The sequence below is a fragment of the Deltaproteobacteria bacterium RIFCSPHIGHO2_02_FULL_44_16 genome (assembly GCA_001798185.1).
Taxonomy (GTDB): Bacteria; UBA10199; UBA10199; order 2-02-FULL-44-16; family 2-02-FULL-44-16; genus 2-02-FULL-44-16.
Window position 1 is genome coordinate 1 of sequence record MGRM01000020.1, and the last position, 57,671, is coordinate 57,671.

Genomic DNA, 57,671 nt, shown 5'->3' on the forward strand with positions numbered 1-57,671 from the left:
CACGCGGCGTTGCTGCGTCAGGCTTTCGCCCATTGCGCAATATTCCCCACTGCTGCCTCCCGTAGGAGTCTGGACCGTGTTTCAGTTCCAGTGTGGCTGATCATCCTCTCAGATCAGCTAGCCATCGAAGCCTTGGTAGGCCATTACCCTACCAACTAGCTAATGGCACGCAGGCCCATCCCTTACCGATAACTTCCAAGGAGAGGTCACCTTTCCCCATACACCATATGGTGCATGGACGTATGCGGTATTAGCCCCGGTTTCCCGAGGTTATTCCACAGTAAAGGGGAGGTTACCCACGCGTTACTCACCCGTGCGCCACTCCCTGCACCTTGCGGTGCAGGGCGTTCGACTTGCATGTGTTAGGCACGCCGCCAGCGTTCGTTCTGAGCCAGAATCAAACTCTCAAGTTAAACTTTAAATATGCAAAGCTACTGTTACTTGCCTTGCACTTTTTTTATATGACAAGATTGTCATTCCTAAAAAGGAATGACCCCGCTCAACACAATTAAAAAATTGAGACGCTATTCAGTTTTCAAAGAGCAGGCAGAACAAAAACATTCCTCATGACGATCTCCCGCCATGAGAGATATAGATAATTCAGCAAAAAAACTTTTCAATAATTCACTCTTCGGAGGACTATCCCCGCAAGGGAGGTCGTTTCTATAAAAAAAGCGATAAGACTGTCAACAGCATTCTTCTCGAAATTTCACTTTTTTCTTTTATTCTTCGCACCTCAAACAACATTCCAAGTTATCTTGAAAAATCAGTCCTTTAAAAACCAATTCTGAACTGATGTTTTATCCTTTAGGAAGAGACGTTCACACGCACAAATTGGCGTTTTCCGACTTGAACCACATGTTCTCCTGAAGGGAGCTTTAAATGAGCATCTTTTATCTTTTCCTCGTTCACTCGAATGCCCCCTTGCGCAATAAGCCGTCGACATTCACTTCCACTTTTGACGACTCCCTCCTCCACCAACCATTTATAAAGCGGAGTTTCTTTCTGAATAGAAATTGCGAGCATTTCCTCTGGATTTTTCTTTTGGGAAAAAATGCGCTCAAATTCTTTATGTGCATCAGCAGCAGATTGTTGATGGTGAAAACGAGTTACCATTTCAGATGCGAGATTTATTTTTACTTGCTTGGGATGCAGTGTTCCCTCTTGAACCTCTTTTTTCATACGCTCAATCATACTGAAATCTTTTTCTGAAAGAAGCTTATAATACTCCCACATCTGATCATCAGAAAGTGACATTACTTTTCCAAACATTTCACGCGGAGTGTCTGTGATGCCAATTGAATTTCCATAACTCTTACTCATTTTCTGAACACCATCAGTGCCTACGAGAAGCGGAACGGTGATCACAATCTGCGGTTCTTGACCTGCATCGCGCTGAAGCTCGCGTCCTAGAAGCAAATTAAAAATTTGATCTGTTCCTCCGAGTTCCACATCTGCTTTGAGTTCCACAGAATCTTGCGCTTGAAGAAGAGGATAAAGAAATTCATGAAGTGAAATTGAAGATTGTGCAGTATATCTTTTTTTAAAATCATCGCGCTCTAACATACGAGCAACCGTCGCATGCGCAGACAATCGAACAACGTCAACAGCACTCATCTTTCCAAGCCATTCAGAATTAAAACAAACTTTCGTTTTTTTCTTTTCTAAAATTTTAAATGCTTGATCCGTATATGTCTTACTGTTCTCTCGAATCTCTTTTTCAGTCAGATGTGGTCTTGCTTCATTTCTACCGGATGGATCTCCAATACGCGCGGTAAAATCTCCGACGACAAAAACCACACGATGACCGAAATCTTGAAATTGTTTTAGTTTCTGCATCACCACCGTATGACCGAGATGCAGGTCTGGTGATGTGGGATCAAATCCTGCTTTGATTGTCAGCGGCTTTCCTCGATTCAACTTTTTGAGAAGTTCTTCCTCATTGATGAAATCTACTGTTGCTCGTTTGATCAGCGCAATCTGCTCTTCAAAAGTTTTTTTCGACATATTCGCGTATCCTTACAATGGAAAAAGTTTTTCCTGACCGTTCATCAATGTCGAGCAAAATTCCTTCGAGTCGCACATCACCTTCCGCAACTTCATATCGACTTTTTTTGCCTGTCAGAAATCTTTCAAGCGCAATATCTTTATCGAGACCAACAACTGAAGCATGTGGCCCCGTCATCCCGAGATCAGAAATATATGCCATTCCTTTGGGCATGATCTGTTCATCCGCCGTTTGAACGTGTGTATGCGTCCCCCACAACGCAGATACTCGACCATCAAGATACCACGCAAGCGCGCGTTTTTCACTTGTCGCTTCAGCATGAAAATCGACCACAATACAGGAAGTTTTTTCTTTGAGAGCAGGAAGAAGTTGATCTATGGCTTGAAAAGGATCACCCACTTCAGCCCCCTTTCCTTCCATGAAAACTCTTCCTTGAAGTGAAATGACCGCAAGTTTTGGCCCCTTTCTGGTCGTGAAGAGAAACCAACCTTTTCCCGGAAGATTCGCTTTTACATTTTCCGGACGTAAAAGGGGGCCAGATTCGAGTGAAGGATAAATACTTTGATGCTCGAGCGTATGATTCCCAGCCGTTAACACATCGACATTATTTTTCAAAATCGCCTCTGCAATGTCAGGCGTAAGACCTCTCCCGTGCGCTGCATTCTCTGCATTGGCAACAACGACATCGACCTGATGCCGATCGATAAGCTGCGGCACCAGAGTTTGAATCGCTTTTCGACCAGGTTTTCCAAAAATATCACCAATTGCTAAAATTCTCATGTTACTTGGCGTACTCAGTTGACCGGATCTCACGAATGACCGTTACCTTGATTTGCCCTGGATAGGTCATCTCTTCTTCGATTTTTTTTGCAATATCTTTACACAACACAAGAGACTCAGCATCATTGAGCTGTTCATTTTGCACCATGACTCGAATTTCGCGTCCCGCTTGAATGGCGTACGCTTTTTCAACTCCTTTAAATGAAGTGGAAATACGCTCAAGTTCTTCAATGCGTTTGACATACGCTTCAAGCACTTCTCGACGCGCACCCGGACGCGCACCTGAAAGTGCGTCAGCTGCATCAACTAATAAATCAAGCGCTGTCTCTTGCGGAATATCTTCATGATGCGCACCGACCGCGTGATAAATATCAGATGCCTCGCCATATTTTTTGCAATACTCCATTCCCACAAGCGCGTGGCCACCTTCTGCTTCATGTGATACTGCTTTGCCGATATCATGCAAAAGGGCTGCGCGCTTTGCTGTTTGTTGATTCAGTCCAAGTTCAGCAGCCATCATGCCGCAGATATGAGCAACTTCAATGGAGTGCTGTAAAATATTTTGCGCATAACTAAAGCGATATTTTAAAGCCCCCAACAATTTCATTAATTCCAGATGCATATTCGTGATATTGAGATCGAGGCAAACTTTTTCTCCTGTTTCTTTCATCGAAGTTTCAACTTCTTTGGTCACCTTCGCAACCATCTCTTCAATACGCGTTGGGTGAATACGACCATCGGCAATGAGATTTACCAGAGTAAGTCGCGCAATTTCTCGACGCACAGGATTAAATCCGGAAATAATGACAGCCTCAGGAGTATCATCGATCATAATATCAACACCAGTCGCTGCTTCAAGGGCCCGGATATTACGCCCTTCACGACCAATGATTCTTCCTTTCATCTCATCGTTTGGGAGTTGGACAACGGAGACTGTTCGTTCCGCACTATATTCAGAAGCAAGACGTTCAATCGCAATTGAGATAATATGTTTCGCTTTTTTATCAGCATCCTCTTTTACCTGCTGTTCGATTTCCTGAATCCTCTTCGCAGCATCTCTCTTCACTTCCTCAAGCAACGCATCTTTTAATTCTCGTTTTGCATCTTCAGCTGAAAGACCACTGACACGTTCAAGAGATTTTTTGATTTCAGAAACAAGATCGGCATAACGTTTTTCAAGACCTTCGGCGTGACGTTGCCGATCCGTAAGAGACTGTTCCTTAGATTTGAGTTCATCTCCCTTTTTTTCCAATGTCTCAAAACGTTTCTCCAGTGCATCTTCTTTTGTTTGAAGACGTTTTTCAGTTTGATGAAACTCTTCTTGTCGACGCTGCATCTCTCGCTCAAGAACTTCTTTGGCTTTCAGCTGCGCCTCTTTCGCTTCAAGCTCAGCCTCTTTTCGAATCGAGTCAGCTTTGGCACCGGCATCTTTTAAAATTTCTTCTACTCTCTGTTTGGCATCATGAAGTTTTGTTTTGCCAATCCGATTTCGGAAAAAGATTCCAAGACCAACGCCAATACCCAACGATGCTATAAAAACGATTGCAACGATCCAAAGTTCAATCATCACCATGCCTCCTTGTGGACGTAAAAATAAATTTTCGGGGAATGTGGATCTGATAATGCGTTAAGCGGGCAAAACAAAAATCACCTTCTGAAATCTTAACACTGAGGTAGTGTTTGTTTCATGTGCCACTTACGCAATCTTAATTCTATACACTCAAAAAGAATCATGGAGAACTTAAGCTCTCATCATTTCATCATCCAGGTTCACCCGTACTACGAACGCATCATCTGATAAAAAAAAACCCCCGTCAAGGCCGTGTGGCATCACCATTTTGAACCCTGAAAATCAGGTGGGAATCATATTGCTGCTTCAGGCTTCCCCCGCACCATAAACTCTAAGAGCACTCTCTTAGAGTCAACGGCACAGGGGCATGCTCACCACAACAAGAGACAATCCCCAAACGGTGCCTGTAGGTTCTAAATGAAAAAACACCAAACTCGTACCTCACAGGGGCTTTTTTTCAATTAGAGCTGAAGATCAATGAGCTCAATCAAATCTTGAATCTTCTTTTCCATCTCTTTGATTTTTATCTCTTTTTCTTCTCTATAACGGAGATATTCATCCGTAATATTCATGGCTCCCAAAATAGCAACATTCGTTGAAGCAACCGATTTCGTACTTTGAAGCACTTCATTAATTCGATCATTTACAAAATTGGCAACACGCGAAACATAATCTTCAGTTGACGCACTCCGAACTTGAAGTTTCTGTCCCATAATCGAAACTTCAATCGGTTTGCGAATAGCAGGTCGCTTTAACTCGTCTCTTTTTAGTTCATCCATAAAAGCATGATAGAAGTGGTAGTTTGCCAAGTCAAGTAGGAAGGAGAGAGAAAACAATTTCTCGCTTCACCACATCGACGGTTTGAATTTTAATTTTTATTCGATCCCCGATACGAAAACGGTTTTCCGGCCTTTTTCCATGAAGAACCATCCCCTTTTCATCAAAGACATAATGGTCTCCACGAAGTGATTGAAGAGGAACTAATCCCTCAACAAAGTACGCGATCAATTGAACAAAAAAACCGAACTTCGTGATATGAGAAACAACTCCTTCAAATTCTTCTCCAACGCGCTCGCGCATAAAAAAGGAGGCGTAGAGCTTTGCTGACTCTCGTTCTGCCTCCATTGAAACTCGCTCACGCTGAGATGCCTGCACTGAAGTTTCATGAAGAATGATATCAGGTATGCGAGTCGGTTTTGGTTCTGAAAATTTGAGCCCTTTTTTTAAGAGTCGATGAATCACTACATCGGGATATCGTCGAATCGGAGAAGTAAAATGACAATAGCATGAAGAGGCAAGCCCAAAGTGCCCACGATTTTCGTGACTGTAGACCGCCTTTGCCATCGAACGAAGAAGTTGATGATTGACCATTCGCTCTTCTGGCTTTCCTCGCAATGCTTCGACAATTTTTGCGAGACTCATCGGCGAAACACTCTTCTCCAAAAAGAAACGGTATCCTAAATTATGAAGCAGAATGGAAAACTCCCGAAGTTTTCTGGGCTCGGGAGCTTCATGAATGCGATAAATACACCCCTGTCTCTTTTCGGTTAAAAATTCTGCAACAGCTTCATTCGCAGCGATCATAAATTCTTCGATCATCATATGACCAATATGCCGCTCAGCTTTGACAATTTCTTCAATGGCACCTTGAAGATCGAGAACAATTTCTGGTTCTGGCAAATCAAAATCAATGGATCCGCGCTTCAGCCGTTTCCGACGCAGTCGTTCAAAACATGCTTTCATCGTTTCGAGGGGATCGATAAGGTCGCCGACTGCATCTCGTGCTGATTTTTTCTTCTCCAAAAAAATGCGCTTGATATCCGTATAGGTCATGCGACGGCGACTACGAATCACACTCACACTAAATGCGCGATCGACGACTTCACCCTGTTCATTAATATCCATTCTTGCAGTCATCGTCAGACGATCTTCGTTCGCTCTCAGACTACACAAATCATTCGAAAGTTTTTCCGGAAGCATCGGAAGACACGTTCCAGGAAGATAGACCGAGGTGGCACGTTTATAGGCTTCGTGATCCAGATCCGTCCCGGGGAGAACAAAATGGGAAACGTCAGCGATGGAAACCCAGAGTCGAATAATGTTGTCATTGATCCACTCCGCAGTCACCGCATCATCAAAGTCTTTGGCAGTCTCACCATCAATCGTCACAAAAGGGAGATGGCGTAAATCTTCTCTCCCTTCCAGATGACGCGGAAGCATTTTCTTCTCTTCTGCTTCATGCGTTACCTTCTGCGGAAACTCTCGAGGAAGTTGATGTCGCACAATCACGGCGAGAAGTTCGGTGGCAAGCCCACCGCGCTCACCCAAAACTTCGACAACTTCCCCTTCCATGGTCTGTTTCTCATCGGGATATCGCGTAATGCGAACAATGACATTTTCTCCGTGATGCGCACCATTTACTTTTTCGTGTGCAATAAGAATTTGATGCTGAACACGTTCATCGCTTGAAATGGCTCGATACGATTTCCCAACTTTCTCAAGACGTGCAATAAGTTGATGAACTCGCCGCTCCACAACAGCAACGATTTTCCCTTCTTGCTTTCCTTTATACGTTTGAAGTTCTACTTCGACGAGATCCGTATGAAGAGCACCGCCCACATACCTCGCAGGGATAAAAATATCGTCTTGATCCTTATCGACATTCATCGGTTCGACAAAACCATAGCCATCACGATGAAGTCGGAGAATGCCTTGAAGCTGCGCTTTTTTCATTTCCTCCTCATTGCTTGAAAGCGTTTTTCTTTCCATTCAAGACGATGCATCCGTCGTTCTTTCCCTTCTCGAAATCGTCGTTTCTCTACTTCTGTTTCTGGAATAACTGGCGGAACTGGTGTGGGCTTTCCTTTTTCATCAAGCGCTACAAAAGTGAGATAAGCAGCTGCGGTATGTTTGATCACGCCGGTACGTGGATTTTCCGCCTCCACTCGAACACCGACTTCAAGAGAAGTGGTGTGCGTCACATTGACCGAAGCCTTCAAGGTCACAATATCGCCGAGATAAACAGGATGCAAAAAGTGGAGCTCATCCATCGAAGCCGTGACACAGATGCGACGCGTATGGCGACTCGCACAAACTGCAGCCGCAAGATCGATCCACGCCATAATGGATCCGCCAAAAATAGTGCCGAGAGAGTTCGTATCTGCAGGTTGGACAAAGTGGGTCGCCTCTACATGTGAGGTTTTCACTGACTTGCCTTGAAGGGGTTTCAATTTTTTCACGCGGATGAATGTGGCACATTTATTTTATGACAGCAAGCCTACTTCCAATCCTTGACGAATAAGATAATTTTGGTAGTAGACACACTTCACAATGACCTTGGGATAAGGAGAGATATTATGTTGAAAAGATTTTTCGTAGGGTGTGCTTCGCTCAGTTTATTCTTCCTCTCATCATCTGCCTTCGCCGGTGAAGCCAATATTCAAATTCCCGATTTAACGCTCGCCAACTTTGTGATTTTTGGCAAAAACGTGACGGGACTGTCGCTTATGTACTGGGGACTTGTCGTTTGTGTGATTGGAGTTATTTTCGGATTCGTGAAATATATGAAAACGAAGGCGCTTCCTGTTCACTCTTCCATGGAAGAAGTTTCCAATACGATTTGGGAAACCTGTAAAACCTATCTCATACAACAGGGGAAATTTTTAGGACTCTTATGGCTCCTCGTTGCCGCGTGCATAGCGTATTACTTCTATAGCCTGCAACATTCATCTGTTTCCAGTACGCTGGTGATTTTGGCATCTTCAATTCTCGGCATCGCCGGTTCTTACGGAGTCGCGTGGTTTGGTATTCGCATTAATACCCGAGCCAACTCCCGCACTGCGTTTGCGGCCCTTGCAAAAAATCCGATGGAAGTTTTTACAATTCCCTTGCAGTCGGGAATGAGCGTCGGACTTCTTCTGGTCAGCGTTGAACTTTTCTTTATGATTTGCATTCTTACCCTTCTCCCTTCGGATTTGGCGGGGCCTTGTTTCATCGGGTTCGCCATTGGAGAATCGTTAGGAGCCAGCGTGCTTCGTATCTGCGGAGGTATTTTTACGAAAATTGCTGACATCGGTTCAGACCTCATGAAGATTGTGTTTCATCTTCCTGAAGATGATCCAAAAAATCCAGGAGTCATTGCGGATTGTACCGGAGACAATGCTGGAGATAGCGTTGGTCCAACAGCCGATGGGTTTGAAACATACGGCGTCACGGGCGTTGCCCTCATTGCTTTTCTTGCCTTAGTTTTGGTGTTGAAACCAGAAGTGTGCGGACACCTTATCATTTGGATTTTCGCAATGCGAATTTTGATGGTTCTCACCTCCCTTATTTCCTATTACGTGAATCAAAAAATAAGTAATGATGTGTACGGAGAGAAAAAAGATTTCAATCTCGAAGCTCCTCTCACCCATCTCGTTTGGATCACGTCAGGAGTTTCTATTGCGGTCACGTTTGGCGCAAGTTACCTTCTTTTAGCAAGCTATGGAAGTCTCTGGTGGGTTCTCTCCGCAATTATCAGCTGCGGAACTGCAGCAGGCGCTCTCATCCCAGAGTTTACAAAAGTTTTCACGAGCACTCATTCAGCACACGTAAAAGAGGTTGTGAATGCTTCACGTCAAGGAGGCGCTTCTCTCAATATTCTTTCAGGACTCGTTGCCGGAAATTTTTCTGCATTCTGGCAAGGTTTCTTGATTCTCATTCTCATGTTCATTGCCTCTATGTTTTCGCAAAATGAATCGCTGATGTCGCTCATGCCGTCTGAGTATCCTTTTGCAGCGCCGATCTTTGCCTTTGGACTCGTGGCATTCGGTTTCTTAGGGATGGGACCAGTCACCATTGCGGTCGATAGTTTTGGACCAGTGACCGACAACGCTCAGTCGGTTTACGAACTCTCTCTCATTGAAAAACGCCCTCAGATTAAAGAAGAGATTCGGAAACAATTTGGATTTGAACCGAACTTCGCGCATGCAAAACATATCCTCGAAAAAGGAGATGGAGCTGGCAACACCTTCAAAGCAACGGCAAAGCCGATGCTCATTGGAACTGCGGTGGTAGGAGCAACGACCATGGTCTTCGGGATTATTTTATTACTCGAACATATGTTTGGAAATGTTGTCGTTCGACTCAGTCTTGTTCAACCTGAAGTCATGTTAGGTCTTTTGATGGGTGGCGCTGTGGTCTATTGGTTTACAGGAGCCTCCATGCAAGCTGTCGTGACCGGAGCCTATCGCGCTGTTGTTTATATCAAAGAGAATATCAAACTCGATGGACATCATTCCGCTTCCATTGAAGACAGCAAAAAAGTGGTCGAAATTTGTACCGTCTACGCGCAAAAAGGGATGATCAATATCTTCATTGTTATTTTCTCAATGGCGCTTTCACTCGCCTTCTTTGATCCTTACTTTTTTATCGGTTATCTCGTTGGCCTGGCGTTCTTCGGACTTTTTCAAGCCATCTTTATGGCGAACGCTGGTGGAGCCTGGGATAACGCCAAGAAAGTCGTGGAAGTCGATCTTCGTCAGAAAAATACACCGCTGCATGAAGCGTCTGTGGTGGGCGATACTGTGGGCGATCCCTTTAAGGATACTTCATCGGTCGCTTTAAATCCGGTGATTAAATTCACGACCTTGTTTGGACTGCTCGCAGTTGAAATTGCGGTCACCATGCCAGCATCAATTGTGAAAACTGCAATTGCCGTCGGTTTTCTCGCAATTGCCATCGCTTTCATTCTTCGTTCCTTCTATGGGATGCGCATTCCACAAGAGGCATCCAACGTTGCATTGACGACAGAAGAAGAGAGTCTTTCACTGAAAGCTCGTAAAAGCGCATAAATTTGGAGGAGTATATGGCAGTTCCTATTTCACAACAATGGACCGTCGCAACGTATGTGATTGCGCAAAAATTAAAACGTCGGAAGCGCTATCCTCTTGTGCTGATGCTCGAGCCTCTTTTTCGCTGTAATCTTGAATGCGCAGGCTGTGGCAAAATTCAATATCCAGAACATGTGCTGCAAAAAAGACTGACGCCTGAACAGTGTTTTCAAGCGGTCGAAGAATGCGGCGCTCCCATGGTCAGCATTCCTGGAGGAGAACCTCTTATTCATCCTGAAATAAAACAGATTGTCGAAGGGATGATTGAGCGAAAAAAATATATTTATCTCTGTACCAATGCGATTTTGCTGAAGAGAAAACTGAATCTTTTTACCCCAAGCAAATATCTCACTTTCAGCGTTCATCTTGATGGGCTTAAAGAAGAACACGATATGGCTGTTTGTCGTGACGGTGTTTTTGATCAAGCAGTTGAAGGGATCAAAGAAGCGGTCAAGCGAGGTTTTCGTGTCACGACCAACACCACCCTTTTTGATGGGGCAAATCCAGAACGTGTGCGAGCTTTTTTTGACTTTTGCATGGATGAACTGAAAGTCGAAGGAATGATCATGAGCCCTGGATACAGCTATCACAAAGCTCCCGATCAGGAACATTTTTTAAAACGACAAGAATCCTTCAAACTTTTTCAAAAGATTTTGAAAGATCGAAAGAAGTCATGGAAATTTAATCAGACTCCCCTCTTTCTGAAATTTCTTCAGGGAGACATTGAATATCAATGCACCCCATGGGGGAATCCTTGCTACAGCATCTTTGGATGGCAGAAGCCCTGTTATCTTTTGGGCGAAGGATATGCAAAAACTTTTCAAGAACTGATGGAAACCACAGATTGGGATAGCTATGGAACGGGCCGCAACGAAAAATGCGCTGATTGCATGGTCTCTTGTGGCTACGAACCGACAGCAGTCGATGACACTTTCAACGGCATTCGCGGTATGGTGAAAACAATCAGGGCAATGGCGTCATAGATATAAGTTCAGAACAATTTCTATATTCTCGCATCACTTCTCCAGCACTTTTGGCAGCCTTTCCCCTGATATCTCTTTGGGTAACATCTCCCTCTTCCAGATTTGCAATACAACGTTGAAGACAACGAAGCCAAATATGTTGAGGAAGCTCAACGGCTCCACAATTGAGACTTAAAAATACGATACATTGTATCTGACAAATTTTTTGTGCTTCTTCCTCGCATAGCGGTTCAATCGATTCAGATGGTTCCACATTCATTTTTTCAGCGAGCTCAAGGATTGCAACTTCTTGGGGTGAATAAACACGAATGAGCGACACGATAATTCCTTGAGCAGATGGAAATGAAAAAAGTGTGCTCGAATACCACTACTAAGAATAGCACCCAGACGAAACGAAGATTGAGTTGCTACAGCTGCTGCCTCCACTTCAGCGGCAATAGTAGCTCGTGCAAGCAGACCATTGCGCACTCCCAGGGCACTTCCACTGAGCCATCTGGCCGCTAATGACATCTCAACTTGAGAGACACCCACCTCTGCCACAACAATGGCCTGAGCGGTATTTGCAGTCACTGTCGGAAAGAGTTGAGTGACTCCCTTGACAACACCATTTACAAGCGGTTCTCCTGCCATAAGCCCTCCCTTTCCTGATGTTACTCTTATCGGGAGAGAGACTGAAAAGTTGCGCGGCTGAAAGTGAACGCTAAAGAAATGAGCTTAAAAGATTGAAGTTCATCGAATGAATCAATGCGATATTGGGCAGATGTTTTACGATGACCAAATAGGCGCCTTTGAGAACGCGATTAAACTCATCTGTCGTCATAGAAAAGGTAAATCCCATGGTGAACTCTCTTCTTTCTTCCAATGCCCTAACGTATTTTCGGTTGTAAAAGAAAAAAGTTGTTGACTATCTTTTTCTAGACAAAACTATCTTTATTATGGTAGCCTCCTATTGCATTGGAGGTTGTATGAGTCAAAGCCAGTTAGCAACCAAGATTGATTCGGACATTAAAAAAGCCCTTGAGACAGTATGCAAAGAGCGAGGGTATAAAATGAATCGCTTCATTGAAGAAGCTATTCTTGACAAATTAGAAGAGCTTGAAGATATCGAGGACATCAAATCGCTGCGCCGCGAACCGACTCGTCCGTTAAAAGAAATTCTGAAGGATTTAAAGGCGCATGGAAAAATATAATATTGAGCTTACCTATAGTGCAGAAAAAGCACTCTTCCAACTCTCAAAAGAACCAATTCAAAAGATCATGGCTGCTATCCAATCCTTGACAGAAAACCCTTACCCTGTTGGTTGCCGAAAGCTTTCCGGAGAAGATGGTATCTATAGAATCAGAGTTGGGACCTACCGCATCATTTACTCCATTCATAAAAAAGAAATCCTCATCAAGATCCTCAAGGTTGGTCATCGTAAAGAAATTTATCGCTAATTTCCAATTTTCTCTTGTCAACAAAATGCGAAAATGCATAGGAATCGCAAAACCCATAAAGGGGGAGGTGCTATGCGGCGCGAGATTGAAGAATTTGAAGTCGAGAAACCAGAAACCTGTCCCAATTGCGGATGCAGAGTTGGCAACTCTCAAGCATGCGACAATTGTGGAGCCGTCCTTTCCAAAGACGAAGACTTTGGAGATTTTGATCTGGACGAAGACACGAATGACAACTACTAGTGTTCACCTGCGAGGGTGGCGGAACTGGTAGACGCGCAAGATTCAGGATCTTGTGGTAAAGAGCCATGGGGGTTCGAGTCCCCCCTCTCGCACAGTGCAAACCCTCCTCAAAGTCCATATGCTTTGTTGATGTCGTTGACACTGCCTGCGTCGTACACCAAAGTACGACTCGGCAGGTCTCCTCCATCTGCCTCGCATCTGAATCTTTGATGAGCGTTCGCTGAAAGGAATATTTTGCAATTCTTTGAAACGATAAAACATTTTTTTTCGGGAAGTTATCATCTTTTCCGCATTCTTTTTTCTGCTCTGACTGGCATCTTTATTTTCTGTTTTGTCGCTTTTATCGTCATCTATTATGGTTTCGCTCGAGACCTTCCTGATATCAAAACCATCGAAGATTATCGCCCCCCTGTCATCAGCGAAGTTTTTGCGCATGATCAAACAAAGATCGGAGAATTTTGGACCGAATGCAGATTCTTTGTTCCTTATGAAAAGATTCCACGCCGTATTCTTCTCGCTTTTCTCGATTCAGAGGATGATCGTTTCTTTGAACATAGCGGGATCGATATGCGTGCTATTCTGCGCGCGTTTATTGCAAACCTCAGAGCAAAAGGGATCACACAAGGAGGAAGCACCATTACACAACAGGTCACTCGTTCTCTTCTCCTTTCGCGCGAACGTTCCTATAAACGAAAAATAAAAGAAGCGATCTTGGCGGTTCGTCTTGAACGTTCACTCACTAAAGAACAAATTTTAACGCTTTATCTCAATCAAATTTATTTAGGAAATCGAGCGTATGGTGTCGCGGCTGCCGCTCGAAATTATTTTCACAAATCTCTCGACGAACTAACGCTTGCTGAAATCTCTCTTATCGCTGGTCTTCCAACTGCTCCCACAAGCTATTCGCCTGTCAACAATCCTGCTGCTGCGCGAAAACGACAACTTCATGTGCTGGGTCGCATGCTGGAAAATAATCATATTTCAGAAGAACAGATGCAGCAGGCAATGAACGAACCCATTGCTCTGTTTGTCGCAGGAGTAGACAAAACATTTACGCATCCAAGCGCCGCATATTTTGTGGAGCATGTGCGAAGAGTGGTGAAGGAACAATATGGCGATGAAGCTCTCTATCATCGCGGACTCAAAATTTACACGACAGCTGATGTCTCATTTCAGGAAATAGCAACAAAAGCAGTCCGCCAAGGCGTACGAGATCTGGAAAAACGACAAGGTTATCGTGGACCACATGAGCACGTCGAAAAAGAACTGATCCCGGAACGCATTCAAAAAATTGAAACCGCACTCCGAAGAGAACAATTCGATCATATTATTCATTGGCCTCCGACAACCCTGCCGCGCGAAGAAAACGTTCTTCTCGAAGAAGAAAAACAATATGAAGCCGTGGTGACAGGTTTTGAAGGGAAAAATGTTCTGATACAAATTGGTCTCACCAAAGGAGTGATTCCTCATCGTGGTTATAAATGGGCACGCTCCTTTAATACAAAAACAGTAGGCTATGACGATGTCAATTATGTTTCGGAGCCGAGATATATTTTAAAAATCGGAGATGTTATTTTTGTCATGAAACAAGCTGATGGTTCCTTCTATCTTGTACAACCTTCAGAGACCCAAGGAGCTTTATTTGCGGTTGCGCCTGACACTGGTTTTGTTCGAGCGCTGGTAGGTGGAACTGATTTTGAAAAAAGTGAATTCAATCGCGCAACGCAATCTCTTCGTCAACCAGGATCAGCCTTCAAACCTTTTGTCTACGCAGCCGCTCTGGATAAAGGATATACGTTTGACACGATCATCGATGATGATCCCGTAGAATATCAGGTGGGCATCGACATGTTTTGGAGTCCGAAAAATTACGGCGATGAATACAATGGACCGATGTCGTTTCGTCAGGCGCTCATTCAATCTCGAAACATTCCCACGGTAAAACTCGCCTATGATATGGGAACTGACTACCTCACCGCCTATGTCCGAAAATTTGGAATAACGACACCCATTGATCGTTATCTCTCGATGGCTCTTGGAGCAAATGGCGTCTATCTTTCAGAAATCGTTCCCGCCTATGCCACTTTTGCTTCGCACGGCGCTTATCGCCCTCCTGTGTATATTACTCGTATTGAAGATGCGAAAGGCGAGATTCTTTATGAGCATCAATCACATCTTCTGCAAACCTCGCTTCCGAGAACTCCGGCATCAGAATCTGAGACAGATGAGAATGTTTCCGATGAAAAAATTGCAGAAACGAAAGAACAGTACACAGAAAAAGTAAAAGCAGCGATCACGCAAGTACAAGATTCTGATCTCAACACTCTTCTTTTCTTTCAAGAACAGCAAACCATCGAAAAAGAGGACCTCGTGTTGACGAATCTCGAATTGAAAACACTTTATGGGAATGCGATTCCACAAGGGCATGTGATTACTCCTCAAACTGCCGCTCTTATGATCGAACTCCTGAAAGGAGTCGTTCAATCGGGAACCGGTCAACGCGTCAGCAAACTCGGGCGTCCTGTGGCCGGAAAAACAGGGACCACGAACGACGAAAGTGATGCTTGGTTTGTCGGATTTATTCCCGATCTTGCAGTGGGGACATGGGTCGGATTTGATGCTCTCAAACCCATTGGAGAAAAAGAGACAGGAGGAAAAACAGCGGCTCCGATTTTCCTCTCTTTTATGGAAGCGGTCACCAAAGATACAGAACCAAAAGATTTTACTCTTCCCGAAAATTTTCCTCATGGAAACATCTCAGCACTTCCCGGTGGAAGCGCCCTTTTTGGCTCGCGTCCTCGAATGCATCTCCCAGGCGAGCGCGGTGGTTCTGATCGAGCTGATGAATTCTTTGAAGAAGACCTTGAAGAGCAAAATGACGTTACTGGCGTGAATCCTCCACCTTCTTCTGAAGCGACAAATCCGTTATAAATTCAAATCTTTCTCTCTTCATCTTTAAGAAATGCACGAAACTTTTTTTAAAATACAGCGATAGAGAGATGAATGACATCTCCCGATTCAAAAATTTCGCGAAAATCTCCCGATGACGGTCCGTATCTCGGTCTCACTCTTCATTCGAGTATTTTTGAACCGCTCGAAATTTCACAAGTGAGTGTTGGCGATATCGCCGTTCCCCTTTTAAGTGAACCGAATTTTGCTCTCTCCTTAAGTCGATCTGGACTCAGTCTGACCAACTTCATCGGTAATAAGCTCGCGGTTCACGAATCAGGACTTGGCCGCTTTTTTTCGAACATTGTGCCTCAGACAACTGCGGCAGTTTTAAACGCCTACTTCATGCATGAATCGGGTCACTTTCGTTTAATACAAAGTGACGCCACTCATTTTATTGAAGTTCCGGAAGATGTTCGATCATTTTGGAATGGAGTTAATGGTATCAATACGAATTCGTGGGCATCTGCGCAGGGACTACACTATCCCTATGAAGGAATCATGAACGATATAAGCTATATCATTCAAAAATTTGATCTTCCTTTTTATCACGCTATTTCTACAAAATTAACAGGCGGCGATGGCGATATCGCCGGTTATCTCGATTTTCGCCATGAGCTGGGAAGCGTCCATGAAGAATCGTGGCTCGGCGGGCTTTCACTCTGGATGCTTGTTGATCTCTATCCACACTTTGCGCGCGTCATGAAATATGCTTGGTCAGGCGAAAAACCTGAGAATCCCTATCAACCTGGCGATTGGACTCTCAAAACAAATGGCTATCTTTCAGCAAGTGGCCCACTTTATGGATTAAAATTTATGCTTTTTCTGCAAGGGCATTCACAGCTTCCCACGTATCTCGCGATCGAACCTTGGGTCTCTCCATCACATACGCATGTGAATCGAGATCAGAGCGAAGCGGTCTATCCTTTTGGTGTTAACATTGAAATGTATCGATTACCCCTTGGAGGAGGACTTGGTCCTTTCTCCATCGCTATGAGTTATGAACTGAATATTTCAGTACAACGACAAAATATCTGGTACCAACGTGAATACTTTGAAGATCAAATCGGTATTCTTCTCGGAGCAAGTGCAAGCTTTCATTTTCAAACAAAAAAATGGGAGCTTTTTGTCAGTGCGGGGTGCCGCGAAGATGGATTCTTATGGCAAGAATCGTTAGGCACTGGATGTTCAGGAACTGCCGGTTTCCTCGTCCACGTGGAGCCGAATCAAGACTCACAATGATGAAATGGTCACTGAGAGAATCTTGTCCCCACGCTCAATTTTTTCGGTCACCTGAAGCCCCTCAGTACAATAACCAAAGACCGTATATTGCCCATCTAAAAAGGAGGCATCACCGAGCGCAATGTAAAATTGGGAACCACTTGAGCGTTGCTCTGGATTGACTTCATTCGGAGTTCTCGCCCACGCAATCGCCCCCTTTTTATGCTTTAAATTAATTTCAGCCGGAATGGTATAACCAGGGCCGCCAGACCCGGTTGCTGTCGGATCGCCACCTTGAATGACAAAGTCAGGAACAACACGATGAAAGGCAAGTCCATTGTAAAAACCTCCATCGGCAAGAGATTTGAAATTTGTCACCGAAAGAGGCGCTACTTTTGCATCCAAGTTGCAAACAATTTTCCCTTTTGAAGTTTCAATCGTTGCCACATAATTTTTAGAAGGATCAACACTCGACACTTTTGGTTCTTGAAATGTTTTTGATGATGTTGTGGACACAACTTCCTCCTTGATTGGGGTTGAAATATTTTCTTTTAATTTTTGCGATGAACAGTAAGTTAAAAAAAGTAACAGAAAACTAGACGCAACAAAACGATTCATATTTTCTCCTTGATCTAAAAAAATTAATTGAAGAAGCAAAACAAAAGGTGCCTGACATCTTTTTGGCACGGTGTAAGTGCAAAAAAGTGTCTGGCACTGCTTTTGGTCTGCAACGATCGCCAAAAGAAGTGTCAGGCAGTTTCTTGCATAAACCCCATGCCAGAAATCTGCCAGACACCTTTTGGCTCTCTTCAAACCGCAGTTGATCAAACCGCAGTTGATATTGACGAATGGACGAAAGAAAGGCAAGTAAAGAACCCATTCAACCTTTCCTTAAAAAAGGAGAAAAAATGAAAACAATTTTTTTCATAACGGCAAGTTTCTCTCTACTTTTCAGCACCTCAGCACATGCAGATTGGGTTTCAACTCTTGGTAAATACGATTGTCTGGAAATAGAAAAATTTCAAGTCAATCGTGAAGATTTTTCAAACAGAGAGCGTGAACGAGCATCTGCCATTCCTGAAGAAACCCTTGATCAACTTCAACATGCAATTGTGGGAGAAGCGACACGAGAAAAAATTGTATCGCAAGTAAAAAAAGCTCCAGGGTGTAAGGGTGAGACCATTGTCTTTGGAGGTATTGTTACCGATTATAAACAGGGAAGCCGCGCTGCTCGAATTCTGGTTGGTCTTGGAGCAGGAAAACAAAAATTTCAGGTTGAATCGTATCTTAAAGATAAAAAAACAGACGAACCCCTCGCAAATAAACAAATTATCGATCGGAAAGTTGGTGGTTGGGCCGGAGGAGACGAAGCAAAAGGCCACCAGGATTTTGCAGAAAAAGTAACTACATTTATCAAAAAAGGGAAATAGGAGTTGAAAACGTGAAATTTATTGTCACGGGAGTTAATAATCGCTCTTTGCATCTTGCAAAGCGAGAAAAGTTTTATCTCCTTCCAGAAAAAAGAAGTGAAATTCTCACTCGTCTTGCTCGCTTTGATTCAGTTTCTGAACTCGTCGTCCTTTCAACCTGCAATCGCACTGAACTGTATGCCGTTGTTTCTTCTTCTGATACGTTTCACGATCTCCAAAAAGAACTTTCCCAGGCGCTTGATGTTGATACTCAGGTCATCTCTCAACATGGCTACTCTTTTGAAGGAGAAGAGGCGCTTCGTCATCTCATGCGTGTCTGCAGCAGTCTTGATTCCATGGTGCTTGGTGAAACGCAGGTGTATCGCCAGGTCAAAGAAGCATTTGAGTTTTCATTTCAAACCGAAAAAACAGGTCCCCTGTTGAACCAACTTTTTCATCATGCCTTCTCTACAGCAAAGCGAGTCAGAACTGAAACTGGAATTGGGGCTGGAAGCACCTCTATCAGTTCAACAGCAGTCGATTTTCTTGAGCTAAATGTATGCCTTCGCACACCACCACGTCTCTTAATTTTAGGGGCTGGCGAAGTTGCTGCTGATGCTGCAAAAAGTTTTGCGAAACGGAATCTCGGCACATTTGTCGTCGTCAACCGAGATGAAGCAAAAGCTCACACTTTAGCAGATGAACTTGGAGGAGAAGCAAAAGCCTTGGAACATCTTGAAGACGAGCTTGCAAAAGCACATGCACTTCTCACCTGCTGCCACACTCATCATCCAATCATCACTCCTTCTCACATTCTGAATGCGCTCAACACATCTGATCGCGGAACATTGACGATTATTGATCTTGGCGTTCCACGAAATGTCGATGAGGAGGTTCGAAATATTCCCGGAGTAAATCTTTATCATCTCGATGACTTGACAGAAATTGCGGAAAAAAATCGAAAGACTCGAGAAAGTGAATCCTCACAAGCTGAATTCATTGTGAGAGAAGAGGCAAAGAAAGGATCAGAGCTCCTTGATTCTCAGATAGAACCGACCATTGCAGGACTTATTCAAAAGTACGAAGGATTACGACAAAAAGAACTTTCAAAAGTTTTTACACGGATGCCGCATCTTTCAGAATCGGATCGAGAGCTGATTGATGCCTGCACGACATCGATTGTAACTAAAATTCTCCACGATCCCATCATCACTCTCAAAGAAAAAGACGATCTGCTTCTCTCCTTCCGCCAAATGTTTCGTTTGGATGTCAACAAATGCGACCTCTAGAACCTGTGTGTCATTGCGAGGACCCTGAGCAAAGTCGAAGGGGACGAAGCAATCTCCTGCAAACAGTGTTGTCGGGAGATCGCCACGCCCTTCGGGCTCGCGATGACACTCTTTGTAAACGCTTTCTAAAAAGTTATCCTCTTTTTCTTTTATTATTCTTTCTTCCCCTAAAACTCTTTGCACTCCCTCCAATACCACAAGGATTTGTGAATGATTTTGCTTCGGTTTTAACGCATGACGATCGAACTGTGCTTGAAAAAATTCTCACTACGTTTGAACAACAGACAAAGATTGAAATTGCTGTTGTCACCCTCTCTTCTCTTGAAGAGAGACCCATTGAAGATTATGCAGTGGAACTTTTCTCAACTTGGGGCATCGGCAAAAAAGGAAGCGACCGGGGTGTCCTTTTTGTCATCGTGCAGAAAGAGCGACAGCTCCGTTTTGAAATCGGCTATGGGCTTGAAGGAACCATCAATGATGCACTGGCAGGACGCATTTTGGATGAAGCCGTTCTTCCACGATTTCGAGAAGGAAACATCAGCGAAGGTATTGTTGCAGGAACCGTGACGCTTATTCAAACAATCGTTCAAAAAGAAAATATTCCGTTTGATATTTCGAATATATCGCAAGAGCTTACTCACCCTAGAAAAGAGGCGCAGCCTCTTCCCTGGTATTTGAAGGTACTTTTCTTTGTGGTTGCTGCTTATATTTTTATTCGTCATCCGTGGCTTTTCCTCTTTTTCTTCCGAGGTGGTCGTGGTGGCAGAGGTTTCGGCGGCGGCGGTGGTTTTGGAGGATTTGGAGGAGGGAGGTCAGGTGGTGGAGGGGCTTCGCGTAAGTGGTAGAGGACATCAAACTTGACACGGTGAGCAAAACAATTATGTCATTCCCGCGAAAGCGGGAATCCAGAAAAAAGATTGAGATACTGGATCCCTGCCTTCGCAGGGATGACAAAAAGGAGAATAATCATGAAAAGAACATGGATTTTACTCGGTGCACTTGTGGTCGTTGTACTCATCAGTTTTGGAAGCATCAAAGGAAATTACAATCAAATTGTGACACTGCATGAAAATGTAGAGACGTCGTGGGCACAAGTGGAAAATGTTTTGCAGCGACGAAATGATTTAATTCCAAATCTTGTCAACACCGTGAAGGGTTATGCCGCTCAAGAAGAACGGGTCTTAACTGAAGTGACGGAAGCTCGAGCAAAAGCATCGGGAGCGCAGACTATTCCAGAAAAAGTCGATGCGAATAATCAGCTCTCTTCAGCACTGAGTCGTTTACTTGTGGTGGTTGAGAAATATCCTGATCTCAAATCGAATCAGAATTTTTTAGCGCTTCAAGATGAACTTGCTGGAACTGAAAACCGGATTGCCGTAGAGCGCAAACGCTATAATGAAGCCGTACAAGGATACAATACGACTGTTCGTCGTTTCCCCACAAATATCATCGCCGGGGCTTTTGGATATGAACGACAAAACCGCTATTTTGAAGCAACTGAAGGGGCAACAGAAGTACCCCAAGTGAATTTTGATACACGTGGCGGTGGACAATAATGAGTGTCGTTCCTTCAGATTTTCCACCTCCGGTCACAAAAAATGAATTTATTACCTCCCCTTCTGGATCAACTGAAACAACACTTGAAGCAGGAATACTCTTTGTGGGAGCAGGCCCCGCGAGTTTAGCTGGTGCCATTCGCCTGGCACAGCTTCTGAATGAAGCACCTGAAATAAAATCAAAGCTCGGTGATTTTCCGATCGTCATCGTGGAAAAAGGGAAATATGTGGGCGCTCATCTTCTTTCTGGTGCCATTATTAATCCTGTTGGCTTCCGAAAACTTTTTCCTCACATGAAAGATACAGATTTTCCTTTTTATGAATCGATCGAAAAAGAAGCCGTCTACTTTCTTACAGAACAAAGCTCTTTTCGACTTCCAACACCGCCGACGATGCGCAACCATGGATATTTTTCCGCAGCGCTTTCAAAAGTTGGAAAATGGCTTGGAAGCCAAGCGGAAAGTTTAGGTGTTACGATTCTTCCTGAAACAGCTGCGTCGAAACTTCTTCTTCAAGATGATCGTATTGTCGGCATTCGAACTGGTGATAAAGGACGCGACCAACAAGGAACCCCAATGCCAAACTTTGAGTCTGGTGTGGATCTCAAAGCCAAAGTCGTCTGCCTCGGTGAAGGGACGCAAGGTCATCTGACACAACAAGCGATTGAACACTTTCATCTGCAAGGATCAAATCCTCAGATATATGCGCTTGGCGTCAAAGAAGTTTGGGAAGTACCGCAGCCACTCAATCGTGTGATTCACACCATGGGCTGGCCGCTCAAGCTTTCGAAAAAGTATCATGAGTTTGGCGGAAGTTTTGCGTATCCGTTTGGAAAAAATAAAGTTTCACTTGGACTCGTTGTTGGGCTGGATAATCGTGACGCAAGTCTCTCCACGCACGATCTTTTGCAGCAGATGAAACTTCATCCCCTTTTTCAAAAAATTCTCAAAGGAGGAAGAAGACTCGATCAAGGTTGGGGTGCAAAGACAATTCCTGAAGGTGGATACTACTCCCTTCCTAAAAATCTCCACGCTCCTGGCGCACTCTTTCTTGGCGATGCTGCTGGTTTTGTGAATGTACCAGCTCTCAAAGGCATTCACTATGCGATGCACTCTGGCATTCTTGCTGCGGAAACAATTTTTGCAGCCCTGAAAGCCGGGGCTTCTCTGCAGGAAGAAAAAATATTGCACACTTATGACAAGACCATGCACGAAAGTTTTATTCTGAAAGACCTCTATCGTGTTCGAAACATGCGACAAGCTTTTGGTTCTGGTTTTTTTATCGGCGCAAAACTCGCCGGGCTTATGACGATCACTGGCGGCCTGTTTCCTGGTTGGCGATTTGGAGTGAAGGCAGATAAAGATCAGCCCCTCTTTAAAAACCAGCGAACCTACCCAAAACCAGACAACAAAATCACTTTTGATAAGCTCTCAAGCGTCCATGCCGCTGGCAATCGCAGTCGCGATAAACAACCCAATCACTTGCGCGTAGAAACAAAAGTATCACCGGAAGTTGGAGATGCACTCATCAACATGTGTCCTGCTCATGTCTATGAATGGAAAGAAATTGCAGGAGAGAAACAACTCTTCATCAATCCCACCAACTGCATCCACTGTGGCGCCATCTCCGCCAAAGGGGGCAGGCTTACTCCACCCGAGGGCGGCAGCGGACCGGAATATTCGGAGATGTAACTTAATCATGGCGCCGTCGGTCCGAAAATAAGACCCATCTCTCTGCGAAGATGAGCCACGGCATCAATTTCGCTCTGACGAGGAATATAGTTACTGCTCAGCTCTTCAAAACCAAAAAGTGCTCCAATAATTATTTTTGCTTTTTCAGGTTCAATCATATCTTCATTTTTTATTGTTCCATCACAACTGAGGTCAATTTCTATAGAAAACGATTTGGGACAAGCAGTTGGGAAGTAAGTGAGCATACCATTCCGGTATGCTGACCCCATTGTTTGGTTTTGACGATAGCACCTTTTCGTTATGCTACCGTCAGATGAAATAAATTTCTGATAGTTCATTTCAGCACATTTATATCCATCCTGTATGGAAATCCCAATTTCACCATCTCCCTCTTTCTCCCCAGAAGTAAATTCTTTTCCAACCGAAGAAGCAGGAAGCAAATCTATTCCCGCGAATTTATTAAGAGCTCTTTTTATTTTATCGGTAACAACAATCGAAACGCTCATCTTTTCTCCTTTGAAATGAAATTAGAATTATTACAAATGTTTCTGAATCACTTGCAGCAAATCTTGCCGATGAATGAAGTCTTCGAGGTAGTCTATTTTTTCGGTTGAGAATCGAATCACGGGTGATTTGTCGTAGTGGTCGATCCATTTGGTGTAGAGCTGATGAAGACGTTTCAGATATTCATCAGGAATCGATTTTTCTTCTACTCTTCCACGCTTCGCAATTCGTTTCTTGAGAGCTCGAACAGGACACTCAAGATAAATCAAGATTTTCGGCGGAGCAATCGTTTCAGCGATCGTTTCATACAAGGTGCGATAGGTTTGATAATCTTCTTTTGACATACTCCCCTGTCGATAGAGATTTTCTGTAAATACTTCAGCATCTTCAAAAATCGTACGATCCAAAATGACGCTTTCAGGAGACGCCGCAATCTCACGATGCATTTTAAATTTCTGAATCAAAAAAAACATTTCAAAGTGAAATGCCCAGTGCTTCATGTCGTTGTAGAAAAGTGGAAAATAAGGATTTGCGTCGTTCTGTTCAAAAAATGGCTTAAGACCAAATTGGTTGCAAAGAAAATCGACCATACTCGATTTTCCTGATCCAATATTTCCTGCGATAGCGATGTATTTTGACATAAGTTCAATTGGCTCGACATGACCAAAAGGTGCCTGACATCTTTTTGGCATGGTGTGAATGCAAAAAAGTGTCTGGCACTTCTTTTGGTCATGCTCGATATCGCCAAAAGAAGTGTCAGGCAGTTTCTGGCTCAACAACCATCGCCAGAAATCTGCCAGACACCTTTTGGCTCATATTCTCTCTCAAATTTCATAACCATTTTTTGAAAGCATATGGAGAGCAATTTTTTCTCGAAGCTCTTCGGTATTGACGAAAAGGGTCGGTGCAATGCGATCGAGCGCTTTTGCATATTTTTCGAATTCTTTTGTCTCTCCTGCCATATTCATCAGTGCCTGTCGCGCTCGATTGGAAAGTTGATGCATCTGTTCTGCAATCCCTACCTTGCACATTGCAATGGCAATCGAAGCTTTTTCATTTCCAGAAAGACGAACGATCTTGAGCGCACGAATCACGCCTGACTCCAATGCATACGATTCCGAAATCAGATCAGCAATAAGAGCTAATACGCGTTGTTTGTTTTCAAGTTGATCCGCATACTGCTGCACAGCAACTCCAGCAACATACACAGCGAGTCGTTTCATTTGCTCCACTGCTTCCACTTCGTGCGTCAGTTCTCCATAATCTTGAGCAGGAGGAAAACCTGATTTCAGTTGTCCTAAAATTTCCTGAAGCTTTTGCATAAAAGGAAGTTCTTGCGACATGGCACGTTTCAGAACTGTATTCGCAACAATCAAGCGATTGATTTCATTTGTTCCTTCAAAAATGCGATTGATACGAGAGTCGCGATAGAAACGTTCAACATCATATTCGGCAATATACCCATAGCCGCCAAATGCTTGCACTGCTTCATCTGCAACGATTTGAAGTGCTTCGGAGCCATAAATTTTTGCGATCGAAGCTTCGACTGCATATTCTTTTAAGAAGCTCTCTCGTTTCGTATCAAAATCAGCGGAACTCCGATCGAGTGTTCCAATTGATTTATCGATCATGTCCGCAAAGCGATAGACGAGAGATTCAAGCATGTAGGTCACAAGAGCGCTTGTCGCAATTTTATCTCGGATCAATGCAAACTCAGCAATCGGTTTTCCAAACTGCTGACGCTCTTTGACATACGGGATCATTTTTTCGATTAAACGTTTACAACTTCCAAGACAAGCAGCGCCAAGCTTCCATCGGCCGAGATTCAAAACATTGAACGCGATACGATGACCTTTTCCAATTTCGCCGAGCACATTTTCAACAGGAATTTTTGCATCTTTCAGGACAAGGGGTGTTGTAGATGAACCATGAATTCCCATTTTCTTTTCTTCGGGTCCGGTGGAAACTCCTTCAAAGTTTCGCTCCACCAAAAATGCGGTAAACTTTTCTCCATCAATTTTTGCAAAAAGTGTAAAGAGATCTGCAAATCCACCATTGGTAATAAAAACTTTTTCGCCATTGAGAATGTAATGTTTTCCATCTTTGGAAAGTGTTGCACTCGTACGATGGGCAAGCGCATCCGAACCAGCACCAGGTTCAGTCAGTGCATAGGCGCCAAGCCACTCTCCTGTTGCGAGTTTTGTCAGATATTTCTGTTTCTGCGCATCGGTGCCAAATGCGCGAAGAGGGAGCATTGCAATACCGGTATGGCACATGAAAGCGACAGTAAAGGAACCTTGATGTGTTAAATTTTCAGAGATAAAGGTGGTAGGAACTTTTCCGAGCTGCAATCCGCCATATTTTTCCGAAACTTCTGCCATCAGGAGACCAAGTTCTCCTGCTTTTTTGAGAAGTCCTGGAATGACCCCTTCCTTTTTTGCTTCAATCTCATCTGATTTTGGAAGCACTTCGTTGATAGAAAAATCAGATGCGAGTTTTGCTAAATTTCTTTCATCTTCATTTTGTTCCTCTGGAATAAAAATATCTCGAGTTCCGATCGGCTCGAGTAAAAAGCCTGCTCCTTTGACAACACTCTGTTCATTTCCTGACATCATTCCTCCTTAAAATGAAAAGCTGTTCTGTTGAAAACGTCTCTCGGAGGCATTGTCTCACTACGGAAAAAATCCTCACACGCCGGATTTTTCCCTGCGCTTCAGCCTGCTGTGCATTGAGGCTTCGTTTCCAGCGTCTGAAGACGCCGCTCGACAATCGCCTCCTGCGGCCGTTTTCAATAACTAACTCCTCGATTGTACTGATTAACCACTTGAAATCAAAGTATTTTTTTGCTCTCTTGACTCTGACCACCAAAGCAACGAAGGTGCGGCCCATGAAGGATGTTCAAAACCAACGCGATGACCGCCAGATCCCGATTGATAAGGTCGGAGTGAAAGGCATTCGCTATCCGATCAGCTTGCTCGACAAACACGAAAAAGAACAGCACACGATTGCATCTATTAATATGTATGTCGATCTCCCTCATCATTTTAAGGGGACCCACATGAGTCGATTCATTGAAATTCTTAATGAATATCGACGCGAAATTCACATCGATCGTCTTCCCGAAATTCTTGCGCAAATGAGAAAAAGTTTTGATGCGAGCTCAGCACATATTGAAATTCGATTTCCTTATTTTATTGCCAAATCTGCTCCGGTCACAAAAAGCATCGGAATGATTGACTACGAATGTTTTTTTACGGCATCGAGTACGTATCAAAATGACGATTCCATTCTTGGAGTGAATGTTCCGATCATGACGCTCTGTCCTTGCTCTAAAGAAATCAGTGAGTATGGCGCGCACAATCAGCGTGGCATTGTCTCTCTCGAAGTGCGGCAGAAAAAAATGATTTGGATTGAAGATTTGATTGAGATTGTTGAAAAAGCCGCAAGCTCGCCGATTTACTCGCTTCTCAAACGTCCTGATGAAAAATTTGTCACCGAGCAATCTTACAACAACCCAAAATTTGTTGAAGACGTGGTGCGTGACATTGCCCTGACAATGAATGAACACGACAATGTCAGTTGGTATCGCATCTCCGCAGAAAACTTCGAAAGCATCCACAACCACAGTGCGTATGCGTTTGTGGAAAAAGATAAGAAAAGTTAACGAGAAATTCTCACATGTCATTGCGAGGAGCATAAGCGACGAAGCAATCCGACACAAGGTGTCGTCCCGAGCGGAAGCGAGGGATCTCCGGGAGATCCTTCGTCTTCGCCTCAGGATGACCTTCGGTCAGATCGCCACGCCCTTTGGGCTCGCGATGACATCACTCTAGAAAAAACGTTCCACAAAAAATGTTTTTTCTCCTGATTTAATTTCAACACGGCGTTTTACAGTGTTTGAATCAGCGGAAACGATCTCAACATCATGTTCACCCGCAGGAAGTGCGATGACAGCGCCTTGAAAACTTCGCGGAAGCGTTGACCAACTGCGAAGATCTGCGCGATTTGTTGCTAAGAGTAAGATTCCTACCAGAATTCCCAAATCTTCGTCGACCTGAGTTCCAAGCGCAACTGCACTTCCTGTTTTCACCGCAAAACGAGCTGTAGCTCGTGCGATAACTTCAGGTATCTCATCCTTGAGCGCTTCTTTCACCGTCATCGCAAGGTCATGATAGAGATAAGCTTTGGTTTCGCGTTGATCAACGCGGATGACTATAGGAAGAGGATCAAAGAGTTCACTGGGATAGGTTGGAATCGGAAAAATTTGGAGACCATTCGTCCCTTCCGTCGATTCTTTCAGAGGAACCGAGCCACTGCCCAGAAGAACGACGAGTTCTCCCTCATTTTTCTTTAAGAGTCGGGGTATCGCTTCTTTATATTTTCGTTTCCATTCTTGACATTGCGACAGCGACCCAAGTTTTTGACAAAGCATGAGCAATCGCTCACGAATCAGTGGATCCTGGATCTCCTTTTTCTCCAGCCACTTCCAATCGATGTAAGCATCATTGAGTTTCCCATTGACTTCCCAGACGAATGCTTCCGTTAATTTGAGGAATGGATCTTGAAGATACGTTTTTTTCACATTCTTAAAATAATCGACATAACGATTTTCGATTTGACGCATTTCAATCAAAGCTTTTTGTGGTTCCTTGAGCGCTAAATAATTAAGAGTTTGATAAAGATCGACGAGCGGTTTTTCAAAGTCGCGCGCATGATAAGGAATAATATTGTCGTTCGCGATCACAGATGCTGTTTTTGAAACCACTTGTGTTGCCTGCGCTTCGACAAATTCCTCTGCCCGCATAAAAACGCGGTTACTCTCTTCATATCTGCCTGCTGCCTGAAGAAGTGTTGCCTCATCTAAAAGTGAGAGGAGTCGATCGCCTTTTGGAACATTTTTCTTCTGTGCTATTCGCAGAGCCCTATCAAAATTTCCACGCTTCGCATGCCAACGCATCTGCTCTGCACGATGAAGATAGGTGCCACTACATGATGTAAGGATGAAAATAACGAAACCTGAAAGCAAAAAACGCGGAATCATGACTCTTGAAACCTCTCAAAAAGATTCAGATGCAAGGAAGCCTGAAGGAAGCCGACTGAGGCATACTTAAATATACGCCGCAAGGAGCGCTGACGAAGGCGACGAAGCAGATGAATTTTTTTCAGAGGTTTCTCATGTACCAGTAAAGCGTTTGCGGAAGCGCTTCTTAATTTCCAGATCATCAGTCCAGAGGATCGTGTTCTTTTCAAGATCGGTCAAAGAGAACGTCATTTTGTAATAGACAATCTCCTGCCTGCCGACCGGCTGTTTGATCGAAGAGAGGGTGCCTGAGAGAAAATAGTCAGCGCCGAGTTGACGTCCACGTTTCTTCGCTGTCTTGGGATCGACCCACTCTGATTCTTGATAGACTATTTCTTCTTTGACCGCTGGTCTCATGTTTTCATTCACAAACGTAAATTTTCCCGACTTAAACAGAAGTGTGCGTGACTTATCGGAGAGCGATTTCATATCGATATGCTCATCCGTATCGTTCCCAAAGAGACTCATCATGGTCACAAGTTTCCCCGAATGCTCTGTTACTTCGGGTGAAGTAGAAATCGATGAACTGATTTTTTCTGCAATCTGCTGCAGGTCTGATTCAACAAATTTATCAGATCGGAGAATGATCTCATTGGGATCAATATACTTTCCTTTTGCATAGCGCCGACCACAAGAGATTCCTGACAGCGCAAGGGTAAGAATAATCAACGATGTGGTGAAGAAACATTTCATCATACCTCCAAGTTTTCTTTGAAATGTCTTCTTCACTCACCTAGGACCAAATGTCAAAATCAAAAAAGATGGGAGCTACGGAGAAAGCCGAAATGATGCAGAATCTTGAAGTGGCGTTCTGATACCGGAGAGGCGGGAATCAAAACGAAATGTCGTTTCAACGGTAAGACCAGAAGCATCTGGCAAAAGCGCATTGATGCCGAAAATTTTCTCTTGTTCTCCCGCTTCAAATTTAAAAGTGCAACGAATAGGATTCGCACTATCATTACATTCTGGCATTGGTGTCGTCATTCCAAATGATCTCACTTTATCGGGAATGGAAATCGTCAACGTCAGATTTTCCGTCTTCACTCCATTTGGATTTGAAACAATAATATCGAGATTCAGTGACGATCCCAATGCAGGAGTACCGTACATCACATGCGTCAGTTCAAAATTGCTCTCAGCGCTGACATGAAGTGGAATCATCTGCAGCGCATGTTCACCGTCACTACATTTTGCTCGAAACCGAAGCGTATGTGTGGCGTTTTGCGAAGCCACTTCCTGTTTCACCCGAAGACGAAGTAGTTCCACGCACAGCTTTGATCGGTCTTCTTTTTCACCTGGTTTCTTTTTCTCTTTAGCATCACGTGCCGTAGAAAAAGAGATGCGATTCATATCTGATTGATAGGTAATCCGCGATGACTCTTCTCCTTCAGCATCTTCTTCGGAAACCAACTCAAGTTGATCGGGGAGATAAAACGGGAGAAGCGTACAACTGCACGGATAACGAACATGCACGGTATGTTCTTGTCCCGGTTTCAGATCCACACGAGAAAGATCTGGGAGTTGACGCAGTTCATCTTCGTACCCTGCTTTCATGGCAATTTCAAAATTCACATCCTTGCCTACAATAAATGCTTTGCAATTGGGTGGAAGTGATTTTTTCTCTTCTGTGGTAGTGGAAGTTCCTGTGGTTGAACTTCCCGTTTGAGAAGAATCAGTTTCAGAACTGGTGGGAGATGTCATGCCAGTTGTCGATCCACTTCCTGAAGCTGAACTCCCTGATGCCGTGATTTGCTTTGACGTAGAAGACGTCGAAACCACAACATCTTCATTAAGATGCACACAGTAATCACCTTCGCCACAAGCATTGATGACAAATTTTCCAGTTGAAAGCGTACGACCGGAAGCACAGCGCTTTCCATCTTTGGTGACGGTAATCTGAACGCTCCCTGCCCCTTTTTCATTAAAGTCGAGAAAGCCGTTGCTATTGTCGTCGACAAAAATCTGCCCCCGAATCTTTCCCTGACAGGCAGAAAAAGAGAGTGCGAGAACAATGCCAAGAATAAAAAGAGGAAAACGCTTCATATAATGTTTCAGAAAGCAAAGTTTATGCCATGAGTATAAAGGTTAAATAGCTTAAATAAAAGGATTTTTTAAGAGTTAAAAGAAGCTCTGCGGAGTGCAAAGTCATCACTCACTCATGCAAAAGGCGCTTAAACTCCTCAGTTAAGGCAGGAAGGACTTCAAAGAGATCGCCGACAATTCCGTAATCAGCTTTGGAAAAAATGGGAGCTTCGGGATCTTTATTAATCGCAACAACGACCTTTGACGTTCTCATCCCGGCTAAATGTTGAATCGCACCAGAAATGCCGCAAGCAATATAGAGTGAAGGATTGACTGTTTTTCCCGTCTGCCCCACTTGATGATCATGGGAAATATATCCTGCATCGACAGCAGCACGTGATGCTCCAACGGTTGCGTGAATGGAATCGGCAAGATCGCGAATGAGTTTAAAATTTTCTGTACTTGCGAGTGAACGACCACCGGAAACAATACGGTCTGCCTCGGTCAAATCGACCATCCCTTTTTCTGCCACTTTCATCTCTTCAACTTTTGTCCGAGAAGATTCGACATTCCCTTGATATGAAACCACTTCTGCTTTCCCAGGCTTTGGTGCGGGAGTTGGATAGGTATTCGGACGAGAAGTCGCCATCTGGATCTCGCTTGAAAAAAGAACATCAGCCTGAACTTTTCCGGCAAAAAGAGCCCTGCGGGCCCTCAATTTTTCCTTTTCAAGAGAGAGGTCAACACAATCCGTGGCAAGGCCTGCACCAACACGAGCTGCCGTTCGTGCCAAAAGATCTTTCCCCAAGGAAGAGGCTGAAGCGAGAACCACCTGCGGCGTTTCCTGGGTAATGATATGAACAAGAGCTGTCGTCATGGCCTCTGATGTATAAGATGCAAAAACATCTTGTTCTGCAGCAATGACTTTCGAAACACCGTATGACGCTAAAACATCGGCGGCAGATGAAGCTCCTTTTCCAAAAAGGAGGAGACTCACATGTCCATTCAACTGTCCTGCGAGCTCTGCTCCTTTACCGCAAAGTTCAAGTGTATATTTTTTTGGCTTTCCCGCTTCGTGTTCGCCGACAATCAATATGTTAGCCATAGTAATCTCCTACTCTCTAATGTCATCGCGAGCCCGAAGGGCGTGGCGATCTCCTGAAAACATTGTCTACAGGAGATTGCTTCGTCACTTACGTTCCTCGCAATGACACAATTTTTTAAAGCAAATCTAAATCACTTTTGCTTCTTCGCGCAGCAGACGAACCAGTTCTTTTGCCGCTTCCTGTGGTGTCCCTTGAATCATTTTGCCGGCACGACCTTCCGGTGGCATCTGATAATTCGTAATCGAGATACGCGCACCTTCTCCTGCTAAAAGATCTGCAGCTTTATGTTCCGCAATTGGCTTTGATTTTGCTTTCATAATCCCTGGAAGCGATGCGTAGCGTGGTTCATTCAAACCTTTGTCACATCCAAAAACAGCGGGAAGCGAAACCGTCATAATCTCTTTCATTCCGCCAGAGACCGGGCGTTGCACACGAACACTCGCTTTATCGTCAGACAGATCAAAGGATTCAATCGGAGAAACATGGGGCCAGTTCAAAAATTCAGCAACACCGACGTGAACTTGAGCTGCGTCATCATCGATGGCCTGTTTCCCCGCAAAAATGAGATTGAAATTTTCTTGTTTGCAAACAGCTGAGAGAGCTTTTGCGGTTGTAAAAGGGTCGAGCGTTACTCCTTGTGTGTCGATACGAATGCCCCGATCAGCTCCCATCGCAAGCGCTTGTCGCATTGACTCCACGGCACGAGCAGAACCAGCGGTCATGATCACCACTTCACCAGCTCCTAATTGTTCTTTGAGTTTAATTGCAGCTTCAAGAGCAAACTCATCATAAGGGTTCATGACCCATTTCATTTCAGATTCGTCGATATGATCTCCCACGATTTTAATGCGCGATTCTGTATCGGGCACCTGCTTGACGAACACACCGATTTTCATGTCCTTCTCCTTAATATAGTAAATTAACTTTTTATGAGTATTGATGTCATTCCTGCGAAAGCAGGAATCCAGTCTTTAAAAACTCTGGATCCCCGCCTTCGCGGGGATGACATACAAAAAGTTAAACGACTGACTACAGAAGCTGGGATAAATAGCTGACTTAAGAATCAGATCAAGACTTTTTCTTCGCGCGCGATTTTAAACAAAGATTTCCCTTCAGCATAAGAAGGAACTGGATACCCAAGACTTTCCAATACAGAAGGGAAAACATCAACGGTGCGTGCAGGGCGAGCTTCAAGAGGTTGATTACAGATGAGCGGCACCATCATGTGTGAACGATGAAGTGACCCGTGAGATCCACGATGTTCGGGGTGTTCATATTTCAATCGCAAATCAAAGCCAGGAGTCGCACTCAACACAACATCTCCGGTTCGCGAAGCTTGAAAGAGATTCAAAATTTGAAAGAGCGCATCGGGATAATCGGTGTGATGCGTAAGATGAAGACTTTGATCTTGAGTGAACAATGAAGGAAGCGCGGGATAACCGAAAGGATCAGAACCTTGAACTGTATACTCAATATTTTCCCCTTGCCATGAAAGAGCCGCATGACCACGCTTGGAGAGAACATTCACTCCACCTGCATCGTTTTTGATCATCAAAATATCAATCGCAGGTTCTGCGACGAGATCATCCACGAACGATGGAGATATACGCTGTAAGAGAGAGGCTGTGACTGGTTTCGCCCATCCTTCCGGATGACGAAAATAGAGATGACTCATCCCATTTCCCGAAACCATATTCGCGCACAATTTTCCTCTTCGCTTGTGAATAAGTGGATAAAAGAAAGGCGCGCAGCCTCTTTTTTCAAGGAACGTGTTGAGACAAAAATGCGTCTCTGTGGATGAAAGACCATGATCTGAGACAATCCAAAGCTGCGCTTCTTCTGAATCCATATATTGTTTCAAACGCTCATTCAGTTTGAATACCGCTCGATCAACACACCGATATTGTTCGATCGTTTTCTCATGATGAGGCCCAGCGAGATGTGAATACTCATCCACACCGGGGAGAACAGCAAAAATATAACGCGGTTCTAAGGGAAGAAGAGCTACAATCTTTTCAACTGCCGCACCATCCACAAAAGCCCAGCGATCTGTCAGATGAGCATAGTACCAATACCAGATACGCGACATGCGGGTTCGATTACGCTTTCCCGCCCCTTTTACCAGAGGATTAAAAATCGAATATGATTTTGGAACGAGTTCAAAGAGGGTCTGAATATGAGGAGACATATCTTGTCCCATCATAAAACTTTCGAATCCAACATAACTTCGATGTCCTGAAAGCAATGTCCCTTTCTCGAAAGCTTGTTTATCAAACCATCGAATGCCAGGAAAATTACATTGCCCTGGCGAGGCGCCCGTTAAAAAAGGGAGATACGCTGGACCTGTGGTGGAAGGAAATGTTGTGACCGCTTGCCGACAACTTCCCGGCTCTACAAGATAACGCTGAAGAGAGGGGAGCTCCCCTTTTTGAAGAAGATCAGTCATGACATCCGCGCGCGCACCATCAACAAGGAGAACAATGGAAGTCTTTGTCGTTGGTGTTGTCATTTTTTCCCGCGTTTGATCTGAATCTCTTCCAATTTCTTTTTCATCCTTTTTCGAAGTTCTTCAACTCCATCTTTCGTGATGATGGAATGAAATTGATAGCGATAATTTTCAATCAAACTCGCTTGGTCCACAATAATGTCGTAAACTTTCCAGCCACCACCCATTTTGCGAAGACGATAAGAAACCGCGACTTCAATATTTTCACCTGGAATGAGAATCATGGTTTTGACAAGAGCCTTTGTTTTTTTCTCATTGAGAAACTGTTCATTGCGATAGACCACTCGATACTTTTCACTTTTTTTGGTCTTCGTTGCTTGTTGCTCATTCGAAAAGATGGCCTGAGCTTCAAGAATAGAAATCATCAAATCAATCATTTCTTTTCGTTCATCTGGCTTGAACTCGTCCCAATGTTTTGCAAACGCAAGTCGTGTCAGTTCTTCGATATCAAACGTGCCTGTAAGAATATGACGCTTTAAGCGACGATTCTGTTCTTTTTGTTCTTCCGTAAGATTCTGACCTGTATGAAATTGACCGAGCATGTGATCAAGATCTTGGATTGCTCGCGTGGGAGTTCCTACAGGCGCAAGAATCAGCGCTGAAAAAAGAGGTTGAGCAACAAACACGACAAAAAGAAAAAGGAAAACGCTGAATCTATTCTGTATCATCTTCAAGTTCAAACTCCTCATGTTCTCCATTGCCAAATATTTCGTAAACTTCCGCCTGCTTTGTAGGAGTTAAGTGTTCATACTGAGCTTGACTCGCCACTCGAGCAAGATCAGCAAGGGCTACATTATAATCGAAGACCGCTTTAAAATATTCACCGCGACTTAAGAGTAAAAACTTTAAGGAATCGACATACTCATTTTTTTCGCCCACCCCAATGTCCATGTTGCTTTTTGAAATGAACAACATTTGTTGTCCCAAAGATTGTGCTTTTCGCGCTTGCCGAACATTTTCATGAGCACGTTTCGCATTCTCATAAAATTTTTGACATTCAAGAGCGATGCCCTGTTTTGCTATTTCTCTTTCGTATGTTGCCTTCAAATATTCCGCTTTCGTTTTTTCAATTCTACTTTTCGCACCATGAAAATCGAGTTTTCCTTCGATTTGCAAACCAACACCCACGCGACGAAAATTAAAAGGATCGCTAAAATCATCTGTGGGCTGATTTCGCCGAACGGTTGAGGTTGTTGTCCCTATATCGAAAAAAGCTCCAATGCCTGCTTTTGGAAGAAGTTTTTTCTTCTCCAGCTCATATTTTTTCTTTTGCGCTTCTACACCGACATCAATCAAATTACTTTCGGGACGACGAGCAATCGTTGCTTTGACATAAGCGTCTAAAGAATTTATTTCCACAAGTTCGGGCACTAAATGAGGGTCAACCAATCGAAACTTTTGTTCAGAAGCTAAACCTAACTGAATTTTCATTCCCGCTTCTGCAAGTTTTGCATTTTGCTCAATTTCGCCGAGGCGCTTTTGAAGATCGCCACGAAAGGCCTTCAACTTTAATATATTGATGGGAGCAATCTCCGGAATTTCTTTCTCTTCTTCTGAGCGAACTCTTCCATCAATTTCCTGAATAGAGTTTTCTAAAATTTTTCGAAGCTCATATGCAAGCTGTTGCCCATAATAAAGTTGCTTCACCTCAAAAATAAGCTTCTCGCGTTCTTTTTCCCGATTCCATTTTTCAGCAGCAATGCCCTTGTCAGCAAGTTCGCCTGCAGTTTTGAGCTGTCCAAACGTAAAGACAGGAAGCGCCAACGATAAACGCAGAGAATTAAAAAAAGTGATATCTCCTTCAAAAAAAGAACTCAGCGCCTGATCAGCATCCTCAGGTGCTGGAGCCGCTCGATATTGATATTCAAGAACTGGCCAAAAAAGCGCATCTGCTTCGCGCCGCTGGGCATGAGCTGCCTCAAGCGCATACTGAGTCGCTTGAAATTTCTTATTTTGTTTCAGGGCAAGGGTAATACTTTCATGGAGATCCAAAACCAACTCATTTCCATAAGCAACTATGGATAAAAAAAAGGAGCAAACAATGGTCAAAGGAATGGCCAAGCGACACTTTAAAAAATACATAGGTGTCGGGCTCTAGCAAGGAAAAAGGCGAAACGCAACTATGTGGCACTCAAAAATCACACTTGATAAACTATTCTTTATAAATTATAGTTTATCTATGGATTTTTTTAAAAACCCCCAAAAGCTGAAACAACTGCTTGAAATGAGTGAAGAGCTACCACTTGCTGTTCAAAACTATCCTTCACGTGGGCAAACATCGATCCAGAAACTTTACCAGACAAAATATGGAAAGCTTTTTTTGAAAAAAGTTTCAGATCGTAACCATCAAGAGTGTCGCATCAATGTGAAAAGTGGAACTCTCGCTGAGAGAGAGTCCTGGGCCCATCAATTAGCCTCTGCTTTAGGCCTCAATACTCCCCGCATGATGTTATTGGACTCACTCACCACTGTTCAATATTGGCTCGACATACCCGATGCTCACCATTTTATTACGGATCAAGGACCTCTTACCTTTGATTCACAAAATGTTTTTGAATGCGCTTGTTTTGACTGGTTAACCGGCCAAATTGACCGTCACGATGCCAATTATCTTTATGATTTCGTGCATCAAAAAATCATCCTCATTGATTCGGCACATGCTTTTCTCGAATGGGATGGGAGCCTACCACATTATTTACAAATTTTTGAGGCTTCATCGCTCGGAGCAGTATCTGAAAAACAGTACGTTCCTTTTTTGGATAAAATTGGCACTGTGATCAGCAAATTACAGGAACTTGTTCCACTACGATCGATAGCAGAGCAAGATGCCTTGCATCGCCGTGCACATCGGCTTCTCAATATAAAATCCATTTTTGATGTTATAAAATTTTACAGGAAATCTCTATGACACCCTTTCAAAAAACACCGTTCAAAATATCTTTTCCGTCTGATAAAGAACGGCTCAATCTCTTTATGAATACTGTACAACTCTGCATCCAAACACCAATTGACGACTGGAAAATGCAAGACCCCAACACTCTTCTGCTTTTTTTTCGCACAGCTCCAAAAAGAGACAAAGGGTTAGATTTCGTCACCAAACTTGTTGACGGAACGTGGAATGAAAAAAGAAATATACTTACCTTCAATAATTTCAAGAACATTTCCTGGGCGCAACTGATGAACTTTCTCATGCTCTCACGTCTTAACGAAGAAAACATGAAAGCACTCGCAAAAATGGATGCTCAATATCGACCTTTTGTTCGCAAATTATTTGGTGGGGAAGAAAGGAATACTGACGAACCATTGGAAACTCCAGAGCAAGTTTCCCGTTTTATTTTTTCCTGTGTTGAAAAACAGAATATGACGCTTCGAAAGCTTGCTGATAAATCAGATCTTTCCCAAGTCTCTCTCAGCAAATTTAAAACTGGAAACGATATTCGCCTGTCAAGTCTCCTTCGCATCTTAAAAGCATTAGGATTGAAAATAACGATTGAAAAATAACCTTTTGTTAAGAGGCCTGAGCTGAGATTTCAGGATACCGAACGCTGACGGGTTTCAACGGAAGCGTAAAATAAAAGCGACTCCCTTTTCCAACCTTGCTCGCAAGCCACAAGCGACCACCGTGAAGTTCAATAATGCGACGTGAAATGGAAAGTCCCAAACCTAAACCTGCATATTCTCGCGTCATACTTCCATCCGCTTGGCGAAAATCTTCAAAAATTTCTTTTTGTTTTTCCCGCGCAATCCCAATGCCCGTATCAACAATCGCAATTTTTAACATCTCCCCTGTTTTCTCTGCTTCCACGGAGATACGGCCTCGCTTTGTAAATTTCGCGGCATTCTCAAGCAAATGTTTAAACACCTGACGAACACGTTCTTCATCGCCATATACGCCCGGCGTCATGGCATCCAAGGCAACACAGACGCGGGTCTCTTCGTTTAAACGGAGGGATTTCACAATGTCATCAATGAGACGCTTCACATCGATCCGTTTCACATGGATGGTGAGATGATTCGATTCAATCTTTGAAATATCCAAAAGAGCATTCACGGTTTCCAAAAGCTTTATCCCTGAACCTCGAATATTGACCACATGATCATGTTGTTCATGATTGAGATCACCATCAATTTCTTCGGAAAGCAATTCCGATAAACCAATGATAGAAGTGAGAGGCGTACGAAGTTCATGTGATACATTTGCGAGAAGTTGTGCTTTGAGTTTTCCTGTTTCTTGAAGTCGATTATTTTGTCGTAAAAGCGTTTCATAGAGCATTGCATTTTGCAGCGCGATTGAAAATTGGGTTGCTAAAAGCTCCAACATCTCCCGCGCTTTTCGATCAAACTCTCTTTTGAAGCGTCGACTCACATTCAGAATTCCAAAAAAGCGGTCCTCAACAAAAAGCGGCACACAGGCTTCACTATAGAATTGAACACAATATTGAAGGCCCATACTTTTGACATCATTCCATTCGGGGTGCGTCAGCAACATTCGTTTCGTCACGGCAACCCGCTTTTTTGAAAGTTTCTGGAAAAAAAGTTCTCTTCCGGAAGCATCAAATCCGAGAGGTTTTGATCCAATAGAGGCTTTAACCTGAAATTTTTCTTCTTGATCACAAATTAAAAGTGAAGCCCCTTCGCATCCAAGAACCTGAGTTGTCGTGGTGAGAAGAGCAGGGTAAAGATCCTGATAATTTTGGATGGTCGTGAAACGCTGGAGTTGTTGTCGAAGAAGAGAGGTCGAATCATCTTGCTGAAACCAGGCAATATATTTTTTCCATGTGCGCGGAAGATGCACGAGCAAAAAAACAAAAAGAATACCTCCGGTCGCAACTAAAATCCACGGAAGTGTCACGCTCCAAAAAGTAGTCAGAATTTCGCTCAGTCGAAGCAATTCCCCTCCGCTTCACTCAAAAACTCTCCGCATTATAATTGGAAAATAAAGCAGTTACAAGCAATTCTTCGATCATTACGGTAAGTTTCTGCAAAAACTCCTCGATCTGACAACGCTCTTTGAAAAACATTTCCAAAAAATTCTTTGCGAGAAAGAAAAAGGGCATGTAGAATGGGCGCTTCATGAAACGTTTTTTCCCTCTTTTTTTTCTCATGTTGTTCCTTTTGGTTTCTTTCCCGAGCAAAGGAACAAGCGCTCTTTCGGAAGGAAAGCTTTTAGCTGAAACGCTCTCCTATGTGGACCGTCATTATGTCGATACCTATCGCATAAAACCGGAAAGCATGCTTCGAGGAGCTTTGGATCGCATTGTGGTCAGTGTTCCGGAAATTCTGGTGACCTATCCAACAGAAAGTCTGGTTCTCACGGTGGGGACGGCGACCAAGCGATTTTCCTTGAAAGGCCTCACCACCCTCGAAGAGCTGCGAAAAACATTACAGGCGCTTTTTCAATTCATTGATCATCATTATTCAGGAAACATCACAAAAGACGAGATTGAATATGCAGCCATTGATGGAGCCTTGGCATCTTTAGACCCTCACTCCACCTTTCTTCCTCCAAAAGTATTTAATGAATTTAAAGTAGGAACACGCGGCCAATTTGGCGGCATTGGCATTGTCATCGGACTTCGAGAGGGACAACTCACCGTCATCGCTCCTCTTGATGATACACCTGCATCAAAAGCAGGAGTGAAGTCAGGAGATCGAATCTTAGAAATCGATCATGCTTCGACGATTAATATGTCGCTTACCGAAGCGGTCGAACTTCTTCGAGGAGAAGTCGGCTCAAGTGTCAGCATTACGCTTCAACGCGAAGGGAAGAATCCCTTCAAGTCAATGCTTACCCGCTCCTTAATTGATATCGATAGCGTTCAATCGACCAAACTTGCACAAAATGGAAAAACTATTGGTTATATCCGTGTGAAGAACTTCCAATCCAATACAGATAGAGATGTGATCAGCGCTTTAAAAGAACTTAAAAAAGAAGGGAAAATGGATGGCCTCATTCTGGATTTGCGGAACAATCCAGGCGGCCTCCTTGATCAGTCCATTGCTCTTGCAGACCACTTTCTCAAGGATGGAACCATTGTTTCCACACTCGCAGCTCACGGAAAAATGATTGATAGCGCACAAGCCACCAAAAACCAGGAACCCCCCTATCCGATAGTGGCTCTCGTGAATGAAGGATCAGCTTCTGCTTCAGAAATTGTCGCCGGAGCGCTTCAAAAAAATAATCGCGCTCTTGTTTTGGGGAGAAGAACGTTTGGGAAAGGATCTGTCCAAACCATTTTTGAACTCTCCAATAACGCCGCTCTCAAATTAACGGTGGCTCAATATCTTGCCGGAGGAACAGAAAAAATTCAGCTTATCGGTGTTGTTCCTGATATTGAGTTCATTGCAAAAACAATTGATAAAGAAAACATGGATCTCATTCAAGACGAAGTTAAAACCGAATTTGATCTCGAATCTCATTTGGAACAAGAACCGACAGCAAAACGAAACGCAGCGATTCAACTGACCTTTTTTAAACCAAAGGAAAATGAAGAAGACGAACTTTTACGCACAAAACGAGAATACGCAAAAAAAGCTCAAATTGAAGATGATTTTGCAATCGAAGTCGCACAAAAAATTCTCACTCAAACAGAGACGGTCGATCGACCCCAAATGCTTCATAAGGCAAAACCAATTGTGGCAAAGATTCAAGAAGAACAAAATAATATGATAACGAAAGCATTCTCACCCTATGGTGTGGATTGGACGGTTGCGACAAAAACAGGCAAACCGACCATTCGTCTTCAATACTTTTTGAAAAAAGAAGGGAAAAAAGTTGAATCGCTCTTAGCGGGCGACAAAGCTGAAATCGAACTTTCGGTTACGAACAATGGCACCACTCCCCTTTCAAAACTCATTGCCATCGGAAATTCGGAACAAGATTTTCTCGCAAATAAAGAATTCCCTCTGGGAAAACTCCTTCCCCAAGAGATGCGCTCCTGGAGCGTCCCGATTCAAGTGCCACCTGGACTTCCGACCCAACAAGCGCTCTTAAATGTCGAGTTCTCTGAACATTATGGCAATAAACCTGAGTCGTTTGATATCATCGTGCCGGTGAAAGAGAGAGATTCACCTCAGTTTGGAATTCGATATGCGTTTCAAAATGTGAAACCTGGAAATGCTCTCCCTAAAAATCGCCCTCTTGAGCTGATGCTCGAAGTCACCAACATCGGCAACGGCTCCACCGGAGAAGAGACGATTGCTATTTTAAGTAATAAAAGCGGGGAGAAATTTTTCCTCAAAAAAGGTCGCGAGAAACTTGGAGTAATGAAAGCAAAAGCGTCAAAGAAAGTCGTATTCGAATTTCTCCTTGATCCTACCTTTGAAAAAAAGAATGCAGAGATGGAACTGACTGTTTTTGATCCTCAACAAGCGGCTTCCATTTCAAAAAAAATTACGCTTGCCCTCAGTGATGCCTCGTTTGATCCGCCAGCTCAGGTACAATATCGCGCTCCGATGATTTCGGTGAGCAAACAAATTGAAAATACCACGGAAGAGACGTTCATGTTAAAGGGAAAATTGACCGATGATCATCATGTGCAGGATTGCTATATTTTTCTCGAAAATAAAAAGATCTCCTACATTCCAAACACGAAACAGACAGCAGATCTCAATTTTTCTATTTCCATTCCTCTTGAAGTGGGAATGAATCACATCATTATTGCAGCGCGTGACGAACAAGATTTAACTGAACGCCGCGTTCTGGTCATTCGTCGAACAAAAACCCCATTGAAAAAACCTCAACAGAATCAAACAGGCTCTTTGCTATGATCAGACGCATCTTCGGTTCCGCGGCATTCCCTCAAGAAATACTGTCTCCGATTGTTGCTCTCGGAAATTTTGATGGCGTTCATCGTGCTCATGTAAAATTGCTCGAACAAGTCCATACATGGGCAAAACATTACCGTGGGACAACGGTCGTCTATACCTTTGATCCACATCCCGTAAAAATGCTCTCTCCTGAAAGTTGCCCTCCTCTTTTACAAACACAAGAACAGAAACTTTTAGCTCTTGAGAAACAGGGCATTGAAATTTGTGTTCTCGAACCTTTTACGACAGAATTTTCTCAAAAAACTCCGGAATATTTTCTCGAGGAAATTCTCCACCGAAGACTACGGGCGAAATGCATTGTGGTGGGATATGATTTTACGTTTGGCATGAGAAGAGCAGGCAACATCCCTCTTTTGGAAAAATTTTGTCGAGAACATCAGATCGACATCCATATTGTTCCTGCTCAATTTCAAAAAGAAACTCTCATGAGTTCAACGCATATTCGAAAACTTTTACTTTCTGGAGATATTGCACGAGCCAATTCGTTACTCGGATATCCCTATCAACTTTGGGGGGAAGTGGTACGGGGAAGAGGACTTGGTGAATCGCTCGGAGCCCATACCGCAAATCTTGAACTTGAAAATGAACTCATTCCCGCTGATGGGGTCTATCTGACTCGAACCGAAATTCTCGAAGAAAGCTCAAAAATTTTTCCAAGCATTACGAGTATTGGCAATAATCCGACTTTTCCCGGCTCAGAACGCACGGTCGAAACACATTTTCTCGATCAAGTGATTGAGGTGCAAGGAAAACGTTTATCCGTTCATTTTTTAGAATGGATGCGAGAACAAATTGCGTTTGAAACCCCAGATGCATTAAAACATCAAATTGCAGCAGATCTTCACGCTGCTCGAAAGCGACATGAAATCGATCAAAGAACACATTTTTCCTGACGAACATCTCGTCGGTATTTTGGGCTCTCCACTTCCGAAAGCTTCTCTTGTCCGTCGTTTTTCCCAAGCGCTCAAAAAAGAAGACCCGCAGGCTGTTTGTCTCCCTCTTGAAGTCGATCGTCGATTTCTCAAAAATATTATTCCCTGCATGCGGCTTATGGATGTCACAGGGTTGGTCATTCAAGATTCATTGACGAAAGATATTTTCCCTTTTCTTTCATCGCGCGATCCTATTGCTACTCTTTCTGGACAAGTAGATCTGATCGCGCGCGATACCACCTGGAAAGGGTTTGCCATCTATGGAAGAGCGTTGCTCAACCTTTTACAGGAACAAAGCATAACTCTCAAAAGGAAACGCGCTGTTCTGATTGGAAACGGAGATATCTGCCAACAAGTCGCAGCAGCTCTTTTGGTGGGCGGAATAAAAAATCTTTTCTTCTCCGAAGAAAAAAAGGGACTTGCACCTCTTGCACTCAAACGAAAAACTTCTTTTTATAAACGCCTTCAAAAAACAACTTCTCGACAACTTTTAAACACCAGAAGTGAGATTTTAATTCTTGGAGACAACTGCACAACGCGAGACAAACGAATGCTTCGTCAGATTTTGTCGTCCCCTTCTTCTTTCGATCTCATTGTGGATGTAAGAGAACATCGTTCTCGTGTGTCACGAACGCGCACCACAACCTATATTCATCGTCAGATGCTCTCTCCTCTCTTTTTTCAACTCGCGGCAAAGCTTCTTGTTGGAAATACGTACGGCTAGTGGTGCACCACTAGTTTTTCTCTGTAGGCAAAAAAGACCCCTCCCTTTTATAAGTGACCATAATAAAATTCATAAAAAACAATGTGTTAGAACACATTTCTTCTCCTTTTCCTTGGCATGTAACTTGTAATGAATGGGGTATGGTACAGAATAAAAAGAGAATAGAAGTGCTTGTCGTCGAAGACGATCCCACCATGCTTCATTTTTGGTCCCGTTTTCTCACGGGGATTGGAATTAGCAAAATAGAAATCCTCAACAACGCTTTAGAGGCCATCACCCATCTTCGTCAAAAAACGTATCAACTTTTAATCACCGATGTTCATTTGAAAGCGCTCAATGGATTTGAACTGGCAAAAGTAGCATGCAAAACGCATCCTGATATCGAAATTTTACTCAGCACTTCTCAAGTGACTGATCTGACCCGTTTTAATCTCACGGGCTGTCGACTTCATCTCCTGCATAAACCCTTTTCAAATCTTGAGGAGATTAAACGCATTATTCAATGCATGCTTGTGGGCGATAATGTTTTTACGGAAGCAGACGAAGATTCTTTTTCTGACAATGAAGATTATCCGATGGTAACGGAATGGAAGTTATAAAAGGTGAAGCCCCGCATACTCTGCAATCAAGCGTTTTACCTCTCCATTTTGAAAATGAACCGTCACACGATGACCAATACTTGAAGGTTCACACTGTTTAATGGTTCCAACACCAAAGGTCGGATGGGTCACACGTTGACCAGGCGCAAAACCAGATTCTTCCTCCGAAGGTCGCTGATCAAAATCATGGTCAAAAGAGGAGTTGCGCTCCTTAGAGACAACAGGGGAGGCTTTCGTTTCTTGTTGAACACACCCTTCGGGAATTTCCTTCAAGAATCGGGAAGCGATTCCATAGCGGAGCGCTCCAAAAAGTTGGCGTCTGCGCGCATAACTCATGACCAGTGTTTTCATAGCGCGTGTCATTCCGACATAGCAGAGGCGTCGCTCTTCTTCTAACGCATCCGGATCATCAAGAGAACGGCCGTGCGGAAAAAGTCCCTCTTCCATTCCCACCATAAACACATGAGGAAACTCAAGACCTTTGGCTAAATGAAGTGTCATCAGAGTTACCGCTCCGGTACTTTCATCGGTTTCATCAATAGCGCTGACCAGCGCCACTTCATCTAAAAAACGCTGAAGCTGATTCTCTTCAGAGCGTGAGCAAAACTCTTCAACCGCCGCGATAAATTCATTGATGTTCTCAAGTCTTCCTTCTGCTTCAAGGGTCGATTGATCCGTCAACATTTGAATATATCCTGTCTGCTCCAGCACCGCTTTGACGAGGTCCAAGAGAGGAAGGGTCAAAGCACGTTGTTGAAATCCAGAAAGAAGGAGATAAAAAGTTTCGAGTTGTTTTGCAGCGGCGCCACGAAAAAGACCTGCTTGAACTCCTCTGGGAAGCGCATCAAAAAGAGAGCACTGGCGTGCTTTTACAATTTCTTCTAGTTTTTCTATCGTTACCTTTCCGATTCCTCGAGCTGGAACATTGATAATACGTTTGAACGCAAGGTCGTCATGAGCTGAAGCGATTAAGCGGAGATAACTTAAAATATCTTTGATCTCCTGACGTTGATAAAATCGAATGCCACCATAGATGCGATACGGAATCGCATATTCCCGAAAAACATCTTCAAATGGTCGTGACTGAGCATTGGTTCGATAAAAAATCGCAATATCATTATAAGAAGATCCTGCCTGCTTATGCGCTACGATACGCCGAGAAATTTCTTTTGCTTCCTCTCGCTCAGAGGGGGCTGCAAAAAGCGTAATCGTCTGTCCTGCTTCATTTTCCGTCCAGAGTTGTTTTGGTTTTCTGCCTCGGTTGTGCGAAATGATGCCGTGAGCTCCTTGCAAAATCGTTTTGGTCGATCGATAGTTCTGTTCCAACCGAATAACTTTTGCCTGAGGAAAATCTCGCTCAAAACTCAAAATGTTCGAGACATCTGCTCCGCGCCAAGCGTAAATAGATTGATCATCATCCCCCACAACGCAGAGATTCAAATGCTTGTGAGATAAAAGCTGAATAAAACGATATTGTGCACGATTCGTATCTTGATATTCATCGACCAAAAGATATTTCCACATCTCTTGATAATGGAGCAAAATATGAGGATGTTTTTCAAATAACTCAACGGTGAGACGAATCAAATCTCCAAAATCCATTCCACTGATTTCGGTAAGTCGCTTCTGATAACGATCATAAATTTTAGAAACCTGTCGAAGATAAAAATTTCCTTCACTCTGCTGGCGAAAATGTTCTGGAGAAAGACATTGATCTTTCACGCGGCTCATCCGATCCACGAGAGAGCGAGGCGGAAAACGTGACTCACTCAGGTTTTCCGCGGTTAAAGCTTCCTTCACCAAAGCAAGACTTTCTGATTCATCAATCACCTGAAAACGTGGATTGAATCCAAGGACTTCCGCATGGCGACGAAGAATATTCAAACAGGTCGCATGAAAAGTGCCAGCCACGACTTCGCGCGCTTTGTGACCAATAATACCTTCCAATCGTTTTCGCATCTCTCCGGCGGCTTTATTGGTAAACGTAACGGTAAGAATTTCAGAAGGATGAATCCCCTCTTCGAGAATAAGACGCGCAATACGATGAACAATGACACGTGTTTTTCCGCTTCCAGCGCCGGCAAGAATAAGCAAAGGACCTGTGGTATGATGAACAGCTTCTAACTGAGGTGAATTTAAATTCATTCGACCGTAACACTCTTCGCGAGATTTCGAGGTTGATCAATGTCTGTCCCTTTGTGATCCGCAACATAATAAGCAAACAGTTGCAACGGAAGCGCTGTCAAAAGAGGAGCAATACAAGGATTCACTTTCGGAATTGAAATCACATGCCGCACACTTTGAGCCATGATGGCGTCACCTTCAGTTGCAAGCGCAATGACATCTGCACCTCGGGCTTTCACCTCTTCGATATTCGAAAGCATTTTTTCATACACCTCATCCTGAAGAGCAACAGCAATCACCGGAACACCGTTATCGATCAGCGCAATCGGACCATGTTTCAGCTCGCCCGCCGCAAAACCTTCGGCATGTAAATAGGAAATTTCTTTGAGCTTCAAAGCTCCTTCAAGAGCTACCGGATATTGCATCCCTCTTCCGACAAAAATAGCCTGTTTTGAAGAAGAATAAATTTCAGCAATTTCTCGAATGTGAGGTGCTTTGCCTAAAAGTTCTTTCATCTGACGTGGCACCTGGAGAAGCTCATGGATAAATCCGATAAGAGTCGCATGATCAATGCGATCACATCTCCGAGCAATATCGAGCGCTAAAAGAAGCAAGACCGTGAGCTGGGTGGTAAAGGCTTTGGTCGATGCGACTCCAATTTCTGGTCCAGCATGAGTGTAGAGCGTTGCATCTGCCATTCGCGTAATCGTGCTCCCCACCACATTACACAAAGGAAGCACTTTCGCTCCCGCCTCTTTCATCATCTGGGCAGCAGCGAGTGTATCCGCAGTCTCTCCCGATTGCGTAATGGGGATGACAAGCGTTTTTGCATTGATGACCGATTTTCGATAACGAAATTCACTCGCCAAATCGACCATCACTCGAACACGTGCGAGCGATTCGATGAGATATTTTCCGACCATCCCTGCATGTAATGAAGTCCCACAGGCAATGATCAATATTTCATCAAACGGAAACGGCTCTTTTCCACACAGCATATCCAGTTCATCAAGACGGACGATACCTTTTTCAACCAACACTCTTCCCGCCAACGTATCTTCAAAAACATGCGTCTGTTCATAAATTTCCTTGAGCATGAAATGTTTATACCCTCCACGCTCCGCCATTTGAGGACTCCAAGGAATATGCTGCTGTTTCCTTTTTACTTCGGCCCCTTCACCCTTAAAAAGTTTTACTCCTCCCGAGGAGACAATTCCGACATCGCCATCCTCCAGAAAAATCATTTTTTTCGTATAAGGGAGAATCGCCGGAATATCAGACGCCACAAAGGTTTCTCCCTCAGTACTTCCAACGACCAAAGGACTCCCTTCACGCGCAATATACATTCGATCTTTTTCCTTTTCATTGATCAACGCCAACGCATAAGAACCGCGAATGGTTTTCAAGGTTTTATTCAACGCTTTAAACGTATCCTGCGTTTCCCGAAGATAGTGCTGAACCAAATGACAAATCACTTCTGTATCTGTTTCAGATTCGAATTGATGGCCTTCTGCCATGAGAAATTGTTTCAGTTCATTATGATTTTCAATAATACCGTTATGCACCACAACAATATCACCAAAACGATGCGGATGCGCATTAGTTTCGGTCGGACGACCATGCGTTGCCCAGCGCGTGTGCCCAATTCCAACCTCACCTTTTAACGGTTGTTCTTTGACGATGACTTCAAGTCCCGCGAGTTTTCCTTCGACCCTTCGAATGCCAACCCCGCTTCCGTTAATCACCGCGATGCCGGCGGAATCATAACCTCGATATTCAAGTCGTTTTAATCCTTCGATAATAATGTGAGAGGCTTGTTGATGACCGATATAACCGATAATTCCGCACATTGCGCAAACTCCTTTATTTTTTTCTCTTCCACTTTGGCTTCCACCCTTTGATGACAACCTGTTGCGATCTCGCAAGGGAGAGCGAATGCGCTGGAACATTTTTGGTAATCGTTGAACCAGCTCCGACAACGGCATCACGCCCCACTTTCACGGGCGCTACAAACTGAACATCACTTCCAATAAAAGCTTTCTCTCCAATGATAGTCTGATGTTTCGAATGTCCATCATAATTACAGGTAATCGTGCCACATCCAATATTGGCTTCAGCGCCAATGATACTATCTCCCAAGTAAGAGAGATGGTTCGCCTTTGCTCCTCGTTTCAACGTCGTCTTTTTTACTTCCACAAAATTTCCGATTTTCACTTCTTTCCCGATATCTGATTCCGGTCGAATGCGAGCAAAAGGTCCAATAACAGCCCCTTCTGCAACACGACTCCCATCAAGAATGCTATATGCTTTCACCTGAACATCATCTGCAACCATCATATCGGTAAGAATCACACCGGGTTCAAGAATACATCTTCTTCCCACTTTTGTTTTTCCACGGAGACAAACTCCTGGATGAAGAAGCGTATCCTCTCCAATCTGAACTCCATCATCTATATACACTGATGTCTCGTCGATCATCCCCACCCCTTCACGCATATAACTCTGATTGAGACGATGCCGCATCAAACGAGCAACATGCGCAAGATCGCTCCGTGAGTTCACGCCCAGAAACTCACTCGAATCAGAAGCTTCATATCCGAGAAGAGATTCCCCTTCACTCACAGCATGTGAAACAATATCCGTCAAATAATATTCTCCCCCTCCTTTGGAGGGACGAATATGTTGCAATACTTTAAAGAGCCATTCTTTCTCCACACAATAAACACCGGTATTCACTTCTGTAATTTTTCGCTGATCCTCTGTCGCCTCTTTTGCTTCCACAATACCCACAACCTTCGCATCAAGATCTCTCACCACACGTCCATACGCTTCTGGCACTTCCATGCGCATCGTAATCACACCGAGCGTCATTTTTTCTTTCACCACTCGAGAAACAAAATCGCGGACTGTTTCAAAACGAAGAAGAGGAACATCTCCACAAAGAATCAAAACATGTCCTTGAAAAGAGGAAAGGACGCTCCGTGTTGCGAGAACTGCATGCGCAGTACCAAGTGGTTTTTGCTGAATAATTCCGTGAGCTCCAAATTGTGCGAGCAATGGCTCAAAGAGTTTCTTTGCTGGAGGAATGAGAACGTAACAGGGCGCAGCCCTCATTTTCTTTGAAATTTCAAGAGGATAGGAAAGAATTGGTCGACCGGCAAGAGGATGAAGCACCTTCGGTAACGCAGATTTCATTCGGGTTCCGAGACCAGCTGCAAGAATAACAGAAGCAAGACGATGCACAGCTCTCCTTTGAAAAAAGAAATATAAAGGGCGTTCTGGATAAAGACAAGACGATTTTGACAGTCCCCATCCCGTATGTTAGGTGCTCGCAATATAAGACCACATGAAACGTTCAACGCTTTACAATTTGCTTGCTGTTCTGTTGCTCTTCTCTGGTCTTTTTCTGCTTCAACGAATTGGCACCATCGAAGAAAGAGGGACTTCTCATCCTCAGGAGACAGTGAAACAAAAGATGGATGCGCTTGAGCGATTTCAAGTCACCGAAAAAGATGAAGTGGGGAAAAAGGTGACCGAAGGGGCTGAATCAGCAGTAGAAGTTGCAGTGATCGATCTGAAAAAAACAATTCCTCAAAAAATAAAATCGTCAAAGCGTGTTTCGCGATCACATTATGATTCGCAATTTCCGCGAGTAGTGAAAAAACGTAAAGGAAAAGTTTCAACACCAATCATTCCTGAAGTTGTCCCGGAACTCGATACCCATGACGCGCGTGAAGAATATCGTCGTCTCAATCAAGCTCTCTCCATGAAAATCATTAAAACGGGAGAAAGCGAAATTTACATTCCTTTCGATCAAACCCCTTCTATTGCGTATCGCTAAATGTATGTCATCCTGAACAAAGTGAAGGATCTCATGTGATCACTGGAGATTCTTCGCGATGCTCAGAATGACAAACCTGTATATCATGAAGCAATACTTCGCAATTGGTCCAAGAGATTTTTCAGATCATCTGGTATGGGTGCAGTAAATTCTAAAAATTGTTCCGTACGCGGATGATGAATTCCAAGTCGGAAAGCATGGAGTGCTGGTCGCTCCAGTGAAGAGAGAAGTGATCGAAATTTCTTATCAGGAATACGAGCAGCCGCATGTTCACTTCCATACGTCGTATCCCCTACTAAAGGATGCCCTGCTTCTGCGCAGTGCACACGAATTTGATGTGTTCTTCCCGTATGAAGCGTCACTGATAAAAAGGTAAGAGAGCGACCATAGGTTTCGTTCTTTTCCCAATTCGTGAGTGCTTCTTTCGGTTTCGCGGTTCGAGACGAAATTTTTTTCCGATCTCGCGTTGATCTTCCCAAAGAAGCATTGAAAAAACCTTTTTCTTGACGAAAAAGTCCATACACTAAAGCAAGATAAACTTTTTTTACCTGACGCGAAGAAAACTGATGAGAAAGATGGAGATGTGCAGCATCATTTTTTGCCGCAATGATGACTCCACTCGTTCCCTTATCCAAACGATGCACGATACCCGGCTTGAGCTCTCCTCCAATACCCGAAAGATCGTGACAGTGAGCAAGAAGTGCGTGGACAAGCGTGCCTGTTGAATTCCCCACAGCCGGATGCACCACCATCCCTGCAGGCTTATTCACCACGATCAGATCTTTGTCTTCATAAAGAATATCCAGATGAAGCGCCTCTGGCGTGAGAGAAAGAGGTTTTACAATTGAAAGAAGAACCTGAAAACGATCTCCCTTCTCGACAAGAGATGCGGGACGAAGCTGTGACTTCGGAGAAGAGAGAGAAGTGACACAGTCTTCTTCAATAAGTCGTTTCGCTTGCGACCGGGTCAAGGTCGATATGCGTTCCGAAAGGAATCTATCGAGACGTTTTCCGTCATCGGTAGGCTCAACCATAAGAGTAAAAGACTTTGAAGTTTGATTCATATAGTAAATGAGTTTTTCACGAATACGATGTCATTCCTGCGAAAGCAGGAATCCAGGTGTTTATGAGCTTTTCTGGATCCCCGCTTTCGCGAGGATGACAGCAGATCACTCATATTCTTGTGTGCTCTTAACCAGAATCAACAACGCTGACAAAGGGTTTCCACTGGTCATGGAGTTTAATACCGAATCTTGTATGAAAGAAAGGAAAAGCAAAAGGACGATACGGTTTCCGCATCAGAAGAATCCCTGCTTCTTCAGGACGCAATCCTCCTTTACGACGATTACACGGATGACAACTGGTGACGATATTATCCCATGTGGTTTCCCCTCCTTGCGCACGTGGCACCACATGATCAAGGTTGAGATGAGAACGAGGAAATTTTCGAGCGCAATACTGACACGTAAAATTGTCTCGTAAAAAAATATTTTGACGAGAAAAACGGATATTTCTTTTTGGAAAATGATCATAGTGAAGTAAAACCACCACTCGCGGAATATGGATACTCCTTCCAACAAGTCCTATGACTTCATCTTGAATATGAGAGGATCGCCGACACCAGGAGTGAAAATCAAAGGTTTGATATTCGACGTCAACGGCGCGAGCAATATCTCGATACAACATGCAAAACGCTCGCTGCACACTTGTGACATCGACAGGAATAAAACTCCGATTGAGAACAAGCACTAAGCCTTGAAGCATAAGTTGGCATAATTATACAAAATTTAAACCTTCGTGGCTAGTGAGTTTTTTTCGCATCACTAACGCATCCTCTTGATTATCTTGATAATATTTTTTTCTTAAGCCCACGTTCACAAATCCAAACGAAAGATAGAGTTTTTGGGCGGGCGTATTTGAAACTCGCACTTGCAGTGAAATTCCTTCCGTCCCGAATGTTTTTGCTTCTGTCATCAACTTTTCCATCAGACGTTTTCCAATCCCTTGTCGTTGATAACGTCCAGTCACCCCAATGGTATGAAGCTCTATCTCTTCTTCTGCTTTCTGAAACAACATATATCCCACCAGTTCGTTTTGGATGCGTGCGACCCAAATAAAAATGCTGTCGAGGCAGATGATATCTTCGTAGGAAGCTCTTGACCAAGGGCTTGCATGCACCTCTTCTTCGATGACAAGAAGAGCATCGAGATCCTCAGGCCGAAAAGGGCTGACGTGAATGAAATCCAGTTTTTGCAGCGTAGCAGCCATGGTTTCCTAAATATTCTTCTATCCGAAGCAGTTGATTATACTTCGCTGTCCGGTCAGAACGACATGGACTTCCTGTTTTAATCTGCCCAGCTCCTGTGGCAACAGCGATATCCGCAATACTCGAATCCTCTGTCTCCCCAGAACGATGCGAAATGATGACCTTATATCCTGCTTTTTGCGCAACACGAATACACTCAAAGGTTTCTGTCAGCGTTCCAATTTGATTCACTTTAATCAAAATAGCGTTGGCTGCTTTCTTTTCAATCCCTTGAAGAAGGCGTTTCGCATTGGTGACAAAAAGATCATCACCGACAATTTGAAGATGATCACCTAAGGTATGTGTCATCAGTTTCCACCCTTCCCAATCATCTTCTGCAAGACCATCTTCAATCGAAAGAATTGGATAACGTTTTACCAGAGTTTGATACCACTGCGTCAGTTCAGAAGCATTGAATTTTTTTCCCTCAGCTTCGAGAACATAGCAACCATCATGATAAAAAGAAGAAGAAGCCGCATCAAGAGCAAGTGCGACATCTTCACCCGCTCGGTAATTGGCTCTTTTGATCGCGAGCAAAATCACATCCAGCGCTTCTTCGTTGGAGCGAAGATTTGGAGCAAATCCTCCTTCATCACCGATAGCGGTTTGATATCCTTTTTCATGCAGGACTTTTTTTAAGCAATGAAAAACTTCTGTCCCCATTCGAAGCCCTTCGGAAAAGGTTGAGGCACCCACCGGCATCACCATCCATTCTTGAATATCAATGTTATTATCTGCATGCGCACCGCCATTCAGAATATTCATCATCGGGACAGGCAAAAGATTTTTAGTTTTCGGTTGAAAGAGTTCGGTGAGATAAAGAAATAATTTTTTCTGCGTGGCCTTCGCGGCACAACGCGCAACCGCAAGAGAAACACCGAGAAGCGCATTTGCTCCGAGCTTTGATTTCTTCGGTGTGCCGTCACATTCGAGAAGAAGTCGATCAATATCTTCCTGCGCTGTGACTTCTTTCCCAAGACATGCTTGACGAAGCACAGTGTTCACATGTTCAACCGCTTTTCGGACTCCTTTGCCGAGATATCGTTTAGGATCGCCATCACGCAGTTCAAGAGCTTCATGGATTCCAGTGGATGCCCCGGAAGGGACAGCAGCTCGCCCCATGATGCGATCTTGTGTGAAAACATCAACTTCAATGGTTGGATTTCCTCTCGAATCAAGAATTTCCCGCGCATGAACATCGATAATAACTGGCACGCTTAACCTCCTTGTGTTTGGCCGTGACGAATATCTTGTCCCTTGACCATAAAAATAACTTCTTCTGCAATATTGGTCGCATGATCGGCAATACGTTCATAATGACGAGCAATAAAAAGCAACTGCACACAGCGCGAAACATATTCCGAGCTTGACTTCATCATTTCGACAAGCTCACGATAAATTTTTCGATTTAAGTCGTCAATTTCATCGTCCAACTGACAGACGTGATGTGCTTTTTCGGAATCTTGTTCCACAAATGCATCAAGCGCATCTTTGACCATGGCGCGTGTTTTTTCCCCCATCATGGGAAGATCGCGATAGGGTTTCAGCTGTGGTTCTTTATTCAGTTCGATCGAGACTTCACTCACATTGACAGCCAGATCAGCCATGCGTTCCAGATCTTTGCTGATGCGAAGGCCAATCGTAATAAAACGAAGATCAGAAGCTGCCGGTTGTCGAAGAGCGAGAAGCTGCAGACAGAGCTGATCCACGGCAATTTCCATTTGATTCACAACGGGATCCATCTCAATGACTTTGCGCGCAACTTTTTCATCGCGATCCACAACTGATTTCATGGAAAAGGTAATCATCTCTTCCACAAGACTTCCCATTTTTAAAATATTATTTTTGAGATCTTGAAGCTCGCGATCAAAACTTTTATCGGTATGTTGCATTAGCCAAACCTCCCTGTGATGTAATCTTCCGTCTGTTTCTCTTGAGGGGTCGTAAAGACCTCTTTGGTATTTCCATATTCAATCAAATTTCCCATATACAGAAACGCTGTTTTACTCGACACCCGCGCTGCTTGTTGCATGTTATGGGTCACAATCACAATCGTGTATTTCTCCCGAAGTTCATGAATCAACTCTTCAATACGAGCGGTTGAAATCGGATCAAGCGCAGAACAGGGTTCATCCATAAGAAGCACTTCCGGACTCACCGCAAGTGCGCGCGCAATACAGAGTCGCTGCTGTTGTCCTCCTGAAAGACTTGTTCCAGAAAAGTGAAGTTTCTTTTCCACTTCATCCCATAACGAAACTCTTTTCAGACAATCGACGGCGATCCCTTCGATTTCACTTCGTTTCATACGCGTATTGAGACGAAGCCCCACCGTGACATTTTCCAAAATACTCATGGTCGGAAATGGATTCGGTTTTTGGAAAATCATCCCTATTTTGCGGCGAAGCTGCACGGGATCGTCTTTGGCAATGTCTCGATTTTCAAGCAAGATGCGCCCTTGCATCTTTGCCGAAGGAACAGTTTCAAACATCCGATTAAAACAACGGATAAACGTCGATTTTCCACAACCCGAAGGACCAATAAGCGCCGTGACAGTTTTTTCTGCAATGGAAAGAGTAATATTTTTCAAAATATGATTTTCACCATACCAAGCATTCACCTTCTCAGCAGTGATTTTATTTTCTGTCATCGAGCTGATCCTCTTTTTTTCCGAAAAACAAAACGCGATCCTAAACTTAAAAGAAGAACACCTCCAATAAGCACCAATGCTCCGGCCCACGCCTGACGATGCCATTCTTCAAAGGGACTAATGGCATAGGTATATATTTGAAGAGGTAAAGCTGCAATAGGTTCCATGATATCGAGATTCCAAAATTGATTTCCGAGAGCCGTAAAAAGAAGCGGCGCTGTTTCACCCGCAACACGCGCAATAGCAAGGAGCACTCCTGTAATAATTCCTGCTTGAGCAGTTTTTAAAATAATCCGTAAAAGCGTTTTCCAATAAGGAACCCCAAGCGCCAGCGATGCTTCGCGAAGTGTGGTCGGCACCAGTCTGACCATCTCCTCCGTGGTGCGCATGACCATCGGGAGCATCATAATCCCAAGCGCCACGCCTCCTGCAAGTGCGGAAAAATTTTTCAATGGAACCACAATGATCGCATACGTAAAGACACCCATAATAATAGAAGGAGTTCCGTTGAGCATATCTGCAGCAAAGCGCACGATATCCCCAAACTTTTCATTTCCAAATTCAGAAAGATAAAGTCCGCCTAAAAGACCTATGGGAAGAGCAATGACACAAGCGATCAAGACCATGACCGACGTCCCCACAAGCGCATTGACCATTCCTCCACCCGTTTCTCCGACAGGTTTTGGAAGTTGAGTAAAAAAATCGATATTCACGGCGCCAATCCCTTTACTCACTAAATGAACAAAAATAAGAACGAGAGGAATCAGCGCAACAATAACCGCAATCAACGAAAAGACGCTCATGATGAAATTCATCCCTTTTCGTCGAATCGTCAAAGAGATCATTCGTCTTTCCTCATTTTTCCCTGGCCAATGCTCGTCACCAGATGACGCGCTCCTGCATTAATCAAAAATGTCAGCACAAAAAGAACAAAACCGATGCCAAAAAGCGCCGCGAGATAAAGATCATCGGTCGCTTCCGTAAATTCATTGGCGATCACAGAAGCCATGGTTGCTGCCGGGGCAAACAGTGAAGCGGAAATAAGCGGTTGATTCCCAATCAACATCGTCACTGCCATAGTTTCCCCAAGCGCTCGCCCGAGCCCCAGAAAAATCGCACCGACAATACCTGATCGTCCATAACGAAGCACGGCCACACGAATCATTTCCCATTGTGTAGCTCCGAGTGCGAGCGCTGCTTCTCGCTGATGATCGGGGACCGCATTGAGCACATCACGCGAAAGAGAAGAAATAATCGGAATCAGCATAATGGAGAGAATCACGCCAGCCGCGAACATCCCGATACCAAACGGAGGACCCTGAAAAAAAGGGAGAAAGCCGAGATACTCAATAAAAAATGGCTGCACACTTTCGCGAAGCCACGGAACAAGATAAAAAACACCCCAGAGTCCATAAATAACGGAAGGGATGGCTGCAAGAAGTTCCGTTGCATACGCAAGTGGAGTTCGAAGAAAAAAAGGAGAGAACTCCGTGAGAAAAAGAGCAATGCCGAGACTGACCGGAACCGCAAGCAAAAGTGCGAGTAACGAGGAAACGACTGTTCCATACATAAAAGGGAGAACTCCGAACTCGCCTGCCACAGGATCCCAAACAGTAGAACTTACAAAATGAATTCCAAAGGTGCGAAGCGCGGGAAATCCCTTCACAAACAACATCGCTCCCGTAAAGGCAACGAGAGCGACGAGAATAAAACCACAACACTTGGTGACACATGCAAAAGAGCGATCCCCATTCATACGAAATTACTTTCCAACTTGAATATGCGAAATCGTTTCATCAAGCTTTAAAGCCACACTCGACGGAAGTGGTGAGTAGTGAAGTTCTGAAGCAAATTTTTGTCCATCATGCGTTGCCCACTTTAAAAACTCAACCATTGCTTTTCCTTTTTGTGTATCATGTTGTTTTTCATAGATCAAAAGATACGTAAAAGCGCTCAGAGGATAGGCTTTCGTCCCTTCACTATTCGTGAGCGAAACACGATAATCCTGGGGAAGCGTTACATTCGTCGCTGCTGCGGACACAGATACCGTCGTCGGTTCAACAAAATTTCCTGCTTTATTTTTTATGGAGGCTACCGCGACATTATTTTTTATCGCATACGCAAGTTCCATGTAACCGATAGCTCCTGGAGTTTGTTTTACAAGACCTGTAACGCCTTCATTTCCTTTTGCTCCAATACCAACCGGCCAACTCACAGATTTTCCCGTTCCAACATTGTCCGACCAATCTGGACTCACTTTCGAAAGATATTCTGTAAAAATAAAGGTTGTTCCACTTCCATCTGAGCGACGAACAGGAAGAATATCTTTGTTCGGAAGATGAACTTCTTTATTCAACTCTTGAATTTTTGGATCATTCCATTTGGTAATTTTTCCCATAAACATCTCGGCGACCACAGAACCGGTCAGCTTCAAACCCTTACTGACAC

54 protein-coding genes, 1 tRNA gene, 1 rRNA gene and 1 other RNA gene (1 of these 57 running past the window's edge) are annotated in these 57,671 nt (G+C 43.8%); 20 read left to right on the forward strand and 37 right to left on the reverse strand.

Annotation, left to right across the window (positions count from 1 at the left end; translation table 11 throughout):
• The 8 genes from A3C46_00600 to A3C46_00635 form a co-directional block, all read right to left on the reverse strand.
• Positions 1–414 (reverse strand): 16S ribosomal RNA (locus tag A3C46_00600); the annotation flags it as partial.
• A 393-nt stretch (positions 415–807) separates the two neighbouring features.
• Positions 808–2,007 carry a tyrosine--tRNA ligase gene (locus A3C46_00605; protein ID OGQ21996.1) on the reverse strand — a complete coding sequence of 400 codons (1,200 nt, stop codon included), beginning with the start codon at positions 2,005–2,007 and terminating at the stop codon, positions 808–810.
• Positions 1,988–2,788, reverse strand: coding sequence for a metallophosphoesterase (locus A3C46_00610; protein OGQ21997.1), 801 nt, complete (start codon positions 2,786–2,788; stop codon positions 1,988–1,990). Before A3C46_00610 ends, A3C46_00605 begins: the two co-directional genes overlap by 20 nt.
• 1 nt (position 2,789) lies before the next feature.
• Positions 2,790–4,352, reverse strand: coding sequence for a ribonuclease Y (locus tag A3C46_00615; GenBank protein ID OGQ22047.1), 1,563 nt, complete (start codon positions 4,350–4,352; stop codon positions 2,790–2,792).
• 240 nt (positions 4,353–4,592) lie between these two features.
• A non-coding RNA gene (ssrS, locus tag A3C46_00620) (6S RNA) lies at positions 4,593–4,811 on the reverse strand.
• 8 nt (positions 4,812–4,819) lie between these two features.
• The gene (locus A3C46_00625) at positions 4,820–5,167 is read right to left on the reverse strand and encodes a hypothetical protein (GenBank protein OGQ21998.1); all 348 of its coding nucleotides are present in this window, start codon (positions 5,165–5,167) and stop codon (positions 4,820–4,822) included.
• 1 nt (position 5,168) lies between these two features.
• Positions 5,169–7,091 (reverse strand): ribonuclease R, encoded by a 1,923-nt coding sequence (locus A3C46_00630; protein ID OGQ21999.1) that lies wholly within the window; start codon positions 7,089–7,091, stop codon positions 5,169–5,171.
• A complete protein-coding gene (locus A3C46_00635) occupies positions 7,088–7,597 on the reverse strand; it encodes a hypothetical protein (GenBank protein ID OGQ22000.1) in 510 nt (169 codons plus the stop codon). Before A3C46_00635 ends, A3C46_00630 begins: the two co-directional genes overlap by 4 nt.
• Before the next feature lie 117 nt (positions 7,598–7,714).
• On the opposite strand from A3C46_00635, the gene A3C46_00640 reads away from it, so the two are divergent.
• A complete protein-coding gene (locus A3C46_00640) occupies positions 7,715–10,189 on the forward strand; it encodes a sodium-translocating pyrophosphatase (GenBank protein ID OGQ22001.1) in 2,475 nt (824 codons plus the stop codon).
• A gap of 14 nt (positions 10,190–10,203) precedes the next feature.
• Positions 10,204–11,211, forward strand: a complete 1,008-nt coding sequence (locus tag A3C46_00645) for a hopanoid biosynthesis associated radical SAM protein HpnH (protein OGQ22002.1) — start codon at positions 10,204–10,206, stop codon at positions 11,209–11,211.
• Here the strand turns inward: A3C46_00645 and A3C46_00650 are convergent.
• Positions 11,192–11,470 carry a hypothetical protein gene (locus tag A3C46_00650; protein ID OGQ22003.1) on the reverse strand — a complete coding sequence of 93 codons (279 nt, stop codon included), beginning with the start codon at positions 11,468–11,470 and terminating at the stop codon, positions 11,192–11,194. The genes A3C46_00645 and A3C46_00650 overlap by 20 nt on opposite strands.
• Positions 11,467–11,841 (reverse strand): hypothetical protein, encoded by a 375-nt coding sequence (locus A3C46_00655; protein OGQ22004.1) that lies wholly within the window; start codon positions 11,839–11,841, stop codon positions 11,467–11,469. Before A3C46_00655 ends, A3C46_00650 begins: the two co-directional genes overlap by 4 nt.
• A gap of 335 nt (positions 11,842–12,176) precedes the next feature.
• Here A3C46_00655 and A3C46_00660 point away from each other — a divergent pair, with 335 nt between their 5' ends.
• The 5 genes from A3C46_00660 (at position 12,177) to A3C46_00680 (ending at position 17,079) form a co-directional block, all read left to right on the forward strand.
• On the forward strand, positions 12,177–12,401 hold the full coding sequence (locus A3C46_00660) for a hypothetical protein (GenBank protein OGQ22005.1): 225 nt from the start codon (positions 12,177–12,179) through the stop codon (positions 12,399–12,401).
• A complete protein-coding gene (locus A3C46_00665) occupies positions 12,388–12,648 on the forward strand; it encodes a hypothetical protein (protein OGQ22006.1) in 261 nt (86 codons plus the stop codon). The genes A3C46_00660 and A3C46_00665 overlap by 14 nt, the downstream gene beginning before the upstream one ends.
• A gap of 249 nt (positions 12,649–12,897) precedes the next feature.
• Positions 12,898–12,980: transfer RNA gene (locus A3C46_00670), tRNA-Leu, on the forward strand.
• 142 nt (positions 12,981–13,122) lie between these two features.
• Positions 13,123–15,819 carry a hypothetical protein gene (locus A3C46_00675; protein OGQ22007.1) on the forward strand — a complete coding sequence of 899 codons (2,697 nt, stop codon included), beginning with the start codon at positions 13,123–13,125 and terminating at the stop codon, positions 15,817–15,819.
• Positions 15,820–15,891: 72 nt separating this feature from the next.
• Positions 15,892–17,079, forward strand: coding sequence for a hypothetical protein (locus A3C46_00680; protein ID OGQ22008.1), 1,188 nt, complete (start codon positions 15,892–15,894; stop codon positions 17,077–17,079).
• Here A3C46_00680 and A3C46_00685 read toward each other — a convergent pair.
• Positions 17,071–17,535 (reverse strand): hypothetical protein, encoded by a 465-nt coding sequence (locus A3C46_00685; GenBank protein ID OGQ22048.1) that lies wholly within the window; start codon positions 17,533–17,535, stop codon positions 17,071–17,073. The genes A3C46_00680 and A3C46_00685 overlap by 9 nt on opposite strands.
• A 431-nt stretch (positions 17,536–17,966) precedes the next feature.
• Here A3C46_00685 and A3C46_00690 point away from each other — a divergent pair, with 431 nt between their 5' ends.
• The 5 genes from A3C46_00690 (at position 17,967) to A3C46_00710 (ending at position 23,003) form a co-directional block, all read left to right on the forward strand.
• The gene (locus A3C46_00690; GenBank protein ID OGQ22009.1) at positions 17,967–18,488 is read left to right on the forward strand and encodes a hypothetical protein; all 522 of its coding nucleotides are present in this window, start codon (positions 17,967–17,969) and stop codon (positions 18,486–18,488) included.
• An 11-nt stretch (positions 18,489–18,499) separates the two neighbouring features.
• Complete coding sequence (locus A3C46_00695; GenBank protein OGQ22010.1) at positions 18,500–19,756, forward strand: glutamyl-tRNA reductase; 1,257 nt, start codon at positions 18,500–18,502, stop codon at positions 19,754–19,756.
• Between the two features lie 68 nt (positions 19,757–19,824).
• Entirely contained in the window at positions 19,825–20,601 is a 777-nt protein-coding gene (locus tag A3C46_00700; protein OGQ22011.1) for a hypothetical protein, read from the forward strand.
• A gap of 123 nt (positions 20,602–20,724) precedes the next feature.
• On the forward strand, positions 20,725–21,312 hold the full coding sequence (locus tag A3C46_00705) for a LemA family protein (GenBank protein OGQ22012.1): 588 nt from the start codon (positions 20,725–20,727) through the stop codon (positions 21,310–21,312).
• Positions 21,312–23,003, forward strand: coding sequence for a hypothetical protein (locus A3C46_00710; protein ID OGQ22013.1), 1,692 nt, complete (start codon positions 21,312–21,314; stop codon positions 23,001–23,003). Before A3C46_00705 ends, A3C46_00710 begins: the two co-directional genes overlap by 1 nt.
• Positions 23,004–23,008: 5 nt before the next feature.
• Here the strand turns inward: A3C46_00710 and A3C46_00715 are convergent, their stop codons facing one another.
• From A3C46_00715 to A3C46_00730, 4 genes are all read right to left on the reverse strand, one after another.
• Positions 23,009–23,509 carry a hypothetical protein gene (locus tag A3C46_00715; protein ID OGQ22014.1) on the reverse strand — a complete coding sequence of 167 codons (501 nt, stop codon included), beginning with the start codon at positions 23,507–23,509 and terminating at the stop codon, positions 23,009–23,011.
• A 30-nt stretch (positions 23,510–23,539) separates the two neighbouring features.
• On the reverse strand, positions 23,540–24,148 hold the full coding sequence (locus tag A3C46_00720; protein ID OGQ22049.1) for a deoxyguanosine kinase: 609 nt from the start codon (positions 24,146–24,148) through the stop codon (positions 23,540–23,542).
• Positions 24,149–24,331: 183 nt separating this feature from the next.
• Positions 24,332–26,119, reverse strand: a complete 1,788-nt coding sequence (locus A3C46_00725) for a hypothetical protein (GenBank protein OGQ22015.1) — start codon at positions 26,117–26,119, stop codon at positions 24,332–24,334.
• The gene (locus A3C46_00730; protein ID OGQ22016.1) at positions 26,106–26,396 is read right to left on the reverse strand and encodes a hypothetical protein; all 291 of its coding nucleotides are present in this window, start codon (positions 26,394–26,396) and stop codon (positions 26,106–26,108) included. Before A3C46_00730 ends, A3C46_00725 begins: the two co-directional genes overlap by 14 nt.
• On the opposite strand from A3C46_00730, the gene A3C46_00735 reads away from it, so the two are divergent.
• Entirely contained in the window at positions 26,395–27,171 is a 777-nt protein-coding gene (locus A3C46_00735) for a GTP cyclohydrolase (GenBank protein ID OGQ22017.1), read from the forward strand. The two genes, A3C46_00730 and A3C46_00735, sit on opposite strands and share 2 nt — an antisense overlap.
• A 165-nt stretch (positions 27,172–27,336) precedes the next feature.
• Here A3C46_00735 and A3C46_00740 read toward each other — a convergent pair whose 3' ends face one another.
• From A3C46_00740 to A3C46_00775, 8 genes are all read right to left on the reverse strand, one after another.
• Positions 27,337–28,548: a hypothetical protein gene (locus A3C46_00740; protein OGQ22018.1), complete on the reverse strand. Its 1,212-nt coding sequence runs from the start codon at positions 28,546–28,548 to the stop codon at positions 27,337–27,339.
• Between the two features lie 132 nt (positions 28,549–28,680).
• A complete protein-coding gene (locus tag A3C46_00745; GenBank protein ID OGQ22019.1) occupies positions 28,681–29,283 on the reverse strand; it encodes a penicillin-binding protein activator LpoB in 603 nt (200 codons plus the stop codon).
• A gap of 72 nt (positions 29,284–29,355) precedes the next feature.
• Positions 29,356–30,630, reverse strand: coding sequence for a hypothetical protein (locus A3C46_00750; protein OGQ22020.1), 1,275 nt, complete (start codon positions 30,628–30,630; stop codon positions 29,356–29,358).
• Between the two features lie 109 nt (positions 30,631–30,739).
• Entirely contained in the window at positions 30,740–31,714 is a 975-nt protein-coding gene (locus A3C46_00755) for a hypothetical protein (protein ID OGQ22021.1), read from the reverse strand.
• Positions 31,715–31,840: 126 nt separating this feature from the next.
• Entirely contained in the window at positions 31,841–32,611 is a 771-nt protein-coding gene (locus A3C46_00760; protein OGQ22022.1) for a hypothetical protein, read from the reverse strand.
• 167 nt (positions 32,612–32,778) lie between these two features.
• On the reverse strand, positions 32,779–34,224 hold the full coding sequence (locus A3C46_00765; GenBank protein ID OGQ22023.1) for a hypothetical protein: 1,446 nt from the start codon (positions 34,222–34,224) through the stop codon (positions 32,779–32,781).
• Complete coding sequence (locus A3C46_00770) at positions 34,221–34,889, reverse strand: hypothetical protein (GenBank protein ID OGQ22024.1); 669 nt, start codon at positions 34,887–34,889, stop codon at positions 34,221–34,223. Before A3C46_00770 ends, A3C46_00765 begins: the two co-directional genes overlap by 4 nt.
• Entirely contained in the window at positions 34,876–36,303 is a 1,428-nt protein-coding gene (locus A3C46_00775; protein OGQ22025.1) for a hypothetical protein, read from the reverse strand. The genes A3C46_00770 and A3C46_00775 overlap by 14 nt, the downstream gene beginning before the upstream one ends.
• A gap of 97 nt (positions 36,304–36,400) precedes the next feature.
• Here A3C46_00775 and A3C46_00780 point away from each other — a divergent pair, with 97 nt between their 5' ends.
• Positions 36,401–37,129, forward strand: coding sequence for a hypothetical protein (locus tag A3C46_00780; protein ID OGQ22026.1), 729 nt, complete (start codon positions 36,401–36,403; stop codon positions 37,127–37,129).
• Entirely contained in the window at positions 37,126–37,722 is a 597-nt protein-coding gene (locus tag A3C46_00785; GenBank protein OGQ22027.1) for a hypothetical protein, read from the forward strand. Before A3C46_00780 ends, A3C46_00785 begins: the two co-directional genes overlap by 4 nt.
• A 7-nt stretch (positions 37,723–37,729) precedes the next feature.
• On the opposite strand, the gene A3C46_00790 is transcribed toward A3C46_00785, so the two are convergent.
• Both A3C46_00790 and A3C46_00795 read right to left on the reverse strand, forming a co-directional pair.
• Complete coding sequence (locus A3C46_00790; protein ID OGQ22028.1) at positions 37,730–39,112, reverse strand: hypothetical protein; 1,383 nt, start codon at positions 39,110–39,112, stop codon at positions 37,730–37,732.
• Positions 39,113–39,128: 16 nt separating this feature from the next.
• Positions 39,129–39,326, reverse strand: a complete 198-nt coding sequence (locus tag A3C46_00795; protein ID OGQ22029.1) for a hypothetical protein — start codon at positions 39,324–39,326, stop codon at positions 39,129–39,131.
• Between A3C46_00795 and A3C46_00800 the strand changes: the two genes are divergently transcribed.
• From A3C46_00800 to A3C46_00815, 4 genes are all read left to right on the forward strand, one after another.
• Complete coding sequence (locus tag A3C46_00800; GenBank protein OGQ22030.1) at positions 39,295–41,991, forward strand: hypothetical protein; 2,697 nt, start codon at positions 39,295–39,297, stop codon at positions 41,989–41,991. The genes A3C46_00795 and A3C46_00800 overlap by 32 nt on opposite strands.
• Positions 41,988–42,944 (forward strand): riboflavin biosynthesis protein RibF, encoded by a 957-nt coding sequence (locus A3C46_00805; GenBank protein OGQ22031.1) that lies wholly within the window; start codon positions 41,988–41,990, stop codon positions 42,942–42,944. Before A3C46_00800 ends, A3C46_00805 begins: the two co-directional genes overlap by 4 nt.
• Positions 42,913–43,707 (forward strand): hypothetical protein, encoded by a 795-nt coding sequence (locus A3C46_00810; protein OGQ22032.1) that lies wholly within the window; start codon positions 42,913–42,915, stop codon positions 43,705–43,707. The genes A3C46_00805 and A3C46_00810 overlap by 32 nt, the downstream gene beginning before the upstream one ends.
• Positions 43,708–43,847: 140 nt before the next feature.
• The gene (locus A3C46_00815) at positions 43,848–44,306 is read left to right on the forward strand and encodes a hypothetical protein (protein ID OGQ22033.1); all 459 of its coding nucleotides are present in this window, start codon (positions 43,848–43,850) and stop codon (positions 44,304–44,306) included.
• Here the strand turns inward: A3C46_00815 and A3C46_00820 are convergent.
• The 3 genes from A3C46_00820 to A3C46_00830 are packed head-to-tail and all read right to left on the reverse strand — an operon-like array spanning position 44,301 to position 49,625.
• The gene (locus A3C46_00820) at positions 44,301–46,451 is read right to left on the reverse strand and encodes a hypothetical protein (GenBank protein ID OGQ22034.1); all 2,151 of its coding nucleotides are present in this window, start codon (positions 46,449–46,451) and stop codon (positions 44,301–44,303) included. The genes A3C46_00815 and A3C46_00820 overlap by 6 nt on opposite strands.
• Positions 46,448–48,280, reverse strand: a complete 1,833-nt coding sequence (locus A3C46_00825; protein OGQ22035.1) for a glutamine--fructose-6-phosphate aminotransferase — start codon at positions 48,278–48,280, stop codon at positions 46,448–46,450. The genes A3C46_00820 and A3C46_00825 overlap by 4 nt, the downstream gene beginning before the upstream one ends.
• Before the next feature lie 13 nt (positions 48,281–48,293).
• Positions 48,294–49,625, reverse strand: coding sequence for a UDP-N-acetylglucosamine diphosphorylase/glucosamine-1-phosphate N-acetyltransferase (locus A3C46_00830; GenBank protein ID OGQ22050.1), 1,332 nt, complete (start codon positions 49,623–49,625; stop codon positions 48,294–48,296).
• Positions 49,626–49,776: 151 nt separating this feature from the next.
• On the opposite strand from A3C46_00830, the gene A3C46_00835 reads away from it, so the two are divergent.
• Complete coding sequence (locus tag A3C46_00835) at positions 49,777–50,271, forward strand: hypothetical protein (GenBank protein ID OGQ22036.1); 495 nt, start codon at positions 49,777–49,779, stop codon at positions 50,269–50,271.
• 83 nt (positions 50,272–50,354) lie between these two features.
• Here the strand turns inward: A3C46_00835 and A3C46_00840 are convergent, their stop codons facing one another.
• The 9 genes from A3C46_00840 to A3C46_00880 form a co-directional block, all read right to left on the reverse strand.
• Positions 50,355–51,335, reverse strand: coding sequence for a hypothetical protein (locus tag A3C46_00840; protein ID OGQ22037.1), 981 nt, complete (start codon positions 51,333–51,335; stop codon positions 50,355–50,357).
• A gap of 127 nt (positions 51,336–51,462) precedes the next feature.
• Positions 51,463–52,035, reverse strand: coding sequence for an HNH endonuclease (locus A3C46_00845; GenBank protein OGQ22038.1), 573 nt, complete (start codon positions 52,033–52,035; stop codon positions 51,463–51,465).
• A 12-nt stretch (positions 52,036–52,047) separates the two neighbouring features.
• Positions 52,048–52,539, reverse strand: coding sequence for a ribosomal-protein-alanine N-acetyltransferase (locus A3C46_00850; GenBank protein OGQ22039.1), 492 nt, complete (start codon positions 52,537–52,539; stop codon positions 52,048–52,050).
• The gene (locus A3C46_00855; GenBank protein ID OGQ22040.1) at positions 52,484–53,791 is read right to left on the reverse strand and encodes a phosphopyruvate hydratase; all 1,308 of its coding nucleotides are present in this window, start codon (positions 53,789–53,791) and stop codon (positions 52,484–52,486) included. The genes A3C46_00850 and A3C46_00855 overlap by 56 nt, the downstream gene beginning before the upstream one ends.
• 2 nt (positions 53,792–53,793) lie before the next feature.
• The gene (locus tag A3C46_00860) at positions 53,794–54,468 is read right to left on the reverse strand and encodes a phosphate transport system regulatory protein PhoU (GenBank protein ID OGQ22041.1); all 675 of its coding nucleotides are present in this window, start codon (positions 54,466–54,468) and stop codon (positions 53,794–53,796) included.
• Positions 54,468–55,223, reverse strand: a complete 756-nt coding sequence (locus A3C46_00865; protein OGQ22042.1) for a phosphate ABC transporter ATP-binding protein — start codon at positions 55,221–55,223, stop codon at positions 54,468–54,470. The genes A3C46_00860 and A3C46_00865 overlap by 1 nt, the downstream gene beginning before the upstream one ends.
• A complete protein-coding gene (locus A3C46_00870) occupies positions 55,220–56,068 on the reverse strand; it encodes a phosphate ABC transporter, permease protein PstA (protein OGQ22043.1) in 849 nt (282 codons plus the stop codon). The genes A3C46_00865 and A3C46_00870 overlap by 4 nt, the downstream gene beginning before the upstream one ends.
• Complete coding sequence (locus A3C46_00875; protein OGQ22044.1) at positions 56,065–56,979, reverse strand: phosphate ABC transporter permease subunit PstC; 915 nt, start codon at positions 56,977–56,979, stop codon at positions 56,065–56,067. Before A3C46_00875 ends, A3C46_00870 begins: the two co-directional genes overlap by 4 nt.
• A gap of 6 nt (positions 56,980–56,985) precedes the next feature.
• Positions 56,986–57,671 carry the 3' portion of a phosphate ABC transporter substrate-binding protein PstS gene (locus A3C46_00880; protein ID OGQ22045.1) on the reverse strand. It continues 352 nt past the right edge of the window, so the window shows 686 of its 1,038 coding nt (coding positions 353–1,038); the start codon falls outside the window, past its right edge — the gene reads right to left on this strand; its stop codon occupies positions 56,986–56,988.

Bases quoted from the DNA above. Each gene is read 5' to 3' on its own strand.
- A3C46_00605 (OGQ21996.1), bottom strand. From the start codon at position 2,007: ATGTCGAAAAAAACTTTTGAAGAGCAGATTGCGCTGATCAAACGAGCA.
- A3C46_00610 (OGQ21997.1), bottom strand. From the start codon at position 2,788: ATGAGAATTTTAGCAATTGGTGATATTTTTGGAAAACCTGGTCGAAAA.
- A3C46_00630 (OGQ21999.1), bottom strand. From the start codon at position 7,091: ATGAAAAAAGCGCAGCTTCAAGGCATTCTCCGACTTCATCGTGATGGC.
- A3C46_00640 (OGQ22001.1), top strand. From the start codon at position 7,715: ATGTTGAAAAGATTTTTCGTAGGGTGTGCTTCGCTCAGTTTATTCTTC.
- A3C46_00645 (OGQ22002.1), top strand. From the start codon at position 10,204: ATGGCAGTTCCTATTTCACAACAATGGACCGTCGCAACGTATGTGATT.
- A3C46_00650 (OGQ22003.1), bottom strand. From the start codon at position 11,470: ATGAATGTGGAACCATCTGAATCGATTGAACCGCTATGCGAGGAAGAA.
- A3C46_00655 (OGQ22004.1), bottom strand. From the start codon at position 11,841: ATGGCAGGAGAACCGCTTGTAAATGGTGTTGTCAAGGGAGTCACTCAA.
- A3C46_00660 (OGQ22005.1), top strand. From the start codon at position 12,177: ATGAGTCAAAGCCAGTTAGCAACCAAGATTGATTCGGACATTAAAAAA.
- A3C46_00665 (OGQ22006.1), top strand. From the start codon at position 12,388: ATGGAAAAATATAATATTGAGCTTACCTATAGTGCAGAAAAAGCACTC.
- A3C46_00680 (OGQ22008.1), top strand. From the start codon at position 15,892: ATGACATCTCCCGATTCAAAAATTTCGCGAAAATCTCCCGATGACGGT.
- A3C46_00690 (OGQ22009.1), top strand. From the start codon at position 17,967: ATGAAAACAATTTTTTTCATAACGGCAAGTTTCTCTCTACTTTTCAGC.
- A3C46_00705 (OGQ22012.1), top strand. From the start codon at position 20,725: ATGAAAAGAACATGGATTTTACTCGGTGCACTTGTGGTCGTTGTACTC.
- A3C46_00710 (OGQ22013.1), top strand. From the start codon at position 21,312: ATGAGTGTCGTTCCTTCAGATTTTCCACCTCCGGTCACAAAAAATGAA.
- A3C46_00715 (OGQ22014.1), bottom strand. From the start codon at position 23,509: ATGAGCGTTTCGATTGTTGTTACCGATAAAATAAAAAGAGCTCTTAAT.
- A3C46_00720 (OGQ22049.1), bottom strand. From the start codon at position 24,148: ATGTCAAAATACATCGCTATCGCAGGAAATATTGGATCAGGAAAATCG.
- A3C46_00725 (OGQ22015.1), bottom strand. From the start codon at position 26,119: ATGTCAGGAAATGAACAGAGTGTTGTCAAAGGAGCAGGCTTTTTACTC.
- A3C46_00735 (OGQ22017.1), top strand. From the start codon at position 26,395: ATGAAGGATGTTCAAAACCAACGCGATGACCGCCAGATCCCGATTGAT.
- A3C46_00730 (OGQ22016.1), bottom strand. From the start codon at position 26,396: ATGGGCCGCACCTTCGTTGCTTTGGTGGTCAGAGTCAAGAGAGCAAAA.
- A3C46_00740 (OGQ22018.1), bottom strand. From the start codon at position 28,548: ATGATTCCGCGTTTTTTGCTTTCAGGTTTCGTTATTTTCATCCTTACA.
- A3C46_00745 (OGQ22019.1), bottom strand. From the start codon at position 29,283: ATGATGAAATGTTTCTTCACCACATCGTTGATTATTCTTACCCTTGCG.
- A3C46_00750 (OGQ22020.1), bottom strand. From the start codon at position 30,630: ATGAAGCGTTTTCCTCTTTTTATTCTTGGCATTGTTCTCGCACTCTCT.
- A3C46_00755 (OGQ22021.1), bottom strand. From the start codon at position 31,714: ATGGCTAACATATTGATTGTCGGCGAACACGAAGCGGGAAAGCCAAAA.
- A3C46_00760 (OGQ22022.1), bottom strand. From the start codon at position 32,611: ATGAAAATCGGTGTGTTCGTCAAGCAGGTGCCCGATACAGAATCGCGC.
- A3C46_00765 (OGQ22023.1), bottom strand. From the start codon at position 34,224: ATGACAACACCAACGACAAAGACTTCCATTGTTCTCCTTGTTGATGGT.
- A3C46_00770 (OGQ22024.1), bottom strand. From the start codon at position 34,889: ATGATACAGAATAGATTCAGCGTTTTCCTTTTTCTTTTTGTCGTGTTT.
- A3C46_00775 (OGQ22025.1), bottom strand. From the start codon at position 36,303: ATGTATTTTTTAAAGTGTCGCTTGGCCATTCCTTTGACCATTGTTTGC.
- A3C46_00780 (OGQ22026.1), top strand. From the start codon at position 36,401: ATGGATTTTTTTAAAAACCCCCAAAAGCTGAAACAACTGCTTGAAATG.
- A3C46_00785 (OGQ22027.1), top strand. From the start codon at position 37,126: ATGACACCCTTTCAAAAAACACCGTTCAAAATATCTTTTCCGTCTGAT.
- A3C46_00800 (OGQ22030.1), top strand. From the start codon at position 39,295: ATGAAACGTTTTTTCCCTCTTTTTTTTCTCATGTTGTTCCTTTTGGTT.
- A3C46_00795 (OGQ22029.1), bottom strand. From the start codon at position 39,326: ATGAGAAAAAAAAGAGGGAAAAAACGTTTCATGAAGCGCCCATTCTAC.
- A3C46_00805 (OGQ22031.1), top strand. From the start codon at position 41,988: ATGATCAGACGCATCTTCGGTTCCGCGGCATTCCCTCAAGAAATACTG.
- A3C46_00810 (OGQ22032.1), top strand. From the start codon at position 42,913: ATGAAATCGATCAAAGAACACATTTTTCCTGACGAACATCTCGTCGGT.
- A3C46_00815 (OGQ22033.1), top strand. From the start codon at position 43,848: ATGGTACAGAATAAAAAGAGAATAGAAGTGCTTGTCGTCGAAGACGAT.
- A3C46_00820 (OGQ22034.1), bottom strand. From the start codon at position 46,451: ATGAATTTAAATTCACCTCAGTTAGAAGCTGTTCATCATACCACAGGT.
- A3C46_00825 (OGQ22035.1), bottom strand. From the start codon at position 48,280: ATGTGCGGAATTATCGGTTATATCGGTCATCAACAAGCCTCTCACATT.
- A3C46_00830 (OGQ22050.1), bottom strand. From the start codon at position 49,625: ATGAAATCTGCGTTACCGAAGGTGCTTCATCCTCTTGCCGGTCGACCA.
- A3C46_00835 (OGQ22036.1), top strand. From the start codon at position 49,777: ATGAAACGTTCAACGCTTTACAATTTGCTTGCTGTTCTGTTGCTCTTC.
- A3C46_00840 (OGQ22037.1), bottom strand. From the start codon at position 51,335: ATGAATCAAACTTCAAAGTCTTTTACTCTTATGGTTGAGCCTACCGAT.
- A3C46_00845 (OGQ22038.1), bottom strand. From the start codon at position 52,035: ATGCTTCAAGGCTTAGTGCTTGTTCTCAATCGGAGTTTTATTCCTGTC.
- A3C46_00850 (OGQ22039.1), bottom strand. From the start codon at position 52,539: ATGGCTGCTACGCTGCAAAAACTGGATTTCATTCACGTCAGCCCTTTT.
- A3C46_00860 (OGQ22041.1), bottom strand. From the start codon at position 54,468: ATGCAACATACCGATAAAAGTTTTGATCGCGAGCTTCAAGATCTCAAA.
- A3C46_00865 (OGQ22042.1), bottom strand. From the start codon at position 55,223: ATGACAGAAAATAAAATCACTGCTGAGAAGGTGAATGCTTGGTATGGT.
- A3C46_00870 (OGQ22043.1), bottom strand. From the start codon at position 56,068: ATGATCTCTTTGACGATTCGACGAAAAGGGATGAATTTCATCATGAGC.
- A3C46_00875 (OGQ22044.1), bottom strand. From the start codon at position 56,979: ATGAATGGGGATCGCTCTTTTGCATGTGTCACCAAGTGTTGTGGTTTT.